The 56745-nt window shown below is 54.6% G+C and carries 55 protein-coding genes and 1 other RNA gene (1 of these 56 only partly in view); 23 read left to right on the top strand and 33 right to left on the bottom strand.

What is annotated here, in order from left to right:
- Positions 1-308 precede the first annotated feature (308 nt).
- Positions 309-1613 (top strand): MFS family transporter, encoded by a 1305-nt coding sequence (locus K5Y33_RS10445; protein WP_222233830.1) that lies wholly within the window; start codon positions 309-311, stop codon positions 1611-1613.
- Here the strand turns inward: K5Y33_RS10445 and K5Y33_RS10440 are convergent, their stop codons facing one another.
- The 5 genes from K5Y33_RS10440 to trxC form a co-directional block, all read right to left on the bottom strand.
- Positions 1614-1934, bottom strand: coding sequence for a YfiM family lipoprotein (locus K5Y33_RS10440; protein ID WP_101763428.1), 321 nt, complete (start codon positions 1932-1934; stop codon positions 1614-1616). It lies immediately after the preceding gene.
- Between the two features lie 3 nt (positions 1935-1937).
- Positions 1938-3293 carry a CDP-diacylglycerol--serine O-phosphatidyltransferase gene (gene pssA, locus K5Y33_RS10435; protein ID WP_101763429.1) on the bottom strand — a complete coding sequence of 452 codons (1356 nt, stop codon included), beginning with the start codon at positions 3291-3293 and terminating at the stop codon, positions 1938-1940.
- Between the two features lie 116 nt (positions 3294-3409).
- Entirely contained in the window at positions 3410-6067 is a 2658-nt protein-coding gene (locus K5Y33_RS10425) for a bifunctional acetate--CoA ligase family protein/GNAT family N-acetyltransferase (RefSeq protein ID WP_192234470.1), read from the bottom strand.
- Positions 6068-6154: 87 nt separating this feature from the next.
- Positions 6155-6859 carry a tRNA-uridine aminocarboxypropyltransferase gene (locus K5Y33_RS10420; protein ID WP_222233829.1) on the bottom strand — a complete coding sequence of 235 codons (705 nt, stop codon included), beginning with the start codon at positions 6857-6859 and terminating at the stop codon, positions 6155-6157.
- A gap of 91 nt (positions 6860-6950) precedes the next feature.
- Positions 6951-7370 carry a thioredoxin TrxC gene (gene trxC, locus K5Y33_RS10415; protein WP_110868290.1) on the bottom strand — a complete coding sequence of 140 codons (420 nt, stop codon included), beginning with the start codon at positions 7368-7370 and terminating at the stop codon, positions 6951-6953.
- Between the two features lie 156 nt (positions 7371-7526).
- Between trxC and K5Y33_RS10410 the strand changes: the two genes are divergently transcribed.
- Entirely contained in the window at positions 7527-8639 is a 1113-nt protein-coding gene (locus tag K5Y33_RS10410) for a tRNA/rRNA methyltransferase (protein WP_222233828.1), read from the top strand.
- Positions 8640-8676: 37 nt separating this feature from the next.
- Here the strand turns inward: K5Y33_RS10410 and emrB are convergent, their stop codons facing one another.
- The 11 genes from emrB to K5Y33_RS10355 all read right to left on the bottom strand — a co-directional run bounded on the left by emrB (position 8677) and on the right by K5Y33_RS10355 (position 21235).
- Positions 8677-10212: a multidrug efflux MFS transporter permease subunit EmrB gene (gene emrB / locus K5Y33_RS10405; RefSeq protein WP_101763434.1), complete on the bottom strand. Its 1536-nt coding sequence runs from the start codon at positions 10210-10212 to the stop codon at positions 8677-8679.
- A gap of 17 nt (positions 10213-10229) precedes the next feature.
- The gene (gene emrA / locus K5Y33_RS10400) at positions 10230-11402 is read right to left on the bottom strand and encodes a multidrug efflux MFS transporter periplasmic adaptor subunit EmrA (protein WP_110868299.1); all 1173 of its coding nucleotides are present in this window, start codon (positions 11400-11402) and stop codon (positions 10230-10232) included.
- Between the two features lie 148 nt (positions 11403-11550).
- Positions 11551-12081: a transcriptional repressor MprA gene (gene mprA, locus K5Y33_RS10395; RefSeq protein WP_008101638.1), complete on the bottom strand. Its 531-nt coding sequence runs from the start codon at positions 12079-12081 to the stop codon at positions 11551-11553.
- A 707-nt stretch (positions 12082-12788) separates the two neighbouring features.
- On the bottom strand, positions 12789-13784 hold the full coding sequence (gene proX, locus K5Y33_RS10390) for a glycine betaine/L-proline ABC transporter substrate-binding protein ProX (protein ID WP_008101636.1): 996 nt from the start codon (positions 13782-13784) through the stop codon (positions 12789-12791).
- A gap of 63 nt (positions 13785-13847) precedes the next feature.
- Positions 13848-15041 carry a glycine betaine/L-proline ABC transporter permease ProW gene (gene proW, locus K5Y33_RS10385; protein WP_222233827.1) on the bottom strand — a complete coding sequence of 398 codons (1194 nt, stop codon included), beginning with the start codon at positions 15039-15041 and terminating at the stop codon, positions 13848-13850.
- A gap of 2 nt (positions 15042-15043) precedes the next feature.
- Positions 15044-16234, bottom strand: a complete 1191-nt coding sequence (proV, locus tag K5Y33_RS10380; protein WP_222233826.1) for a glycine betaine/L-proline ABC transporter ATP-binding protein ProV — start codon at positions 16232-16234, stop codon at positions 15044-15046.
- 482 nt (positions 16235-16716) lie between these two features.
- Positions 16717-17676: a class 1b ribonucleoside-diphosphate reductase subunit beta gene (nrdF, locus tag K5Y33_RS10375; protein ID WP_222233825.1), complete on the bottom strand. Its 960-nt coding sequence runs from the start codon at positions 17674-17676 to the stop codon at positions 16717-16719.
- Positions 17677-17684: 8 nt separating this feature from the next.
- Positions 17685-19823 (bottom strand): class 1b ribonucleoside-diphosphate reductase subunit alpha, encoded by a 2139-nt coding sequence (nrdE, locus tag K5Y33_RS10370; RefSeq protein ID WP_101763438.1) that lies wholly within the window; start codon positions 19821-19823, stop codon positions 17685-17687.
- Positions 19802-20206 carry a class Ib ribonucleoside-diphosphate reductase assembly flavoprotein NrdI gene (gene nrdI / locus K5Y33_RS10365; protein ID WP_061718050.1) on the bottom strand — a complete coding sequence of 135 codons (405 nt, stop codon included), beginning with the start codon at positions 20204-20206 and terminating at the stop codon, positions 19802-19804. Before nrdI ends, nrdE begins: the two co-directional genes overlap by 22 nt.
- Before the next feature lie 3 nt (positions 20207-20209).
- Positions 20210-20452, bottom strand: coding sequence for a glutaredoxin-like protein NrdH (gene nrdH, locus K5Y33_RS10360; RefSeq protein ID WP_101763439.1), 243 nt, complete (start codon positions 20450-20452; stop codon positions 20210-20212).
- Between the two features lie 462 nt (positions 20453-20914).
- Positions 20915-21235, bottom strand: coding sequence for a DUF883 family protein (locus tag K5Y33_RS10355; protein WP_008101623.1), 321 nt, complete (start codon positions 21233-21235; stop codon positions 20915-20917).
- A 150-nt stretch (positions 21236-21385) separates the two neighbouring features.
- Here K5Y33_RS10355 and K5Y33_RS10350 point away from each other — a divergent pair, with 150 nt between their 5' ends.
- The 4 genes from K5Y33_RS10350 to K5Y33_RS10335 all read left to right on the top strand — a co-directional run bounded on the left by K5Y33_RS10350 (position 21386) and on the right by K5Y33_RS10335 (position 24702).
- Positions 21386-21724, top strand: coding sequence for a DUF2002 family protein (locus K5Y33_RS10350; RefSeq protein WP_008101622.1), 339 nt, complete (start codon positions 21386-21388; stop codon positions 21722-21724).
- 133 nt (positions 21725-21857) lie between these two features.
- The gene (gene mmuP, locus K5Y33_RS10345; RefSeq protein ID WP_101763440.1) at positions 21858-23273 is read left to right on the top strand and encodes an S-methylmethionine permease; all 1416 of its coding nucleotides are present in this window, start codon (positions 21858-21860) and stop codon (positions 23271-23273) included.
- Positions 23263-24198, top strand: coding sequence for a homocysteine S-methyltransferase (gene mmuM / locus K5Y33_RS10340; protein ID WP_222233824.1), 936 nt, complete (start codon positions 23263-23265; stop codon positions 24196-24198). The genes mmuP and mmuM overlap by 11 nt, the downstream gene beginning before the upstream one ends.
- A gap of 84 nt (positions 24199-24282) precedes the next feature.
- Complete coding sequence (locus tag K5Y33_RS10335; protein ID WP_008101619.1) at positions 24283-24702, top strand: hypothetical protein; 420 nt, start codon at positions 24283-24285, stop codon at positions 24700-24702.
- A 102-nt stretch (positions 24703-24804) separates the two neighbouring features.
- On the opposite strand, the gene speG is transcribed toward K5Y33_RS10335, so the two are convergent.
- The 6 genes from speG to K5Y33_RS10305 are packed head-to-tail and all read right to left on the bottom strand — an operon-like array spanning position 24805 to position 30329.
- Entirely contained in the window at positions 24805-25350 is a 546-nt protein-coding gene (speG, locus tag K5Y33_RS10330; protein ID WP_008101618.1) for a spermidine N1-acetyltransferase, read from the bottom strand.
- On the bottom strand, positions 25347-26039 hold the full coding sequence (locus K5Y33_RS10325; RefSeq protein WP_137386313.1) for an ABC transporter ATP-binding protein: 693 nt from the start codon (positions 26037-26039) through the stop codon (positions 25347-25349). The genes speG and K5Y33_RS10325 overlap by 4 nt, the downstream gene beginning before the upstream one ends.
- Positions 26032-26865, bottom strand: a complete 834-nt coding sequence (locus K5Y33_RS10320) for an ABC transporter ATP-binding protein (protein WP_061718038.1) — start codon at positions 26863-26865, stop codon at positions 26032-26034. Before K5Y33_RS10320 ends, K5Y33_RS10325 begins: the two co-directional genes overlap by 8 nt.
- The gene (locus K5Y33_RS10315) at positions 26855-27712 is read right to left on the bottom strand and encodes an ABC transporter permease (protein ID WP_101763443.1); all 858 of its coding nucleotides are present in this window, start codon (positions 27710-27712) and stop codon (positions 26855-26857) included. Before K5Y33_RS10315 ends, K5Y33_RS10320 begins: the two co-directional genes overlap by 11 nt.
- Positions 27709-28761: an ABC transporter permease gene (locus K5Y33_RS10310; RefSeq protein ID WP_222233823.1), complete on the bottom strand. Its 1053-nt coding sequence runs from the start codon at positions 28759-28761 to the stop codon at positions 27709-27711. Before K5Y33_RS10310 ends, K5Y33_RS10315 begins: the two co-directional genes overlap by 4 nt.
- Positions 28761-30329, bottom strand: coding sequence for an ABC transporter substrate-binding protein (locus tag K5Y33_RS10305; protein ID WP_176971466.1), 1569 nt, complete (start codon positions 30327-30329; stop codon positions 28761-28763). Before K5Y33_RS10305 ends, K5Y33_RS10310 begins: the two co-directional genes overlap by 1 nt.
- 806 nt (positions 30330-31135) lie before the next feature.
- Between K5Y33_RS10305 and mgtA the strand changes: the two genes are divergently transcribed.
- Positions 31136-33859, top strand: a complete 2724-nt coding sequence (gene mgtA, locus K5Y33_RS10300) for a magnesium-translocating P-type ATPase (protein ID WP_222233822.1) — start codon at positions 31136-31138, stop codon at positions 33857-33859.
- Positions 33860-33993: 134 nt separating this feature from the next.
- On the opposite strand, the gene K5Y33_RS10295 is transcribed toward mgtA, so the two are convergent.
- Both K5Y33_RS10295 and K5Y33_RS10290 read right to left on the bottom strand, forming a co-directional pair.
- On the bottom strand, positions 33994-34653 hold the full coding sequence (locus tag K5Y33_RS10295) for an epoxyqueuosine reductase QueH (protein ID WP_008101584.1): 660 nt from the start codon (positions 34651-34653) through the stop codon (positions 33994-33996).
- Between the two features lie 122 nt (positions 34654-34775).
- Positions 34776-35132: a hypothetical protein gene (locus K5Y33_RS10290; RefSeq protein ID WP_110868297.1), complete on the bottom strand. Its 357-nt coding sequence runs from the start codon at positions 35130-35132 to the stop codon at positions 34776-34778.
- Positions 35133-35356: 224 nt separating this feature from the next.
- Here K5Y33_RS10290 and K5Y33_RS10285 point away from each other — a divergent pair, with 224 nt between their 5' ends.
- On the top strand, positions 35357-35524 hold the full coding sequence (locus K5Y33_RS10285) for a hypothetical protein (protein ID WP_222233821.1): 168 nt from the start codon (positions 35357-35359) through the stop codon (positions 35522-35524).
- Here the strand turns inward: K5Y33_RS10285 and K5Y33_RS10280 are convergent.
- The 3 genes from K5Y33_RS10280 to smpB all read right to left on the bottom strand — a co-directional run bounded on the left by K5Y33_RS10280 (position 35491) and on the right by smpB (position 37342).
- Positions 35491-36345, bottom strand: a complete 855-nt coding sequence (locus K5Y33_RS10280; RefSeq protein WP_101763447.1) for a PA4780 family RIO1-like protein kinase — start codon at positions 36343-36345, stop codon at positions 35491-35493. The two genes, K5Y33_RS10285 and K5Y33_RS10280, sit on opposite strands and share 34 nt — an antisense overlap.
- Positions 36346-36452: 107 nt before the next feature.
- Positions 36453-36815: a transfer-messenger RNA gene (ssrA, locus tag K5Y33_RS10275) on the bottom strand.
- Positions 36816-36859: 44 nt separating this feature from the next.
- On the bottom strand, positions 36860-37342 hold the full coding sequence (gene smpB / locus K5Y33_RS10270; protein ID WP_007886141.1) for an SsrA-binding protein SmpB: 483 nt from the start codon (positions 37340-37342) through the stop codon (positions 36860-36862).
- 159 nt (positions 37343-37501) lie between these two features.
- On the opposite strand from smpB, the gene K5Y33_RS10265 reads away from it, so the two are divergent.
- Together K5Y33_RS10265 and K5Y33_RS10260 are read left to right on the top strand one after the other, a co-directional pair.
- Positions 37502-37936: a type II toxin-antitoxin system RatA family toxin gene (locus K5Y33_RS10265; RefSeq protein WP_008101549.1), complete on the top strand. Its 435-nt coding sequence runs from the start codon at positions 37502-37504 to the stop codon at positions 37934-37936.
- Positions 37929-38219 (top strand): RnfH family protein, encoded by a 291-nt coding sequence (locus K5Y33_RS10260; RefSeq protein WP_110868282.1) that lies wholly within the window; start codon positions 37929-37931, stop codon positions 38217-38219. Before K5Y33_RS10265 ends, K5Y33_RS10260 begins: the two co-directional genes overlap by 8 nt.
- A gap of 54 nt (positions 38220-38273) precedes the next feature.
- Here the strand turns inward: K5Y33_RS10260 and bamE are convergent, their stop codons facing one another.
- The 3 genes from bamE to nadK form a co-directional block, all read right to left on the bottom strand.
- Positions 38274-38621 carry an outer membrane protein assembly factor BamE gene (gene bamE, locus K5Y33_RS10255; RefSeq protein WP_101763449.1) on the bottom strand — a complete coding sequence of 116 codons (348 nt, stop codon included), beginning with the start codon at positions 38619-38621 and terminating at the stop codon, positions 38274-38276.
- 187 nt (positions 38622-38808) lie between these two features.
- Complete coding sequence (gene recN / locus K5Y33_RS10250; RefSeq protein WP_154155625.1) at positions 38809-40470, bottom strand: DNA repair protein RecN; 1662 nt, start codon at positions 40468-40470, stop codon at positions 38809-38811.
- Between the two features lie 85 nt (positions 40471-40555).
- Complete coding sequence (nadK, locus tag K5Y33_RS10245) at positions 40556-41434, bottom strand: NAD(+) kinase (RefSeq protein WP_061718023.1); 879 nt, start codon at positions 41432-41434, stop codon at positions 40556-40558.
- 122 nt (positions 41435-41556) lie between these two features.
- Between nadK and grpE the strand changes: the two genes are divergently transcribed.
- Positions 41557-42135 carry a nucleotide exchange factor GrpE gene (grpE, locus tag K5Y33_RS10240; protein ID WP_110868296.1) on the top strand — a complete coding sequence of 193 codons (579 nt, stop codon included), beginning with the start codon at positions 41557-41559 and terminating at the stop codon, positions 42133-42135.
- 46 nt (positions 42136-42181) lie between these two features.
- Here the strand turns inward: grpE and ung are convergent, their stop codons facing one another.
- Positions 42182-42859, bottom strand: coding sequence for a uracil-DNA glycosylase (gene ung / locus K5Y33_RS10235; protein ID WP_110868280.1), 678 nt, complete (start codon positions 42857-42859; stop codon positions 42182-42184).
- Positions 42860-43124: 265 nt separating this feature from the next.
- On the opposite strand from ung, the gene grcA reads away from it, so the two are divergent.
- Positions 43125-43508, top strand: coding sequence for an autonomous glycyl radical cofactor GrcA (gene grcA, locus K5Y33_RS10230; protein WP_222233820.1), 384 nt, complete (start codon positions 43125-43127; stop codon positions 43506-43508).
- A 186-nt stretch (positions 43509-43694) separates the two neighbouring features.
- Here grcA and srmB read toward each other — a convergent pair whose 3' ends face one another.
- The gene (gene srmB / locus K5Y33_RS10225) at positions 43695-45023 is read right to left on the bottom strand and encodes an ATP-dependent RNA helicase SrmB (RefSeq protein ID WP_137386305.1); all 1329 of its coding nucleotides are present in this window, start codon (positions 45021-45023) and stop codon (positions 43695-43697) included.
- A 141-nt stretch (positions 45024-45164) separates the two neighbouring features.
- Here srmB and K5Y33_RS10220 point away from each other — a divergent pair, with 141 nt between their 5' ends.
- A complete protein-coding gene (locus K5Y33_RS10220) occupies positions 45165-45914 on the top strand; it encodes a tRNA1(Val) (adenine(37)-N6)-methyltransferase (RefSeq protein ID WP_222184422.1) in 750 nt (249 codons plus the stop codon).
- Here the strand turns inward: K5Y33_RS10220 and nadB are convergent.
- On the bottom strand, positions 45880-47517 hold the full coding sequence (nadB, locus tag K5Y33_RS10215; RefSeq protein ID WP_222233819.1) for an L-aspartate oxidase: 1638 nt from the start codon (positions 47515-47517) through the stop codon (positions 45880-45882). The genes K5Y33_RS10220 and nadB overlap by 35 nt on opposite strands.
- Before the next feature lie 440 nt (positions 47518-47957).
- Here nadB and rpoE point away from each other — a divergent pair, with 440 nt between their 5' ends.
- From rpoE to pdxJ, 10 genes are all read left to right on the top strand, one after another.
- Complete coding sequence (rpoE, locus tag K5Y33_RS10210) at positions 47958-48536, top strand: RNA polymerase sigma factor RpoE (RefSeq protein ID WP_007886161.1); 579 nt, start codon at positions 47958-47960, stop codon at positions 48534-48536.
- 27 nt (positions 48537-48563) lie between these two features.
- A complete protein-coding gene (gene rseA, locus K5Y33_RS10205) occupies positions 48564-49220 on the top strand; it encodes an anti-sigma-E factor RseA (protein ID WP_222233818.1) in 657 nt (218 codons plus the stop codon).
- Positions 49220-50176, top strand: coding sequence for a sigma-E factor regulatory protein RseB (gene rseB / locus K5Y33_RS10200; protein WP_222233817.1), 957 nt, complete (start codon positions 49220-49222; stop codon positions 50174-50176). Before rseA ends, rseB begins: the two co-directional genes overlap by 1 nt.
- Positions 50173-50637, top strand: coding sequence for a SoxR-reducing system protein RseC (rseC, locus tag K5Y33_RS10195; protein ID WP_061718009.1), 465 nt, complete (start codon positions 50173-50175; stop codon positions 50635-50637). Before rseB ends, rseC begins: the two co-directional genes overlap by 4 nt.
- Positions 50638-50855: 218 nt before the next feature.
- Complete coding sequence (lepA, locus tag K5Y33_RS10190) at positions 50856-52655, top strand: translation elongation factor 4 (RefSeq protein ID WP_101763458.1); 1800 nt, start codon at positions 50856-50858, stop codon at positions 52653-52655.
- Between the two features lie 9 nt (positions 52656-52664).
- Positions 52665-53636: a signal peptidase I gene (gene lepB, locus K5Y33_RS10185; protein ID WP_101763459.1), complete on the top strand. Its 972-nt coding sequence runs from the start codon at positions 52665-52667 to the stop codon at positions 53634-53636.
- A gap of 118 nt (positions 53637-53754) precedes the next feature.
- Positions 53755-54435, top strand: a complete 681-nt coding sequence (gene rnc / locus K5Y33_RS10180; protein WP_036620136.1) for a ribonuclease III — start codon at positions 53755-53757, stop codon at positions 54433-54435.
- 49 nt (positions 54436-54484) lie between these two features.
- Positions 54485-55390, top strand: a complete 906-nt coding sequence (gene era, locus K5Y33_RS10175; protein WP_008101512.1) for a GTPase Era — start codon at positions 54485-54487, stop codon at positions 55388-55390.
- Between the two features lie 3 nt (positions 55391-55393).
- On the top strand, positions 55394-56122 hold the full coding sequence (gene recO / locus K5Y33_RS10170; protein ID WP_008101510.1) for a DNA repair protein RecO: 729 nt from the start codon (positions 55394-55396) through the stop codon (positions 56120-56122).
- Between the two features lie 70 nt (positions 56123-56192).
- Positions 56193-56745: the 5' portion of a pyridoxine 5'-phosphate synthase gene (gene pdxJ / locus K5Y33_RS10165; RefSeq protein WP_210081456.1), read on the top strand. Its footprint extends 179 nt past the window's final position; only the first 553 of its 732 coding nucleotides appear in the window; its start codon is at positions 56193-56195; the stop codon falls past the right edge of the window.

Raw genomic sequence — 56745 nt, 5'->3', positions numbered from 1 at the left:
CGAACTCAGAAGTGAAACGCCGTAGCGCCGATGGTAGTGTGGGGCCTCCCCATGCGAGAGTAGGGAACTGCCAGGCATCAAATAGTGAAGAAGCCCCGGACGAAAGTCCGGGGCTTTTTTACGTCTGCATATAGCGAATTAAAGCCGGCAGATGGCTGAATTTGCATGAAAATCAGCAACAAATTGCACTAAAAACTCCGCGGCAATCACATTTTGTAATCCAGGAATAGAGACAATTCCCGCAACCAGTTAATAGATGCTTTACTCAATCCTTTGGCGCTAATTCTTCGCAAGGAAAAGAGGTAAGCATGACTGACTCACAACAACAAAAAGTGGCACTGTCTGAAACGGCAGCCGACAGTAAAAAGCGTATCTGGGCGATTGTCGGCGCATCATCCGGCAACTTAGTCGAATGGTTCGATTTCTACGTCTACTCCTTCTTCTCACTCTATTTTGCCCATGTCTTCTTTCCAAGCGGTGACACCACCACCCAGTTACTGCAAACAGCAGGCGTCTTCGCAGCTGGTTTTCTGATGCGCCCGATCGGCGGATGGTTATTTGGCTATATTGCCGATCGCCACGGTCGCAAAGCCTCAATGCTGATCTCAGTGTGCATGATGTGTCTGGGATCATTAGTGATCGCCTGTCTACCGGGCTACGGAGAAATTGGCCTTGCCGCGCCTGTCATTCTTCTGCTGGCGCGTATGTTTCAGGGATTATCGGTTGGTGGGGAATACGGTACCAGCGCCACTTATATGAGCGAAGTAGCACTGGAAGGACGAAAAGGATTTTATGCCTCTTTCCAATATGTGACGCTCATCGGCGGCCAACTGTTAGCGGTGCTTACCGTTGTAGTCTTACAGCAAATTCTCAGCGATGAAGAACTTCGCAGCTGGGGCTGGCGTATTCCGTTCTTCCTCGGGGCGGCGCTCGCTGTGGTGGCATTGTGGTTACGTCGTTCTCTCAACGAAACTTCAGAGAAAAAACACCGTGAACATCGTGACGCCGGCAGCATTACGGGATTACTGCGCAATCACACCCGTGCATTTCTGATGGTGCTGGGCTTTACCGCAGGCGGTTCGCTAAGCTTCTATACCTTCACCACCTACATGCAAAAATATCTGGTAAATACTGCCGGGATGGATGCGCGCAGTGCCAGTGGATTAATGACCGGTTGCTTATTGGTATTCATGTTGATTCAGCCGATAGTTGGCGCGCTGTCAGACAAGATTGGTCGTCGTGCCTCAATGATGATTTTTGGTGCCGGGGCAGCTATCTGTACGGTACCTATTCTGCTATTGCTGCAAAATGTGCAAAGCAGTTGGCTGGCATTTGCCTTGATCATGCTGGCGCTAATCATCACCAGTTTCTACACCGCTATCAGTGGCATTTTGAAAGCAGAGATGTTCCCGCCGGAAGTCCGCGCGCTGGGCGTTGGGCTTTCCTATGCGGTGGCGAATGCTATTTTTGGTGGTTCAGCAGAGTACGTAGCCTTACTGCTGAAAAGGGAAGGTATTGAAACCAGCTTCTTCTGGTATGTTTCGGCAATGGGCGCTTTAGCATTCCTGGTATCGCTGATGCTGCATCGCAAAGGGAAGGGGATTGCGCTGTAGTTACTGACTGAGATTCCACAGTGCGATACCGCTGGCGGCGCCGGCGACATCCCAGCTAAGATCTTTCCAACTCCAGCCGCTCCCCGCTGAGCGGCTGTCATATAACTCTTTCCCCACACCAAAACTTAACGAAAACAGAAAGCCGAAACGCAAATTCTGCCCGCGGCTGTGATTTTGATGCTGAGAAATCTCGCTTCCTGCAGCAGCCAGAACAGCAGAAGAGAAGTAGTGTTGCGCTTTGTCTTTGCCGGTCCAGTTATCCTGAGCGACATGCGCACATCCACTACACAGCAAAACCACGCAGAGAATAGGCGCACGCATCGGCTAAAGCAGACGGCTAATCAAGCGATCGATGCGAATACGGCGCAGGCGACGAATCAGCTTGCGCACCTTTGCCGGATAATCGGAGATACTTTCCAGCTCGCGATAATGCTGCACCACGGAAGTATGCTCACGAATCAGCGCCAGCTCTTTTTCACGCTGCTCGGCCAATTGATTGAGAGGATCGTGAATCAGCACCGCATTTTCCAGATCCAGTCGCCACGCGCGTGGATTGAGGTTATTACCGGTGATCATCATCCATTCGTCATCCACCCAAATGCCTTTCAGGTGATAACTGTTTTCGCCATCTTTCCACAAGCGTACCGTCAGCTGACCATTATTGACGTAATACTGCAAACGGCTCAGGAAGCGACGCAGGTTAATCTCATATAGATAAGGCAGCGCCCCGATAATCTTGAACGGCTGTTCTGGCGGGATGTAGAAGTCATTGGCCGTTTTGTCGCCAATGATGATTTCAACTTCTTTACCCTGACGCAGTAAATGAATCAGGTTACGCACCAGAATGGCCGGCAGGTTAAAATAGGGCGTACACAGCGTCAGCTTGCGCTCGGCGCAGGGCATCAAATGGAAAATGGTTTTGTTCAGCAGGCTACGTTTGCCCAAGCCAACCAGCGGCGTGACGGCAAGGCAATCATTATCTGCATTGCCGGTAAACTGATAGTTAAAGCTGCGCAGCTCCTGACGGAACTGACGTGTTTCGTTTTTGATTTCCGGGCTGGAAGGGCGCTCAGTTTTATCGAGGCGGTTAACCGCATCGGAATCCTTGAGATTTTCGCAGATCCACGCATACATGGTATCGGTAAGCTGTGGATTGCGGATCAGCTGATAACGGTCATAACGGTATTTATCATGCTGATGCAAATAGACATCGTTCAAGCTCGCGCCGCTGTAGAGCAGCGTATCATCAATGATAAACCCTTTCAGATGCAGTACACCGAGCGCTTCGCGGGTGTTAACCGGAATGCCATAAACCGGAATAGCGATATCCGGGTGCTGAGTCGCCATTTCGCAATACCAGTCAGCGTTGGTCACGCCGCGAGCAGCGCCAATACGACCACGCTGCGCACGATGCCAGTCAACCAGAATACAGACATCCAGCTCCGGACGTGCCTGACGCGCTGCGTACAGCGCCTGCATTATTCCCCGACCGCCGTCATCATTCTCCAGATACAGCGCGGTGATACAGATACGCTTTTCTGCTGCGGCAATTTTCGTCAGCAGGGTTTCGCGAAACTCGGCAGGCGAGTAAAGCGTCGTCAGATCCGACACGGATTGTGACAGTTTAGGCAGCTGTGCGAGGTGTTGTTGGTGTTTATTACGTTTAAATTTAGACAACATCACAGTGCACTTCTTCTCTGTTCATTGCATGGCCTTTTGCCATCAAATCATGATCCTAACGGTAAATAATACCATCAACCGGCCTGTAGAGGAGGAATTTTACCTTTCTGTACAGGTTAGCTGATGACATCACCGAGCGGCAAATTCAGGCTGACAATGCCATCATCCAGTTGAATATTCACGCGAAAATTGAGCTTTCGCGCCAGCGTGATCATGCCGCTATTGTTTGGCATGGTGATACCGTTCAATTGTTGCAGGCCATGATCGCGCGTATAGCGAATCATCTTCTCCAGTAAGCGCCTGCCCATGCCCAAGCCTTTCAGGTCAGACCGCACCAGCACGGAGAATTCAGCATCGATATTATCGGCATCGGAGATCGCACGTGTTACGCCAATGATCTCGTCGACGCCGTTGTGCTGCCGTATAGCGACAATCGCCATTTCGCGGTCGTAATCAATTTGCGTCATATTCGCCAAATCTTCATGGGTGAATTCATTGATTTCACTGAAGTAACGATAGTAGAGATCTTCTTTCGTTACCTGGGCGATAAAGGCGCGCAGCTGCGGTTCATCTTCCGGCAGGATCGGGCGGAACAGGCAATATTGCCCATTTTTCAGCTGCACCTGCTCTTCAAGATGATGCGGGTAAGGACGAATCGCCAGCCGTGTTTCGTTATCACCATTAAAAGGCGCCAGCTGCAGCGTGACATCCAGCAGCGTGAATTCGTCGGCTGATGCCAGCAGCGGATGAATATCCAGGCGCTGAATCTCCGGACAATCGACCACCAGGTTTGAAACCTGCACTAACAGCTGGCTAAGCCCGGTGATATCCAGTGGTCGCAACGCGCTACGGCTGCGGACTTTGCCGCTTTTCATCGCCTGAATCACCAGATAGCGCGCCAGCGTCATATTCAGCGGCGGCAAAGCCACGGCGGCTTGCTTGTCGGGCTGCCACTCCACGCCGCCTTCGCCCAGCAGGATGATGGGGCCAAACAGCGGATCCTGTTCGACCACCACACGCAACTCCTGTGCTCCGGCGCGATTCGCCATACTCTGCACCAGCAAACCATCAACATGCGCATGTGGATGGGTTTCACGCACGCGATCAAAAATGGCTTCAGCCGCTTGTTCCACCTCTGCGGCGCTGCGCAGATACAGCATTACGCCTTGTACCTCCGACTTATGCGGAATATCCGGCGAACGCAGCTTGAGCGCGACCGGATAGCCAATCTGATCGGCGATGCTGGCAGCCGCGGCGCTGTCGCTGGCAATCCAGGTGGGCAGCGTCGCCAGGCCATAAGCCTGCAACACCGGCTGCACTTCGTGTGTGTCCAGCGTGGTGATGCCTTTATCCAGCGCTTGCTGAATCAGCTGATGCGCCTGCGCGCTGTTCTGCGTCAAACCAATCGGCAGCGCGGGCGTCTCACGCAGTTGCTTCTGGTTGCGGCGATATTCCACCTGATGCATGAAAGCGGTAACGGTACCTTCCGGTGTGCGCCAGGTGGGAATGCCAGCCTGAGTAAACGCGCGTCGTGCGCTCTGCGAAGAGTATTCGCCGCACCAGTTCGTCAGCAAAGTGACCTGCTTGCCTCGCGGATGTTTGGCAACCGCAGCGATAATCTGCTCGGCGGTTTCGCTCGAAGGTGAAACGGCGCTTGGCGCATGAATGATCATCAGTGCATCAAGTTCATGGCTATCCAGCAGCCGTTCAATGCAGGCGACATAGCGCGCTGGTGTCGCGTCATCTTTCAAATCCAGCGGATTGCCGCGGCCAACGCCTTCTGGCAGCAGTGTGGCCAGCGCCTGCAAGGTTTCGTCACTTAGCGTCGCCAGCTTACCGTTGCGCGCATACAGTTCATCCAGGGCCAGCGCCGCCGGGGCCGCGCCGTTGCTGATGATCATCAGTCGATCGCCGCGTAATGGACGCATATGGCTCAGCGACTCAACCGCCGTAAACAGTTCATGCGTATCTTGTACGCGCAGTAAACCGGCGCGCTGAATCGCCGCATCCCAGGCAGCGTCCAGTCCGCTGTGGGTACCGATCATCGCCTGCGCCTGATGGCTGCGACCACTTTTTATCACCAGAATCGGTTTATTACGCGAGGCGCTGCGCGAAGCGGAAACAAAGCGACGCGCATCGCTGAGGTGTTCGAGGTAGAGCAGAATGGCGCTGGTTTTACCGTCGCGCGCGAGGAAATCCAGCAGATCATCAACGTCGATATCCAGGCTATCACCCAAGGCGATAAACCAGGAGAAACCGAGGTTACGCTGCTGCGCCCAGTCGAGAATAGTGTTAGAGACCGCAGCAGATTGCGAAATAAAAGCAATGCGGCCTTTAGCAATCGGCACTGGCGAGAAGCTGGCATTCAACCCTTGCCACGGCGCCAGCAAACCTAAGCTGTTGGGCCCAAGCAGGCGAATTTGCCACTGACTGGCGCAGGCTTTCAGCTCTTCCAACTGGCTGGATGGCGCCGAGAGAATAATACAGGCCTTACAGCCTTTTTCGCCCAGTTGTTGCAGCAGTTCGAGATTACGTTTGGCGTGGGTACAGATGATGGCGAGATCGGGCGCGAAGGGCAGGCTGGCGATATCCGGCCATGCCAGCACGCCGCTCACCGCTTTATACTTCGGCGTCACCGGCAATACCGGGCCGCTAAATCCACCGGCCAGCAGGTTACGCATCATAAAGTAGCCGGCGCGCCCCGGTGTAATTGACGCACCGATTACCGCGATTGATTTAGGTCGTAACAGCGCTTCCAGTCCGCGTTGGCTCATCATCCGCTCCTGCAATCAAGATTGGCATGATTGTAAACGCTTTTTAGCGGGCGTGCCGATTCGCCGATCGCAGGCTGAGAGCCAGCTTCAGATTCCGCTACTCATTGCTTCTTCCAGAGCATGAATCGGATGATGCGGTTTCCCCGCCAGATAAGCATGACGGAAGCGGGCGAAATAGTGCTGCAATTCTGCGGCGGCGGCGAGATCCCCGGCCTGTTCCAGCAGCGCGGCAGCAACTTCGGCGGTGCAGTGCTGGCCTTCGCTGTGGGCCTCGCGCAGCGTGTAGCGCGAGGGCGCAGACACGTTGAGCGACATCACCGGCAACGCATCCAGCCACGGACTTTTGCGGAACATCTTGCGCGCTTCAGTCCAGGTGCCGTCGAGCATAATAAATAGCGGCGGTTTGCCGGTAAGGGGCGGGCTGGTAAGCACTTCGCGATCCGCATCTGCGTAAGACGCAGGGAAAACCACCAGTGGCTGATAATGCGCGTTCTTCACCGCCGCCAGCAGCGCGGCATCCGGCTCGGTGCGTGACCAGCCAAACGCCTCGGTGTCCGGCAGCACATCGGCGATTAACCTTCCGGTATTGCTCGGCTTCATCGGCTCGGTATCGAACATCACCAGACAGAAGCGACTGCGCGCTTGCTGAGGCTGGATGGTGGCGCACAGACAGTTTTTCTGCGGCAGCAGGCAGCGTTGGCAACGAATGACACGATTACCGCGCGCAAGAAACGGGCGCGTGGCGCGCGCTAAACGTTGCGCACGTAAGCGCAGAACGGCATTTTCAAACATAAATTCGCATGCAGGAGAAAAAACGCCAGTGTAATGGAATTAGCCGGGAAAGGTAATAAGGAAGGCCAGCACGCGGCTGGCCATCAGCGGTTTACAGCGATTCGTCGAGCCACTCGTTGAAGGGCGCTTTCGGCATTGCGCCGTTCAGCATGTCGACCATCTCGCCGTTCTTGAACAGCATAATAGTAGGAATGCTGCGAATGCGGAAACGCGAACTAAGCGCGGGTTCGGCTTCGGTATTCACTTTCACGAAGCGCACCTTGCCGCGCCGCTCGTCGGCGACATCTTTAAACACCGGTGCGAAGTTAACGCACGGGCCGCACCACGGCGCCCAGAAGTCGATCACCACCGGCAGATCGTCTTGCAGATACTTATCCAGCGTGGCTGCGGTCGCGTTGGCGACTTCACCGTTGAATAGCTCGCCGCCGCAACGACCACATTTTGCTCCATCAGCCATGCGCGACTCGGGCACGCGGTTGGTTGCCTGACAGGAGGCACAAACTGTATTCATATTTACCTCAACCCGGACCTGTAAATCTGATGATTGCCGGACATTATGAAAAGGTTGAGTGCTATGCTCAATCTGGATTGCCCAATAGGTTCAATAGTTGATAGCTAAGCACCGACACATCAGGTAATCTTCGCGCTCTCAATGCTGGAGGAACAGATGAACGACGAATTTAAAGGCAAAAGCGGCAAGGTAAAAGTGATGTACGTACGTGATGAGGAGAGTGGTCAAAAGCCGAATCCCCGTACCGGCAAAGGCGGCCGTCCTGCTGCGCGCCAGGAAGATAATCGTCGTTCTGGTCCTCGCAGCGGTGCACGTAATAATGAAGAAGGTGGCCGTAGCGGCGCACGCAGCCCGGCACCGCGCGGTGCGAGTAATACCGAACGCGGTCGCAGCTTTGGTCGTCGTGACGATCGTGGTGACGACAACCGCAGCTTCGGTGATTCGCCGTGGCGCACCGTTTCTCGTCCGCCGGTCGCGGATGATAGTCAACTGGATGATGCCGCGAACAAGCCGGTCATCGATCCCGAGCAGATTCGCCGTCAGCGTCAGGAAGAGACGCGCGTCTACGGTGAAAATGCCTGTCAGGCGCTGTTCCTGAGCCGTCCGGAAAGCATCGTGCGCGCCTGGTTTATTCAGAGCGTGACACCGCGTTTCCGTGAAACCCTGCGCTGGCTGGCGGCCAACCGCAAAGCCTATCATGTGGTTGAAGATGCTGAGCTGACCAAAGCTTCAGGTACTGAACACCACGGTGGCGTGTGCTTCATCATCAAAAAACGTATGGGCATGCCGGTTACCGAGTGGCTGACCAAGGCCCCCACCAAAGATTGCGTGCTGGCGCTGGAAGATGTCAGCAACCCGCACAACCTTGGCGGCATTATGCGTAGCTGCGCGCACTTCGGTGTGAAAGGTTTGCTGGTGAATGATGCCTCGCTGCTGGAGTCAGGTGCGGCAGTACGTACCGCCGAAGGTGGCGCTGAACACGTACAGGCAATCAGCGGCGAAAGCTTTGCCGATGGCCTGGAAGCGTTCCGTAAAGCGGGTTACACCATCGTTACCACCTCAAGCCACGAAGGCACACCGCTGGCGAAAGCTGAGCTGCCTGCCAAAATGGTGCTGGTGTTGGGTCAGGAGAGCGAAGGTCTGTCAGACAGCGCTTTCCAGCAGGGCGATCTCAGCCTGTCGATTGGTGGCACCGGCAACGTTGAAAGCCTCAACGTGTCAGTGGCGACCGGTATTCTGCTCGCCGAATGGTGGCGTCAGAACGCATAAAAAAACGGGCCGCAAGGCCCGTTTTTGTTTGTCTCGCTTAGTGAGCACCACCGCCGCCACTGCCCGCACCAAATGGTGGACGCGCAAACCACACCAGCACCAGCAAGATCAAGAACACGCCCGCCGATGCCCAGAAGATCTCATTCGCCGAAATAATCAGACCCTGATTGGTAATTTGCTGCGCGATATACGCCGAGGCCTGCTGCTGGGTCATGCCCATGCTTTGCAGCTGGTCATACATCTGCTGTGAATTGACGTTGTACGGATTCACCGACTCCGACAGATAGCTATGATGCATCGATTCACGGTTACTCCACATGGTGGTAGTAATCGAGGTACCGATGGAACCTGCCAGCGTACGCACGAAGTTCGACAGGCTTGATGCCGCCGCCATACGTTCTGGCGGTAAGCCCGACAGCGTAATGGTGGTGAGCGGCATAAAGAAGCACGCCACCGCAAAGCCCTGAATAAACTGCGGCCACGCTGATGCACCAAAATCCATCCCCGGCTCAAACGTGTAGGCGCGCCAGTAGAAACAGACGGCATACATGATGAAGCTAAAGGTCACCAGCTTACGCATATCCAGCTTGTGGGCGAAGCGGCCAATGATTGGCGACAGGATCACCGGCAAAATCCCCACCGGTGCCGACGCCAATCCGGCCCAGGTGGCGGTGTAGCCATATACCTCCTGTAACAGCTGCGGCAGCAACACTATCGAGCCGAAGTAAAGCATATAGGCCAGGCTGATCGACAAACAGCCGATGGTGAAGTTGCGCATCTTGAACAACGACAAATCGACTATCGGATGGTCGTCGGTGAGCTCCCACACCAGCAACACCAGCAGCGCCACCACGGCGACCACCATCAGCACAATGATCTCGGTTGAGCTAAACCAGTCGAGCTCTTTTCCGCGATCCAGCATCACCTGCAGCGAGCCAATGCCCACCACCAGCAGTACCAACCCCACCATATCGATCCGGCGGATTTCGGTTTTGGTTTCACGTCCACGCAGCGTTTGCAGCGTCAGTAACACCACCACCAAACCAATCGGCACGTTGATGAAGAAGATCCAGCCCCAGTGATAGTTATCGCTGATCCAGCCGCCGAGAATTGGACCGCAGATCGGTGCCACAATCACCGTCATCGCCCACAGCGAAAGCGCCACGCTGCGTTTCGCTGGCGGATAGTTGTTCAGCAGCAAACTCTGCGACAGCGGAATCAGCGGACCGGCAACCACGCCCTGAATGACGCGGAAGAAGATCAGCATCTCCAGGCTTTCGGACATGCCGCAAGCCCAGGACGCCAATACAAACAGGATGGTCGACCAGGTAAACAGCTTCACTTCACCGATGCGCTTGGCCAGCCAACCTGTTATCGGAATCGAGATGGCGTTCGCCACCCCGAAAGAGGTAATCACCCAGGTGCCCTGCGAGTTCGAGGCACCGAGGTTACCGGCGATGGTCGGAATCGCCACGTTAGCGATGGTGGAGTCGAGTACCTGCATGAACGTCGCCAGCGACAGGGCGATGGTCATCAGGACTAACGGCGCACCTTCAAGCGGTTTTTGTGCCATAACAGCCTCCCGCGGCGTTAGTCAGCGTTGGCACGAACGATGTCAGTAATCAGCTGGTTAACCGGCGCGAGGTCGATTGCCAACGCATTACTTTCATACGCGGCTTGCGAACGCACGGTGCTGGCCAGCGTGGCACCCTCTTTGTTTTGGGTATCCACTTTCACCAGCGTGGAGAGGCCGATACGCAGCGGATGTTCCGCCACTTGTTTCGGATCCAGTTCGATACGCACCGGCAGACGCTGGACCACTTTAATCCAGTTACCGGTGGCGTTCTGCGCAGGCAGCAGCGAGAAGGCGCTGCCGGTACCCATATCCAGACCCACCACTTTGCCGTGATACTCGACGTCATCGCCGTAGATATCACTGATCACCGTGGCCGATTGGCCGATACGGACACCTGCAAGCTGGGTCTCTTTGAAGTTTGCATCGATCCACAGATTAGTGGACGGCACCACCGCCAACAGCGGGGTGGTGGTGGAGATTTGCGAGCCAACCTGTACGCTGCGACGTGAAATGAAGCCATCAATCGGGCTACGGATTTCAGTACGCTGCAGCGCCAGCCAGGCATCGCGCAGCTCAGCCGCACTCTGCTGTACCGCGGGCTGATTTTCCAGCGAGGTATTCAGAATCATCGCCTGGTTAGCGTTGTATTGCTGCACTGCCACATCCAGCTGCGCTTTGGCTGTCGCCACGGCATCACGCGAGTGTTGCAGCTCTTCGCGGCCAATCAGATTAGACGCGCCCAACGGCTCGCGGCGTTTCAGGTCAGCTTCGGCCTGTTCCAGCGCGGTTTGCTGCAGCTTGATGGTGGCTTGATACTGTTTGCCATTGATCATCAGCTGGTGGGTTTGACGCACGCTGGTGGCTAACGCGGTCTGCGCTTTTTCAAACGCCTGCTCGGCATCGGTTTTATCCAGCGACACCAGGACGTCGCCTTTCTTCACCACGTCGGTGTTATCAAACCACACTTTGTTTACGCTGCCAGAAACCTGCGCCATCACCTGCACCTGGTTGCCCGCCACGTACGCATCATCGGTTTCCTGGAAGTGACGCAGCACCAAATACCAGTAAGCCAGATACGAAACACCAATAATTACAAACACGATAGCCAGCAGGATCAGCACACCTTTGCGCTTCTTCTTTTTATTCGCTGGCTGTTGCGGGCTTTGAGCTTCCGCTGTCGCACTCATGTCGTTCTCCACGTTTTCCATTTAGTCGGGATGTGCCGATCCTTCAACACGGTTGCCCGAGTCAAAAAAGCCAGCACTTAAGCGCTGGCCGGACAAAAGGGGATTAAAATAGCGATTTCGGAAGGTGATTGTGTCGCACTTCTTGCTATTAGCGCGACAGGGAAGCGATAACCTGATCTTCGTCCATTTTATCGAGACGGTTAAGTAACTTACGGGTAATCGATTCCAGCTGATCCTGCTCGTTAGTAGAGAGCGAAGACCACAGGTATTGCAGGCTCTGATGCTGCGGTGGCAGCAGCTGGCGCAGGAATTCATTGCCTTTTTCGGTCAAATGCAGATGCAGGCAGCGACGGTCGTTCTCGCTTTCACGACGTTCGATCCAGCCGCGCTTCTCCAGCTCATCAGCGATACGCGTGGCATTGGTGCGTGAAGAGCCGAGGGCAGAACTCAGTTCTGAAGGCTGAATGCTCTGATTTTCCTGTGCATCAAGGGTAATCAGCGCCATGAATAAGGTCTCGTTAATTCCCTGCGCCTTCAACATTTTGTTGCGATTATCCAGCAGTTTACCCTGCATGTGCATGCACAAGCGGGTCAAAATGATCTCCTGCAGCGGAAAATCTTTATGGCGGTTAGCACGGATGTTAAGCATCTGTTCAATGGGAGTAAACGAACTTTCCATTTTAAAAAAACCTCTTAGTTGCAACTGGTATAGTAATGATGGTGACAGATTAAGCGTAGTCACAATTTCCGCAGGTGATTGTTAGCACGATCACATAGTCAACATCTGACATTCCAGGTTGTTCCTTAACCCTGGGCATTTTGCCCTGACATCCCACCTGAACATACAGGCAGCCGATGCCATCAATTCATCTCGGGAAACCTTTTTACAGATAAATAATTTCGCGAGAAAAAATAACTCTGGTGAATAACTGCGCTGCTAACCATAACAAACCCAATCATTAATGAATAGTATTGCTCAGCGGTTTAGAACCATCTTTACGATTTCTAAACACTTTTCGCGCGCCGCTTATCCACGTAAATCAAGGTGTTGATTAACATGCTCTTAACAACGCCCGCGCGAATGCGACACCAGCCTAAGTGATGGAATTTGATCGCTAAACGGGAAGCAGTCATTGCGTGCGGATAAGAGAGATAATCATTTGTAGGTAATAGTAACCGAAAAAATTATTTCAATGGTGTGTTAATTAACAGGACGTACCAGTGCGCTATAGCGCACGCTTCGCTTATTGAGGGAAAGGAAAAGGGGAAGGCAGCCATTTGCCGTAGCGGCGCAATTTATTGCGCTGAGTTCTTGAAGTGGATTTCTTGCATGAAAAACGGCGCGATAAATCGCGCCGCTACAATACCAACGCTAATGTAAATGCGTTACTTCGCTGCCGCCAGTGCGTCCTGAATCCACTTATCGAATTCCGCCTGGTGGCCTTTGATCCAGCCATCAACGTGGCCATTGATATCGGCTTCAGAAGCATGGCCCGCATGCATCGCCGCATTCTCGGCGTTGATGTCGCCAATCGGCAGCTTCATCTCAGCAAACAGCTTTGCCGCGGCCGGATTTTTCTCGGTCCAGGCTTTGTTGGCGACGATATGCATGGTGTTCACCGGGAAACCGTAGTTAGCCCCGTTCGCCAGCTTGGTATCGACTTTGCTCTGCTCGCCCGGCAGTGAAGAGAACGGCACCTGCAGCCATACCACATCTTTTCCCGGCTTCAGCACGTCGCTGACCCAATACGGCGTCCAGGTGTAATAGAACACCGGTTTGCCCTGTTTAAAGCGCGTGATGGTATCGGCGATCATCGCCGAGTAGTTGCCCTGATTGTGCTCCACGGTGTTGCTCAGCTTGTAGGCATCAATCTGGTGATTAATCACCGCTTCACAGCCCCAGCCTGGCGTACAGCCGGTCAAATCCGCTTTGCCATCGCCATTGGTATCAAACAGTTTGGCGATCTTGGGATCTTTCAGCTGTTCAATATTGGTGATGTGATACTGCTCGGCGGTTTTCTTATCGATCAGGTAACCCTGAGCCGCGCCACCGACGTAAGTGCCCTGGCGATAAAACTTCGCATCGCCGCCCGCGGCTTTATACATATCGTCGTGCAGCGGTTTCCAGTTGGTGGCAATAAAGGTGGCATCACCGGCGGCGATGGTGGTGTACGCCACGTTGTAATCAATCTCGCTTGGCTTCTCAACGGTATAGCCGAGTTTCTCCAGCGCGCGGCTTACCAACAGCGTCTGGAAGGTCTCTTCAGAGATGGTGCTCTGCGTCGGTTTAACGGTGATGCCTTTACCGGGCAGGTCGGCGGCGGACACGTGCGTCGCGGCGAACGTCGTCAGGACGGCGGCGATGAGAGCTGTCTTGCGCATAGTCATTCCTTATTTTACGTGTTACGTCGAAGACGGGCGGCCGCAGCGGACCGCCCATTGAAATCAGGCTTTTTTACTGAAAGGGCGCATCAGCAGACCGAGCGGGCCAGTGCTGTACCAGTGACGGCTGCCACGGCTGCGGCTGTCGCGGCCCATCGACTGCGTCAAGCGATCGAGGATAATGGCGAGGATCACGATGCCCACGCCGCCGACGGTGGCGAGGCCCATATCCAGGCGACCAATGCCGCGCAGCACCATCTGACCGAGACCGCCAACCGCGATCATCGAGGCGATCACCACCATCGACAGCGCCAGCATCAGCGTCTGGTTTACGCCAGCCATGATGGTCGGCATCGCCAGCGGCAGCTGCACTTTGAACAGCATCTGACGCGGGCTGGCACCGAAGGATTCACTCGCTTCAATCAGGTCGGCTGGCACCTGCTTAATCCCAAGAATGGTGAGGCGCACAATCGGCGGCAGCGCAAAGATAATGGTCACCACTACGCCCGGCACGTTGCCGATACCAAACAGCATGACGATCGGCACCAGATAGACGAAGGCCGGCGTGGTCTGCATTGCATCCAGCAGCGGACGAATAATGCGCGCGGCACGTTCACTACGCGCCAGCCAGATGCCGAGCGGCAAGCCGATGATGATGCAGAACAGCAGGGCGGTTAGCACCAGCGCCAGCGTCACCATCGCCTGCGACCAGGCACCAATCGCGCCAATGGCAATCAGCGAGACCAATGTGGCAATGCCCATCGCCGGGCTGGCAATCTGCCAGGCGATCAGTGCGAACACCACAATCGCTACCGGCGCGGGCATGCCGAGCAGTAACTGCTGGAACGCGCTGAGGATGTAATCCACCGGCACGCGAATGCCCTGAAACACCGGGCGGAAATGGCTGACCACCCAATCGATGCCTTCAGTCACCCAGCTATCAAGCGGAATCCAGGTTTTATGGAACGGGTCCATGAGGTTGAAATGTTCCGGCGCGGGAGCGGGTGCGCTGCTCAGCCAGTCGCTGCTGCTGCTGGCAGCATTGCTGGCAGCATTGCTGGCAGCATCGTGGCCACCGCTGCTGGCGGCGGAGGGATCGCCCCATGCATCGGCGCTGCCGGAGCTGCTATCTGCAGGCGCGGCACCGCCGCTCGCCCAGGGATCGCTGCTGCTGGCGGCGGCGCTGGTATCAGTGGTGGCAGGTTGCTGGGTGGTTTGGCTGGCGCTTTCCCACGGATTCGCTGTTTGTTCGCTCATGATTAGGCTCCTTCACGGTCTAAAGCACGCAACAGCATGCTTTTCGAAATGATACCGACGTACTGATTCTCCTCGCTGACTACCGGCACGGCGCAGGGCGCTTGTGCCACATGCGACAGCAGATCGTTCAGGGAGGTATCGGCAGGAACCGCTAAGGGCATGTCGAGTAGCGCGCTATCCAGCCCTTCACCGGCCGCCAGCGCGGCTTTCAATGAATCGGTGGACACCACGCCAACAAACTTCTGTTTCTCCAGCACGTAGCCATATTCGCGATCTTCATCCTGCAGCAGCTTGATGGCGGATCGCGGACCAAAACCGGCGGCTTTGCGGATCAGTGAACCCGCGCTGCGACGCGCAATATCTTTGGCGCTAAACACGTGACTAATATCGACGCCGCGGAAGAAGGTGCGCACATAATCATTGGCAGGATTATTGAGGATTTCATCCGGCGTGCCGACCTGTACCACTTCGCCGCCCTGCATAATGGCAATGCGGTCGCCAATACGCATCGCTTCATCGAGGTCGTGAGAAATAAATACAATGGTACGCTGATGTTTGGCCTGCAGTTTTACCAGTTCATCCTGCATTTCGGTACGAATCAACGGATCAAGTGCTGAGAAAGCTTCATCCATTAATAAAATATCAGGATTAATCGCCAATGCGCGGGCTAATCCAACGCGTTGACGCATACCGCCAGAAAGTTCATCGGGATAAGAGTGGGCATAATTATCCAGGCCAACCTGACGCAATGCTTCCAGCGCTTTTTCCTGACGTTCGGCTAAAGGAATGCCGGCTAATTCCATGCCAAAGGCGGCATTATTTAGCACCGTCATGTGTGGCATCAGCGCGAAGGATTGAAATACCATACTGATCTTATTTCTGCGGACTTCACGCAGTTCCGATTCCGATATTTTGGCAATATCGACACCGTCTATGATTACCTGGCCGCGAGTGGGCTCGATCAGACGATTGAGAAGGCGAACCATGGTGGACTTACCTGAACCTGAAAGCCCCATGATGACGAAGATCTCGCCTTCTTCAATGGCCAGACTGGCATTTTTGACGCCAACAGAGAGGCCGGTTTTTGCCAGAATACGCTCTTTGCTTTCGCCTTTATCGATCAGCTTAAATGCCTTTTCGGGATTATCCCCAAATACTTTATATAAATTCTTTACTTCGAGTTTAATTGCCATGCAGTAATTAATTTCCCGGTTAAATGTTTAACTATTTCTTGTTGTGGTCCTGATTAAAATTAAGCGCCCTATACCCTAACATAGTGAAATTATCTGACAACCCTGAATGGCGATATTCAGCGGCGCGCGTAGCGGTCAATCGCTAAAATCGCCAGTGCTCACAAGGGATGCGCGCGGATTAATTTTTTGCATTTGAGAAGTGAATTTATGTGCGTTTCAGACTGTTTCTGGTGCAGAGCGGCCGAAAATCAATCCAAAAAGAAGAAATATAAGTGAAATAAATGGGTGAGAAGAGCGGAAATAAGATTGGTTTAAAAATTAATTATCACTGAATCAATACGCTAAATAATTCGCGTCACAGCAAGGCGACAAGCCCACTCGACCCAGCAGCATAGTGAACTATGTGACTGGGAAGAGTGGGCGCAGTCAACGCTGCTGTGCCAAAAGTAGGTGCCTCCAGGCAACGCGAACTATGACGCGTATTAAAAATTCCAGTCTTCGTCTTCGGTTTCTACGGCTTTCCCCATTACATAAGAGGAGCCTGAACCTGAGAAGAAGTCGTGGTTTTCATCGGCGTTGGGCGACAGCGCGGACAAAATCGCCGGGTTCACGGTGGTCAGTTCGGCCGGGAACAGCGCTTCGTAGCCGAGGTTCATTAGCGCTTTATTGGCGTTGTAGTGCAGGAAGGTTTTCACCTCTTCCGCCCAACCGACTTCACCGTACAACGCTTCGGTATACACCACTTCGTTTTCGTACAGCGCCAGCAGCAAATCAATCGCGAACTGCTGCAGCTCTTCGCGGCGGCCAGCATCGACGTTTTCCAGCGCCTTTTGGTACTTATAGCCGATGTAGTAGCCGTGTACCGCTTCGTCGCGAATGATCAGGCGAATCAGATCTGCGGTGTTGGTCAGCTTGCCACGGCTTGACCAGTACATCGGCAGCCAGAAACCGGAGTAGAACAGGAACGATTCAAGGAACACGCTGGCGATTTTCTTCTTGAGCGGATCCTCGGCGCGATAGTGCTCCAGCACAATCTTCGCCTTGTTCTGCAACGCTTCATTCTCTTCACTCCAGCGATACGCCGCATCGACATCTGCGGTATTACACAGCGTGGAGAAAATCGAACTGTACGAACGCGCATGCACCGCTTCCATAAAGGAGATGTTCGACAGCACAGCTTCCTCGTGTGGCGTAATAGCATCTTCCATCAGGCCCGGCGCACCAATCACGTTCTGGATGGTGTCGAGCAGCGTCAATCCGGTAAACACCCGAATAGTCAGCTGCTGTTGCTGGTGGTCCAGCGACTGCCACGCTGGCAAATCGTTGGAGAGCGGCACTTTTTCCGGCAGCCAGAAATTACTGGTCAGTCGGTTCCACACTTCGAGGTCTTTTTCGTCCTGGATGCGGTTCCAGTTAATCGCTTGAATTTGTTTGAGTTGCATAGTTTTCATCACAGTGAGCAGGAGACGCAGCCCTGCACCTCGGTGCCTTGAAGCGCCATCTGGCGCAGACGAATGTAATAGAGCGTTTTGATGCCTTTTTTCCACGCGTAGATCTGCGCTTTATTGATATCGCGCGTGGTGACGTCGTCGCGGAAGAATAGCGTCAGCGACAGGCCTTGATCGACGTGCTGCGTGGCTTCGGCGTAGGTATCAATAATCGCTTCCGGCCCAATGGAGTACGCATCCTGATAAAGGTCGAGATTGTCGTTGGTCATAAACGGCGCCGGATAGTAAACGCGGCCGGTTTTGCCCTCTTTACGGATCTCAATGCGCGACACAATCGGGTGAATGCTGGAGGTCGCATGGTTGATGTACGAGATCGAACCGGTGGGCGGAATCGCCTGCAGGTTCTGGTTGTACAGCCCATGTTGCATCACTGCTGCACGCAGCGCTTGCCAGTCGGCCTGCGTTGGCAGAGTCAGTCCGGCATCGGCGAACAATTTTGCCACGCGCGCGGTGCGCGGCAGCCAGCGCTGTTCGACATATTTATCGAAGTAACTGCCGCTGGCGTATTTCGACTCGGCGAAACCGTCGAAACTCTTCTGATGCTCCTGCGCCAGCAGATTCGAGGTGCGCACGGCGTGATAGGTGACGCAATAGAAGTAAAGATTGGTGAAATCCAGCGCCTCTTCTGAACCGTACGCCATGCCTTCGCGCGCCAGATAACCATGCAGGTTCATCTGACCGAGGCCAATCGCGTGCGAGCGGCGATTGCCTTCCGCCACCGAAGGCACCGAATTGATCTCACTCATCTCGGAAACGGCGGTCAGTGCACGCACGGCGGTTTCCACGGTTTGCGCCAGATTGCGCGAATCCATGGCATGCGCAATGTTGAGAGAGCCGAGGTTGCAGGAGATATCTTTGCCGACGCGACGATAGCTAAGATCGTCATTGAATTCGCTGGCGCTGTTAACCTGCAAAATCTCGGAACAGAGATTACTCATGTTGATGCGCCCGGCAATCGGGTTGCTGCGGTTCACGCTGTCTTCAAACATGATGTACGGGTAGCCCGATTCAAACTGAATCTCCGCCAGCGTCTGGAAGAAATCGCGCGGCTTGATGTAGGTTTTGGTGATGCGATCGTCCGCCAGCATCTCGTCGTAGTGCTCGCTGATGCTGATATCACCAAAGGCTTTGCCGTAGATGCGCTCGACATCGTACGGCGAGAACAGCGCCATATCGCGATTCTCTTTCGCCAGCTGGAAGGTGATATCCGGGATCACCACGCCGAGTGACAGCGTTTTGATGCGGATCTTCTCGTCGGCGTTTTCACGTTTGGTATCGAGAAAGCGGAAAATATCCGGGTGATGCGCATTCAGCCACACCGCACCTGCGCCCTGACGTGCACCCAGCTGGTTAGCGTAGGAGAACGCATCTTCCAGCATCTTCATCACCGGAATTACGCCGGACGACTGGTTCTCAATGCGCTTAATCGGCGCGCCTGATTCACGCAAATTGGAGAGCAGGAACGCTACGCCGCCGCCGCGTTTCGACAGTTGCAGCGCCGAGTTCACCGCGCGACCAATCGATTCCATGTTGTCTTCGATGCGCAGCAGGAAGCAGGAGACCAGCTCGCCGCGCTGCTGCTTACCGCAGTTAAGGAAAGTTGGCGTAGCCGGCTGGAAGCGACCGCTCAGCATTTCCGCCAGCAGCTCGCGCGCTAAGGTTTCATTGCCGCGTGCCAGCGTCAGCGCCACCATGCAGGCGCGCTGTTCGAAGGTTTCCAGATAGCGTTTGCCGTCGAAGGTTTTCAATGTGTAGCTGGTGTAAAACTTCCACGCCCCGAGGAAGGTGTGAAAGGCGAAACCTGCCGCATCAGCTTCATCGTGCAGCTGACACAGGAAATCGAAAGCGTACTGATTCAGCACCTCGGCTTCGTAGTAGCCTTCGGCCACCAGATAGCGCAGGCGCTCGCCTGCCGAGGCAAACTGCACGGTATTGGGTTGTACATGCTGCAGGAAGAACTGGCGCGTCGCTTCGTGATCTTTACTGAACTGGATGCGGCCATCGGCGTCATACAGGTTCAGCATCGCGTTAAGCGCGTGGTAATCAGTCAGCGAGCTGTTTAGGGTGTCTGTCGTTGCCAAAATTGGGTCACTCCCGCTTTTACATTAGCGATATCGTCGGGGGTTCCCATCAGCTCAAAGCGGTAGAGATAGGGAACCTGACATTTCTGCGCAATGATGTCGCCCGCCAGGCAATAGCCTTCACCGAAGTTGCGGTTACCGGCAGCGATCACCCCGCGAATCCCGCGTCGGTTGGCATCATCATTGAGGAATTGAATCACTTGTCTCGGCACCGCACCGCGCGAACTGCCGCCGCCGTAGCTCGGCACCACTAAAATGTAGGGCTGTTCGATATGCAGGCGCTGCTTGCCGTCAACCGGAATGCGGCGGGCAGGCAGCCCAAGACGCGTGATGAATCGGTGCGTGTTTTCCGACTGGCTAGAGAAATAGACCAGTGGAAACATGGCTTATCCCCCGACGGCCGCGAGCTGGCTCAGGCTGGCAATTTTGTCGGGACGGAAGCCACTCCAGTGATCGTCTTGCGTCATCACCACTGGCACCTGGCGATAGCCGAGAGATTTGAGGTTGTCGATGGCTTCAGGTTGGGTATCAAGGTTGATCAGCTGATAGTCGATACCTTTGCGGTCCATGGCATTTTTTGTCGCATTGCACTGGACACAGTTGTCTTTGGTGTAAATAATAATGCGCATGATTCGTATTTCCCTTTGATTGCGGTCAGATTGCGAGATACGAAGCAAATTCCTGTTTGCATCGAACTTCGTCCTTGACGACATTTGGTAGTTAGTTGATGGGTTGAATACTAGATGTAGTGGGTAAAAGGGTCAAGCCCACCAGATATAGGGTTTTGTGATTATGATCTTCGGATATTCGCTAAGGCCAGAGATCATGCGCCTTCCAGGCCGGAAAAATTTTTTGTAAAGGGAATGGAGTGGGAAGGTTGGTTGGATTTTGTGCGATTTGGCCCTCATCCCAACCTTCTCCCGCAAGCGGGAGAAGGAGCCGATCCAGCATAGGTGTTTACAGTTGAACGCCACCTAAACATTCCCTCTCCCGCCTGCGGGAGAGGGTTAGGGTGAGGGAAAGCGCGCACTATCTCGCGCCCACAAAAAAGCCCCGCATCAGCGAGGCTCATTGCATCAACGAACACATGCTTATCGGCGTGAAGATACCAGCAGCGCGCCAAGCACTAAGCCTATCGCCGCACCGACGCCCACGCCGTGCCACGGCTTGTCATGGACATAGGCATCAACCTGCGTACCCGCATCACGTGCCGCTTGCGATACGCGACTCTGTCCGCCGCTCAGTTTGGCACGCGTCTGCTTCAACAGCGCCTGCGCCTGGCTACGGGCATTATCAACTTCGTCTTTAGCTTCACTGCCATAAGATTTAAGTAACGCCTCTAGCGAATCGGCTAGTTCGTTTACATCCTGATTGATATCAATGTCATCGTTTTTTGCGCTTCGATTAAACATTTTTTAGCTCCCTTTGATTTAAAACGTAATACTTAGTGTAGACGAAGCGTGATTAAACGCAGGGATGTGCCAGGCTTTAGGGAAAATTCCGAATGCCCATGCCATCCTGCTGCTGTAAGGTTGCGGGGCTGTGAGAAGAGAGGAGCAAGCATGTATTTACGACCAGATGAGGTAGCGCGCGTACTTGAGAAAGTGGGCTTCGAAATGGATACCCAAACGCCAAAAATTTACGGTTATCGTCGCGGCGAAAACTATGTGTACGTCAATCGCGAAGCGCGTATGGGACGGACCGCCTTAATCATTCACCCGACGCTGAAAGAGAAAAGCCAGAGCTTTGCTGAACCGGCTTCAGAGATGAAAACCTGCGATCACTACACGCAATTCCCACTCTATTTAATGGGCGATTCGCAGGAGCATTACGGCATTCCGCACGGCTTCAGCTCGCGCGTTGCGCTTGAGCGTTATCTGCAAGGCGTATTCGGCGCCTGAACTTGCGCCCCGTTTCACGCGGGGCCGCAAACCCTGACTCAATCCTCTCCTTCTGCCCCGTTGCAAATCCGCACGCTGACGCGTATAACCTTGTGTCCATATAGATGTTCAGACGTCCATACGGATAAATATCATGCAAACTCAGGATACGCCTCCACAGGAAAACTTTAAGCGCACCATGAAGGTACGGCATCTGGTGATGCTGTCGCTGGGCGGTGTGATCGGAACCGGGCTGTTCTTCAATACCGGCTACATCATCTCAACCACCGGTGCAGCCGGCACTTTGCTGGCCTATCTGATTGGTGCGCTGGTGGTGTGGCTGGTGATGGTCTGTCTTGGCGAACTGGCCGTGGCGATGCCGGAAACCGGCGCGTTCCACGTCTATGCCGCGCGCTATCTCAGCCCGGCCACCGGTTATACCGTCGCCTGGCTTTACTGGCTCACCTGGACGGTGGCGCTGGGTTCCAGCCTGACCGCCGCCGGGTTCTGTATGCAGTATTGGTTCCCGAGCGTGCCGGTGTGGACGTGGTGTCTGGTGTTCTGCATCGCTATTTATCTGCTGAATATCGTCTCAACGCGCTTCTTTGCCGAAGGTGAATTCTGGTTCTCCATCATTAAAGTGATCACCATCATCGCCTTTATCATTCTCGGTGCGGGTGCGATCTTTGGTTTTATCCCGATGAAAGACGGCAGCGCTGCGCCGGGATTACACAATCTCACCGCTTCCGGCTGGCTGCCGCACGGCACGCTGCCGATTCTTATGACCATGGTAGCGGTCAACTTCGCTTTCTCGGGCACGGAATTGATCGGCATCGCCGCCGGTGAAACCGAGCAGCCACAAAAAGCGCTGCCGCTGGCGATCCGCACCACCGTCGCACGGTTGATCATCTTCTTTATCGGCACGGTATTTGTGCTGGCGGCGCTGATCCCGATGGATCAGGCCGGGATCGTTAAAAGCCCGTTTGTGCTGGTGTTTGAAAAGATCGGCATCCCGTACGCGGCGGATATTTTCAACTTCGTGATCCTCACCGCCATTCTCTCCGCCGCCAACTCTGGCCTGTATGCTTCTGGCCGTATGTTGTGGTCGCTGGCTAATGAGAAGACGCTGCCGCGCTGTTTTGCGCGCGTCAACCGTCGTGGCATTCCGGTGCTGGCGCTGACCGTGAGCATGATTGGCGGCTTGCTGGCGCTGTTCTCCAGTGTGATTGCGCCGGACACAGTGTTTGTGGCGCTGTCGGCGATTTCCGGTTTTGCCGTGGTGGCGGTGTGGCTCAGCATCTGCGCCTCGCACTATGTGTTCCGTCGTCGCCATCTGCAGGCGGGCGGCAGCTTACAACAGCTGGCGTATCGCGCGCCGCTCTATCCGCTGACGCCGATTTTAGGCTTCCTGTTATGCCTGCTGGCGTGCGTCGGGCTGGCGTTCGATCCGTCGCAGCGTATCGCGCTGTGGTGCGGCATTCCGTTTGTGCTGTTCTGCTATGCCGCATACCATGTCACGCAACGACGCAAGTCATCCCTTAAGGCTGAGGAGGCCAACGATGTCGCGTAATCCTATCGCGCAGGCTCTAACCCAAACTGACACGTTGATTCTGGATGGCGCGCTGGCGACCGAGCTGGAGGCGCGCGGCTGCAATCTGGCCGATGCGCTGTGGTCGGCCAAAGTGCTGATGGAAAATCCTGAGCTGATTTATCAGGTGCATCACGACTACTTTGCTGCCGGCGCGCATGTGGCGATCACCGCCAGCTACCAGGCCACGCCGCAGGGTTTTGCCGCGCGCGGCTTAGATGAAGCGCAGGCGCTGGCACTGATCACCCAGAGCGTACAGCTGGCGCAGCGCGCGCGTGATGACTATCGCGCATCTTCCGCCAGCACCGCGCCCTTGCTGGTGGTCGGTTCGATCGGGCCGTATGGCGCTTTTCTGGCCAATGGTGCGGAGTATCGCGGTGATTACGCGCTGCCGGAAGAGGAGATGAAAGCGTTCCACCGTCCGCGCGTGAAGGCGTTGCTGGAAGCGGGTGTCGATCTGCTGGCCTGTGAGACGTTACCGTCCTTCGCCGAAGCGCAGGCGCTGGTGAGTTTACTGGCTGAATTCCCTGCTAGTAGCGCGTGGTTCTCCTTTACCCTGCGCGATGCCGAACACATCAGCGACGGTACGCCGTTGAGCAAAGTGGCTGAGCTGGTGCATGCGGCACCGCAGGTGGTGGCGGTTGGCATCAACTGCGTGGCGCTGGAGAGCGTAACGCCCGCTCTGCGCTGCTTCCAGGCGCTGTGTGATAAGCCGCTGCTGGTCTATCCGAACTCCGGCGAGCAGTACGATGCCAGCAGCAAAACCTGGCACTCCGCGCCGTCGGGCTGCACGCTGCATGACAAATTCGCCGAATGGCAGCAGGCGGGCGCACGTCTGATTGGCGGCTGCTGCCGAACCACGCCGCAGGATATCGCGGCGATTGCTGCCTGTTGTCAACCGCAATAAAGCGCAGAAAATCATCAGTGATAGCGCGATTAAGCACAGAAGGGCAGTTTACACTGTCCTATCTGATGCTGAAGCGGACCTGCTATGAACCTGCGACCTCTTTTTCCTGCCTGTGCGCTGCTGCTGAGCGGCTGCGCCACCATTGTCGGCACTGAAACGCAACCGGTAAAAATCGACTCCCTGCCGCAAGGCGCGCGTTTCACCGTGCAGGATGAGACCGGCCGCGCGGTGGCGCAGGGCTATACGCCGCAAACCGTCGAGCTGGCGAAATCGACCGGGAATTATTTTGGTAAGAAGCACTATCAGGTGATGCTGGAGAGTCCGGGCTACGTGCCGCTAACCTTGCCGATCGAGGCCAATGCCAATCTGTGGTATTTGCTCGGCAATATTCCGCTGTTGGGCTTCCCCGGCTGGCTGCTGGTCGATCCCTTCTACGGCGGCATGTACGATCTCAAACCAGAACATCCGCAGCCGAAGCTGAACGTCGTCGGCGCGCGGGGTTAATAAGCCCGCACCGATCGTAGCGGCGCAATTTATTGCGCAATTTTACCGCGAAAAAAAACAGCGCAATTAATTGCGCCGCTACAAATCATTCAACAGTTTGAGTTACTGCGCGGTGGGCTTCACCATCGCATTGGCGCTTTTATGCTGCGCCAGATGTTGCTGCTGGAAAATGCACATGCGGATGGTGTTGCGGTATTCGCCGTTGATGAAAAATTCGTGCTTCAGTACGCCTTCCACCTCAAATCCCAGCTTGGTGTAGATATGCACCGCCTTCTTATTCTCTTCATCGACAATCAGATAGAGTTTGTAGAGATTCAGCACCGAAAAGCCGTAATCCATCGCCAGCTTTGCCGCTTTGGTGGCTAAGCCTTTGCCCTGATGGGAAGGATCGATAATGATCTGAAACTCAGCGCGGCGATGCACGTGATTAATCTCGACCAACTCCACCAATCCGGCTTTGTGTCCATCATGCTCCACCACAAAGCGGCGCTCGGTCTGGTCATGGATATGTTTGTCATACAGATCCGAAAGCTCAACAAACGCTTCGTACGGTTCTTCAAACCAGTAACGCATCACGCTGGCGTTGTTATCTAATTGGTGCACAAAGCGTAAATCTTCCCGCTCCAGCGGACGTAACTTAACCGTCATACGGTGTTCCTTGTTGTTGAATGTTGCTCCACGATGCGGCCCTGCGCCATACGCGCCGCACGATCGCACATGTGATCGATCACATCCGGATCGTGGCTGACCAGCACCATGGTTAAACCATCTTTTTGCTTTAGATCGTTGAGTAGGTTGAGGATCTCGGCCTGCACCGACATGTCCAGCGCCGAGGTCGGCTCATCCAGCAGCAGGATCTTCGGTTCCAGCAGCAAGGCGCGCACAATCGCTACGCGCTGACGCTGACCGCCTGAAAGCTGATGCGGATAGCGATCCGCCAGCGCCGGATCGAGCCCGACATGACGGAACCCGGCATTAATGCGGTCGTCGATGTTATCACGTTTGAGCATTTTCAGCGGTTCCGCCAGCGTGCGGCGCAGGCGATGGCGCGGATGCAGCGAAGCGTAGGGATCCTGAAACACCATCTGCACATCGCGGCGCAGCTGGCCGGTAAACGCTTTGCCGGGCTGCACGGCGGTGCCCGCCAGCGACATGCTGCCGCTCCAGTGCGGATTCAATCCCGCCAGCACCCACAGCAGCGACGACTTGCCGCAGCCGGACGGGCCAACCAGACCAAAACACTCACCGGCCGCGACCTGCAGCGACACATCGTGCACCACGGTGCGCAGCTCGTAACCTTGCTTGTGCGAAACGCTGAGGTTCGCTAACTCAATCATAATTCTTCTCCAGCGCGGCACGATCCAGCACCGGCAAACGCTCGCCGTGCGTGGCTTTACTCGGACGACAGGCCCACAAGGTGCTGGTGTAAGGATGGCTGGCGTTGGAGAGTTCGGACGCCGGCAAGGTATCCAGCACGCGGCCCTGATACATCACCATCACACGTTCGCAGTGTTCGGAAACCTGTTGCAGATCGTGGCTGATCAGCAGCAAACCCATGTTGCGCTGCTCAACCAGACGACGAATTAGCGCCAGCACCTGATCGCGCATCGCGTGATCGAGTGCCGACGTAGGTTCATCGGCGATCAGCAGTTCAGGATCGGTGATCAGGGCGATCGCCAGCATCACGCGTTGCCCCATGCCGCCAGAAAGTTGATGCGGATAGCGTTTCATCAGCTGACGCGGGTCGGGCAAGCCCACCGCATCCAGCATCTCGCACACTTTCTCTTTACGTTCAGCGCGGCTCAATTTGTGGTGCAGCACCAGCGGTTCTTCCACCTGCCAGCCAATGGTGCGCGTGGGATTGAGCGCATATTTCGGATCCTGCATCACCATCGCCACTTTGCTGCCGCGCAGTTGAATCCAGTCACGCTCGCGCAGGCTCAACGCATCGGTGCCGACAATCTGCAAACGGTCGGCCTGCAAGTGCAGCGAAGGTGACAGTAAGCCCATCAGCGTGCGCGCGGTGAGTGATTTACCGGAACCGGATTCACCCACCAGCGCCACGCGCTCGCGGCCAATTTGAAAGCCGATGTTATCGACCAGCAGCGCATCATCGCTGCGAATCGTCAGGCCTTGTACATCAATTAACAGATCATTTGGCATGACGAGTATCCAGTCGGTCACGCAGGCCATCGCCTGTCAGGTTAAACGCCAGGCTGGCGAACAGAATCGCGCCGCCGGGTGCGGCGGCAACCCACCATTGGTCGAAGATCACTTTACTGCCTTCTGCCACCATCGAACCCCATTCAGCGGTAGGCGGTTGCACGCCCATGCCAAGGAAGCCGAGGCCCGCCGCTGAAAGAATGATTCCGCCGAGGCTCAGCGCGGCACGCACCACCGCCGTTGGCATACACAGCGGCAGAATGTGGCCAAACATCAGGCGTAAACCGGTGATGCCCTGCATGCGCGCGGCGGCGAGATAATCACTGCGGCGCAGCGCCAGCGTTTCCGCGCGCGCCTGACGGGCAAACGGCGGCCAGCTGGTGAGCGCCAGCGCCAGTGCGCCATTCATCAAGCCGGGGCCGAGCATGGCGACCAGCGCCAGCGCGATCACCAGATTCGGCAGCGACAGGAAGATATCGGTTATGCGCATCAACACGCGCTCGGTCCAGCCGCCCACGTAACCGGCGGTGATGCCGACCAGCAGGCCAACCGGAATGGTCAGCACCAGAATCAGTGACACCAACAGCAGCGTGGGGCGCGCGCCATAAATCACGCGTGACAGCAGATCGCGGCCAAAGCCATCGGTGCCAAACCAGTGCAGCGCCGATGGCGCCTGCAAACGCTGGGAGATGATCTGCGCATTGGGATCAAAAGGCGCCAGCAATGGCGCGAACAATGCCATCGCCACCACAATCAGCACCAGCGTCAGGCCGATGGAAAGCGAGGTCACGCGCGCGCGGCGGCGTCGCGGACGCAGCGTTTCCAGTTCAGAGAGTTGTTGAGTCATCGGGTTCTCGGATCGGTTAACCAGGTCAGGGCATCGGCCAGCGCGTTGAGCAGAATAAAGCAGCTGCCAATTAGCAAGGTCGAGCCGAGAATCGCCGGTACATCAGAGGAAAACAGCGCGTTAGTCATGTAGCGACCAACGCCCGGCCAGGCAAATACCGTTTCGGTCAGTACCGAACCTTCCAGCAGCGTGGCGTAGGAGAGGGCGATAACGGTAATCAGCGTGCCCAGCACGTTGGGGAAAATATGACGCAGTAAAATGCGGCCACGGCTGGCACCTTTCGCACGCGCCAGCACCACATACTCTTTGCTGCTCTCTTCCAGCAGCGCCGCGCGCAGCAGGCGCGTGATACCCGCCATCGCCAGCAGGCCGAGAATCACCACCGGCAGCCACAAGTGGGCAATCGCATTGCGGAACATCTCGGGATCACCGGACATCCAGCTATCAATTAGCACAAAGCCGGTTTTTGGCTCCAGCGTGTAGATCCAGATGTCGTCAAGCTGGCCCGGTCCGGCGGACCAGTGCAGCACGGCATAAAACAGCAGCAAACCCAGCAAGCCGAGCCAGAACACCGGCACCGAGTAGCCGAGCAGCGAAACAAAACGCGCCACGTTATCGATGATGCTGCCCGGCTTCCACGCCGCCAGCAGCGCTAAGGCAATGCCGAACACCGCGGCAAAAATCATCGCGCAGGTGGCCAGCTCAATGGTGGCCGGGAAGGTGCGCATCAGATCGGCGCTGACCGGTTGATTGGTCAGATGCGATAAGCCGAGATCGCCGCGCGCCAAATGGCTGATATAGCGCCAGAACTGCACCAGCACCGGCTGATCGAGGCCGAGATCGTGGCGCACCTGCGCGTAGGTGGCTTCGCTGGCGTGATCGCCTGCGATCTGTTGCACCGGATCGACAGGCGACAGGTGCGACAGCATAAAAGTGAACGCTAACAAACCGACCAACGTCACCAGCAGCGAAAGCAGGCTGGTGACGATGTGGCTAACGCGTTGCCAGAGTGGCCGGGCGAACCCGGCCTGTGAATCTGACACTGCCATTACTTAGAAACCTGCGAGTAATACACCATGTCCGGGTTGATGCCCTGCACATAGCCTTGCAGATTGTCGCGCAGCGCAATCAGGTTTTTCGCCTGCAAGCCAATCACGTACGGCGAGTTCTTCAGCACTTCACGCTGCATCGCCTGATAGAGTTCGACGCGCTTGTTGTTATCGCTCTCGGCGGTGGCGGCCAGCGTTTGCTTGTTCAGCTCCGGGATGTGCCAGTCAGAACGGTAAGCCACGGTTTTGCTGCCATCTTCCGGGTTGTAAGCGAAGGACGCGGCGTTGGTGTTGGGATCGAAATAGTCTGCGCCCCAGGCGTTCAGGGTGGCTTCGTATTTGTGCGCCTTCACGCGGGTCGAGACTTCAGAGCTCAGGCCAGGTTGCACTTCCACCTTCACGCCGCCTTTGGCAAAGCTGCCCTGCAGCGCCTGCGCGATATCGAGGTAAGGCGGCTGGTTGCTGGTGGAGAGTTTGAAGCTGACGTTGGTCAGACCGGCTTTCTTCAGAATCGCTTTGGCTTTCTCAGGATCGTAAGTGTACGGCGTGTCGTTGATTGCGCCGAGGAAGCCTTTCGGCAGGAAGGTTTGATGCACGTCGAACTGGCCTTTCAGCAGGTCGTTAGCGATACCTTTATAGTCGAACAGATAACGCGCGGCTTCCCACAGCGCCGGGTTCTTCAGCACCGGGTTTTCACCGATGTTGAACTGAATGTAGTAGAGCGACGCCATCGGAATCGCTTCGGTCTTCACGCCCGCTTTGCCTTTCAACGAGGCGATTTGATCCGCACCGAGGTTACGCGCGATATCCACATCGCCCTGTTCCAGCAGCAGACGACGCGCAGCCGGTTCCGGAACGTTTTTAATCAGGATATTTTTCAGCTTCGGAGCGCCCGCTGGCGAAGTTGGATTCGCGCTCAGCAGAATCGCTTCGTGCAGCACCACTTTACGAATCTGATACGGGCCACTACCGGCAGAGTGAGTACCGAGCCACGCGTGGCCGAAGTCACCGTTCTTCGCGTTGGCCTGCGCGGTTTTCTCATCAACAATCGAAGAGACCGGCGCGGAGAGCAGGCTGAGCACATACGCCGGGCTGACGTTGGCGCTCCAGCTGATCTGTACGTGGTTGTCATCAACCTTTTTCAGGAAGGTATCGACGTTGTCTTTATTCCAGCCAAGTTGGGTAAGAATAAAGGAGGGATCGAGGTTGAGTTTCACCACGCGACCCAGCGAGAAGATCACATCCTCCGGACGCAGCGGATTGCCGCTGGCGAACTGAGCGCCTTTGCGCAGTTCAAACGTCAGGCTGCGATTATCGCTGCCCGCTTGCCAGGACGTGGCCAGCGTTGGCTGCAAATCGGTTGGATTGGTGGGATCGGACTGAACCAGGCGCTGATAAATGTTAGTGAACGCTTGCACCGTGGTGAGCTCGAAGCCCTGCGCGGGATCGAAGCTGTCGGCATCATCGGTAGACTGGGCAATCACCAGCGTATCTTTCGGCGTCGCTGCCTGAACAGAGAAGGCGGCTACCAGCGATAACGCCAGCAGTGATGGAATAATTTTTTTCATGTTGTTTCCTTGCCTAAAAAAAGTAACGCGAGTTTACGAGAGCGCAGCAGTGAAGAATAGTCAATTTCAGGCTATGCATATGCATTAATGATCTAAGACGCGTGGTTCAGTTATAAGGGAAAACCGCACAATCCGTAGCGGCGCAATTCATTGCGCAATGTGTGGACGGGCTTTGGGTGCAGGATCGTTAACGCAAAATCGCGCGATTAATCACGCCGCTACGGAATGTGCATGTGAGGTAATATCAACTCAACTGCAACGGAATATAAATGATTGGTGACTAACCGATAATTAACTTTACTTCGTTACTTGCCAGAATATAATGGCCGCAATTTCAAAGCAGGAGAGTTCAGTTGGACAGTCACCCTTTTAGTTGGCATCACAAGGCAAGCTGACGCGCGAACTTTTTTGTCGCTGCTTGCCAACGCGGCGGGCAGCAATCCTCTCTTTTCTGATGATTGTTCCCTTTAAACGACATTGTAACGGGCCAAAGCCCGTGGGGATATCATCATGCACATGATTTTTAACACACTTTTCCCTCCGCCTCGATACGCGCGCTGAACCTCAGCGTGCTGATTTGCGCTGCACATTAGACGGCTTTTCGCTGTTCGATTGCGTGGTGTTTACCTTCGTCTTTATTTATTACTCGTTATTTTGCGAGCAACTCTTTTCGTCTTTAATTTCCGGGAGGTGATATGGAAATTCCCGACAGGTTATTTTTAATTTAACAAACGCATTGCCGTTAATTTAATTTGTGTGCCTCGCACGCAGGGATTTTTATTGCCGTAATAAAGAGGAATGTCACTATGACTGACATGAAACTCAACCAGGACAAAAAAGCCTGGAACACCACGCGCCAGCCGCGTCAAAAAACACCGCGTTACCTGATTGAAGATGAAGCCGGTTTTACTGCCGACGAAACGCTGGTGCGTCTGCGCAGCGATGCGCTTGGCCTGAGTGAACGTGAAGCCGAGGCGCGCCTGGATGTATACGGCCGCAATCAGGTCGAACACGACAAAGCGCCACCGGCGTTGTTGCAGTTGCTGCAGGCATTCAACAATCCGTTTATCTATGTCCTGATGGCGCTGGCGCTGGTGAGCTTTTTCACTGATTTCTGGCTGCCGCTGCGCAACGGCGAGGAGACCGATCTGACCGGTGTCATCATCATTGTGACGATGGTAACGCTCAGCGGTTTGCTGCGCTTCTGGCAGGAGTTCCGTACCAATAAAGCGGCGCAGGCGCTGAAATCGATGGTGCGCACCACCGCCACGGTGCTGCGTCGTGAGTCAGCGCAACAAGCGCCGCTCAAACAGGAAGTCGATATCGCCACGCTGGTGCCGGGTGACATCATCTATCTGTCGGCGGGGGATTTGGTGCCAGCCGATGTGCGGCTGCTGGATTCACGCGATCTGTTTATCAGCCAGGCGATTTTGACCGGCGAATCGTTACCGGTTGAGAAATATGACGTCACCGGCCACGTCACCAGCAAAAGCAGCGGTGCCAGCGAACAGGGCACATCGCTGCTGGAACTGGGCAGCGTCTGCCTGATGGGCACCAACGTGTCCAGCGGCAGCGCCAAAGCGGTGGTAGTGGCAACCGGCAGCGAAACTTACTTCGGTAGCCTGGCGAAATCGATTGTGGGTAATCGCTCACAAACCGCCTTTGACCGCGGCGTCAACAGCGTGAGCTGGCTGCTGATCCGCTTCATGTTGGTGATGGTACCGGTGGTGTTGCTGATTAATGGCCTAACCAAAGGCGACTGGCTGGATGCTTCACTGTTTGCGCTGGCGGTAGCGGTAGGTTTAACACCGGAAATGTTGCCGATGATCGTCAGCTCCAACCTGGCGAAAGGCGCCATCGCCATGTCGCGGCGTAAAGTGATCGTCAAACGTCTGAATGCGATTCAAAACCTCGGCGCGATGGATATTCTCTGCACCGACAAAACCGGCACGCTGACGCAGGACAACATCATTCTGGAGCATCATCTGGATTGTGCTGGCGTGGAGAACTCACGCGTGCTGATGCTGAGCTGGCTTAACAGCCACTATCAAAGCGGCACGCTGAATCTGATGGATCGCGCCATTTTGCAGTACGGCAAAAACCGCGTCAGCGAAGCGGTGAGCGATACCTATATCAAAGTGGATGAACTGCCGTTTGATTTCATTCGCCGTCGCGTCTCGGTGGTGGTGCGCGATCGTCGTCTCAATCAACAGATGCTGATCTGCAAAGGCGCGGTGGAAGAGATGCTGAGCATCGCGACTGCCGAGCGTGAAGGCAAACTGGTGCAGCCGCTGAACGAAACGCGTCGTGCAGAACTGCTGGCGCTGGCTCATCAATACAATGAGCAGGGTTTTCGCGTGCTGCTGGTGGCGAGCCGCGTGCTGGCGGATCCGGGTTTACAGCAGCCGCTGAGCGTGGCGGATGAGCAAGGCTTAACGGTAGAAGGGCTGCTGACCTTCCTTGATCCACCGAAAGAGAGCGCCGCCAAAGCCATCGGCGCGCTGCGCGACAATGGCGTTAGCGTCAAAGTGCTGACCGGCGATAATCCAGTGGTGACCGCGCGCATTTGCCAGCAGGTTGGCATCGACAGCGGCGCGATCGTCACCGGCGACCAAATTGCCCTGATGAGCGACGAGCAGTTGGCAGACGCCGCCGCACAGAGTGCGGTATTCGCTAAACTCACGCCGCTGCAGAAATCACGCATCCTGCGCGCGCTTCAGCAGCAGGGCCACACCGTTGGCTTCCTCGGCGACGGGATTAATGATGCGCCGGCGCTGCGTGATGCCGATGTGGGGATTTCCGTTGATAGCGCGGCGGACATCGCTAAAGAGTCCTCCGATATCATCCTGCTGGAAAAAGATTTGATGGTGCTGGAAGAGGGCGTAATGAAGGGACGCGAAACCTTCGGCAACATCATTAAGTACCTGAACATGACCGCCAGCTCGAACTTCGGCAACGTGTTCTCGGTGTTGGTGGCGAGCGCCTTTATTCCGTTCCTGCCGATGCTGGCGATTCATCTGCTGATTCAGAACCTGATGTACGATCTGTCCCAGCTGGCACTGCCGTGGGACAAAATGGACCGCGAGTTCCTGCGTAAGCCGCGTAAATGGGACGCGCGTAATATCAAACGCTTCATGTTGTGGATTGGGCCAACGTCGTCGATTTTCGATATCACCACTTTTGCGCTGATGTGGTTCGTGTTCGCGGCGAATACGCCAGAAATGCAGTCGCTGTTCCAGTCCGGCTGGTTTATTGAAGGCTTGCTGTCGCAAACGCTGGTGGTGCACATGCTGCGCACGCAAAAGATTCCGTTTATCCAGAGCCGTGCGGCGCTGCCGGTGCTGCTGACCACTGCGTGTGTGATGATCGCCGGCATTCTGCTGCCGTTCTCACCGCTGGGTGCGATGGTGGGATTGGTGCCGCTGCCATGGTCTTACTTCCCATGGCTGGTGGCAACGCTGCTCGGTTATTGCGTGGTTGCGCAGGGCATGAAAATGCTCTACATCAAGCGCTTTGGCCAATGGTTTTAAACACATGGAGGTGAAATGCGTAACCGCAATCTCAATAAGGTGGTGTTTCACCTGATAATGATGATGGTTGTCATGGTGGTGTTAACGCTGGTGTTTCGTTAATGAAAAAAGGGCAGGATTTCCTGCCCTTTTCTTTACTCTTCGTCGGGCTGGTAATACTGCACGCCGATCTCAATGCGCTCGCGGCCGCTAGCTACACGATGGCGATTGCTGTCGCGCAGCGAGTAGATGCAGCCGCAATACTCCTGCTGATAGAAACGTTCGCGCTTGCTGATCTCAATCATGCGTGACGAGCCGCCACCTTTCCGCCAGTTGAACTCCCAATAAAGCATATCGGGATAGTGCGCCGCCGCGCGCACGCCGCAATCGTTAATCTGCTGCATATTCTTCCAGCGCGAAATGCCGAGTGAACTGGTGATCACCGGGAAACCGTTTTCATGTGCATACAGCGCGGTGCGTTCAAAGCGCATGTCGAAACACATGGTGCAGCGCACGCCACGTTCCGGTTCCCACTCCATGCCACGCGCCCGCTCAAACCAATTGTCTTTGTCGTAATCGGCATCAACAAAGGGCACGCCAAACTGCTCGGCAAAGCGGATATTCTCCTCTTTACGCAGCTCATACTCTTTCAGCGGATGAATGTTTGGGTTGTAGAAGAAGATGGTGTAATCGATGCCGGAAGCCAGCATTGCTTCCATCACTTCGCCCGAGCAGGGCGCACAGCAGGAGTGCAACAGGACTTTGTTATGACCGTTGGGCAAGGGCAGCGGCTGGCGGGTAAAGGTGTCAGACATGAGCATTATTGGTTAATGGAGTGTTGGGTAAAGTCTAAGGGGATAGCGTTAAAGATGCAAAGTTGAGGAAAACAGACAATAAAAAAGGCCGCAAACGCGGCCTCTGGATTGAGCGACGAACCTTATTCAGTCACTTTCTTTTTCAGATCGCTGGCACCTTCTTTGGTTTTATTCCAGCCTTTCTGCGTGCCTTCTTTGGTGGCATCCCAACCTTTCTCAGAACCTTCTTTGGTTTTGTTCCAGGCTTTCTGCGTACCTTCGCTGGCTTTGCTGGTCAGGTTATCGCTTTTGCCTTCTGCAGCATGCTTCGCTTTCAGCTGCTGCTCTTTACCTTCGTTCTGCGCCTGATGCAGTTTTTCTTTGGCGGTATTCGCACCGGCCTGCGCGTTAGCGACAGTTTCATCAGTTGCATGTGTGGTCGCGGCAAAAGCCGAAGATGCCATCAGAATGGCTGACAGTGCAATAATGGTCTTTTTCATAATTCCCTCTTTCATGAAATATGTCGTCTCAGGTAATCATCCTGGCACAGGCCGGGATGGAAAGATTTAAGAATAAACCAGGAATGAAAAAGGTCTAGTTTCGCTGGCAAAATCACCAGTAGATAGCATTTTAGGTTGTTGCAGGAAGGGATAAGAGCCACCTGAGCGGTGGCGCTGCAATATTAATCTGCTATCTGTCTGGCGCAGCATAGCAGTGGCGCAACGTGCAACGGTTGCGTACCGAGGTTGGCAATCAGGGATTGAAAGTTACGCTGGTAACGTTGTGGAATCCGGGTGGCAATAAACACGCGATAGCCGAGGCGTTTATCGCCAGCCTGCCTGAGCTGTGGAGCCGCCTCTACTCTTCGTCGCGCTCTTTAGCGGCGCGCTGACGATCATAGAACTCATCTTCGGCGGCGATGATCTCATCCATCAATGAGTTCATATCCACTTCATGCACCTCTTCTACGAAGAGACCGGTGAGCGGCGTTTCTGGCGTCAGCTTTCCATCTTCATATAACTGCCAGATCTCTTTCGCATAGCGCGTTTGCAAAATCTGCGGAGCATATTGCCCGTAATAGGCGGTGATATTGTTCACATCGCGCTCAAACATCGATTCAGCGTGGTTGTTTGCCGCGGCATCAACCGCTTGTGGCAAGTCGATAATCACCGGTCCGTTGGCATCCTGCAGCACGTTGAATTCCGACAGATCACCATGAACAATGCCGGCGCACAGCATGCGCACGATATTGCGGATCATGGTATCGAAATCCTTCAGGGCGTTCTCTTCGGTCAGGAACACATCGCTCAGGCGTGGCGCAACCAGACCTTCTGCGTCTGTGACCAGCTCCATCAACAAAACGCCGTCGATGCAAATGTAGGGCTGCGGGACGCGTACGCCAGCATTCGCCAGGCGGAATAACGCATCAACTTCCGCGCTTTGCCAGGTCTCTTCTTGCTGCTTGCGCCCGAATTTCGACCCTTTTTGCATCGCACGTGAATTACGGCTGTTGCGGACTTTGCGCCCTTCCTGATAATGCACGGCCTGCTTGAAACTTCGTTGTGTGGCGTCCTTGTAAACTTTCGCACACTGGATTTTGCCGCCCGTTAACACGGTATAAACGTCAGCTTCTTTGCCGCTTCTTAGTCTTTGTAGTACTTCATCTACCAGGCCATCATCAACGAGAGGCTGGAGTCGGTTTGGGATTTTCATGCGAGTCGCCTTGAAAGAGTCCAGATACAAAAAAGCCCGTAAGGCTTGCGCCATACGGGCTCTTAGGACTTCATCGAATGACTCTGGTGATCATCGATGGAGAATTTTGGTGGAGCTGGCGGGAGTTGAACCCGCGTCCGAAATTACTACACCGTCGGCACTACATGCTTAGTCAGTCTTTACATTCGCCGGCCAGCTGCGGACAGACACGCCACTGACAAACTAGCCTGATTAGATTTAGTGCTTCAACCCCAGGCAAGGCATCCACACGATCTCTTTTGGGTTTGACCTCTCTTGATCCCCGTCTTAAGAGCGGAAGCTAGGGAGAGAGGGCTTCAAAGCAGGTTATTAAGCTGCTAAAGCGTAGTTTTCGTCGTTTGCGACTATTTTTTTGCGGCTTTTTACGAGGCAAACCGCCCCTCGGCATGCTCCTAAGGCTTCACAATCCCGTCGAGTCCAGAATCAGCCCCAAGAAATTTCAATACTACAGACAAGCGACGCCAAAATCCAGCGCTTAACGCTTTGAATTCTTCATAATACGCGCTTTGTCCATCTTCCATTCGCGCTCTTTCACGTCGTCACGCTTGTCGTGCTCTTTCTTACCGCGCGCCACACCGATTTTCAGTTTGGCCCAGGCATTTTTCCAGTACATCGACAGCGCAACCACGGTAAAACCTTCGCGGTTGACGCGACCGTACAGCGAATCGAGTTCGCGTTGTTTCAGCAGCAGCTTGCGGCTTCGCGTGGGATCACACACCACATGCGTCGAAGCAACCGCCAGCGGCTGGAAAGTAGAGCCGAACAGGTAAGCTTCACCATCGCGCAACAGAATGTAGCTATCGCTGATGTTAGCCTTACCGGCACGGAGTGATTTGACTTCCCATCCTTGCAACGACATACCCGCCTCGAACTCTTCTTCAATGAAGTATTCATGACGTGCGCGTTTATTGAGGGCAATAGTGGCTGAACCGGGTTTGTTAACTTTTTTCTTTGTCATAGTGCGGCGTAGTCTACATCACTCAGTTTATGGGCGCATCCCCTGTCCTGCAGGGCGGTAAAAAACACTCCATTTTAGCACAGCAAGCAAAGCCGTGAATTTTTGTTTGGTGACTGAAAATGGTATTATTCAATGGTTTTGTGATGAACAGGAACCATTATGGCCCAGATTAGTCGTTCAGCGCTGGTCCCTTATAGCGCTGAACAGATGTACCGTCTTGTGAATGACGTGGATGCTTATCCTCAGTTTCTGCCGGGTTGCACCGGCAGTCGCGTGCTGGATAACAGCGGAGATCAAATGACCGCGGCCGTTGATGTCTCGAAAGCGGGCATCAGTAAAACTTTCACCACGCGCAACACGCTGATCAGCAACCAAAGCATATTGATGCAGTTGGTTGATGGCCCGTTTCGTAAATTGACCGGCGGCTGGCATTTCACTTCATTAGGTGATGATGCCTGCAAGGTTGAGTTGAACCTCGATTTTGAGTTCACCAATATGCTGGTAGAAATGGCGTTCGGCCGCATCTTTAAAGAGCTGGCAAACAGCATGGTGCAGGCGTTCAGTCAGCGCGCAAAAGAGGTCTATCGTGCCTGATATCAGCGTGGAAGTGGTTTACGCACTGCCAGATAAGCAGTATATGCGTGCCGTAACGCTTGAAGAAGGCGCAACCGTTGAGCAAGCGATCAAGGCTTCGGGGTTGCTGTCACTGCGTAAAGATATTGACCTGAACTCGAATAAGGTTGGGATTTATAGCCGCCCGGTAAAATTGGGTGATGCCGTCCAGGATGGTGATCGCATTGAGATCTATCGTCCGCTGATTGCCGACCCGAAAGAGTTACGGCGTCAACGCGCAGAGCGGTCAGCTGAGAAGAAATAGTCGGAATGTAAAAACGAAAAAAGGCGCTTAAGCGCCTTTTTTATTGCCGTTTACTTAGCCTTCTTTGCCTGAGAGCTTCGGCTTATTGTCGATGTTAGTCAGTGTTCCGTTGCTGTCAAAGGTCAGCGTCAGCGTTTGCTGTTTCACACCTTCATGGCCTGGTTCCTGGCGGAACACGTAATACCAAACGTTGCTGCCAAACGGATCGCGCATCATCGGCGTACCGAGCGTGTAGGCAACCTGCTGCTGCGTCATGCCATTGTGGATCTTCGACACATCGTTGGCGACCAGGTAATTCCCCTGATTGATATCCGGACGATACACAACGCGCTCAAGGGTGGAACATCCAGCGGTCATCATCAACATTACTACTGCCGCGGCAGTCAGCGTTTTACAGCGCATCTATACATTCCTTTTCTGGGGCCAAACGCCTTTCAGCAGGCTATTTTTTTGCCATCAAATTCTGAACTCTGCCTGCGGCAGGCTTTATTACTCAGACGACATAACTGCCGATGATAATAAACCTTTTCGCTATTTGAAACCTCTACAGAGCAAGCATATGACCACCAGCCGGGAAAAAAGTGCGGTATCAGGCGGCTAAAAGTTCTTTAGCGTTGGCCAGCGTGTTGCGCGTCACCTCGCTGCCGCCCAGCAAACGCGCCAACTCTTGCAGACGCGCGCGTTTATCCAGCGGCTGCATATGCGTTTCTGTCATCGCACCATCGGTCTCTTTGCTGACGTAAAAGTGCTGATGACCGCAGCCGGCAACCTGCGGCAGGTGCGTGACACACATCACCTGCGTTGACTCGCCCAGCTGACGCAGCATTTGACCGACAACAGCGGCGGTTGGGCCGCTGATGCCAACATCTACTTCATCGAAGATCATTGCCGGTGTTTCCATTTTCTGTGCGGTAATCACCTGAATCGCCAGAGCAATACGCGACAGCTCACCGCCGGATGCCACTTTGCCCAGCGGCTGGAGCGGCTGGCCTGGGTTCGTCGTAACGCGGAAATCAATGCGCGTTGCACCATCTGCGGTGAGTTGATCGGCATTGAACTCCAGCACAATCGCAAACTGGCCGTGCGGCATTGCCAGCGTGCGCATGCTTTGCGTGATCAGCTGGCTCAATTCTTGAGCGGAATGCTCGCGCAGTTGATGCAAATTTTCAGCGCTGACTAACGCGGCTTTGTGGTGGGCGACAACTTCAGACTGCAAAGTTTCCTGATCGCTCTCTTGTTGCGAAAGCAATTCCGCTTCATCCAGTAGCTGCTGATAAAGCACCGGCAAAGTTTCAGGTGAGACATGGTGCTTACGCGCCAATGCAATCTGCCGTGACAGACGTTGCTCCAGCTCATGCAGACGATTGGGATCGAGATCCAGACGTTCGCAGTAGTGGCGCAGTTCATCGCTGGCTTCACTGAGTTGAATCGCGGCTTCCTCCAGCAGATTGAACACGCCGCTGACTTTATTATCCAGCGTCACCAGTTCGCCCAGCATGTGACGAGCGCTATAAAGAAGGCTCTGCAGGTTGGTGTCATCCCCATCGGCGAGAATTTGCAGCGCTTGCTGGCTGGTGGAGAGCAACTGGCCACTGTTCGCCAGGCGTTTGTACTCTTCATCAATCTGTTCAAATTCGCCCAGCTGCGGGGCAAATTCATTGAGTTCTTTCAACTGATACTGCAGTAGCTCGCGACGGGATTCACGCTCTTGCGAAAGCTGCTGATGTTGTGCCAGCGCGCGGCAACTCTGATGCCAGCGCTGATAGTGCTGGCGCATTTCAGACAGCAAATCATCGTGGGCTGCATACGCATCCAGCAGATGTTTTTGGTGATCGGATTTGAGCAGCAACTGGTGAGCATGCTGGCCGTGAATCTGAATCAGCAACTGGCCCAGTTCACGCAACTGCGACAGCGGCACCGATGTGCCGTTGATAAAGCCACGCGAACGACCATCCGCGCTAATCACACGCCGCAGCAGACACTCATTGCCCTCATCCAGCTGATTCTCCACCAGCCAGCGTTGTGCGGAAGGCGAAGCTTTGAGCTGGAAGCGGGCGCAGATATCAGCGCGGCTGGCACCCTGACGCACCATATCTGCTTCAGCGCGGCCGCCCAGACACAGGCCCAGCGCATCGATGGCGATAGATTTACCTGCGCCGGTTTCACCCGTGATCGCCGTCATACCACGATGAAAGTCGATCTCCAGTTCACGAACGATAGCAAAGTTACTGATGGTCAATTGTGCCAGCATAGAATCACCTGTATGTAAAAACAGATATGGTTTTACGTACAGTATATCCTGGTTTTTTATACAGTAAAGTAGTCAGCGCTGATTTTCAGAACAATTTTTTAGACCAGCCCAGCTTTGAACTTAAGGTATTAAAATAGTTGTAATTTTTAGGATGGATAAGATTGAGATGATTGGCGCTACGGCGGATCAGGACATCTTCACCTTCCTGAATTGGCAAGGCAATCTGGCTGTCGCAACTTATCTCGAGATCGCTGCGCAGGGAAGAAAAACGCAGGCGGATGGTGCTGCTGCTGTTGATTACCAGCGGACGCGCAGAAAGCGTATGCGGGAACATGGGCACCAGCGTAATCGCATCCAGCGACGGCGTCAGAATAGGGCCGCCCGCCGAAAGCGAATAGGCGGTGGAGCCGGTCGGCGTGGAGATAATCAAACCATCGGAACGCTGTGAAAAGGCAAAAACCTCATCAATATAGACTTCGAATTCAATCATATGCGCAACTTTACCGGGATGCAGCACCACTTCATTAATGGCGCTACCAATGCGCGGCGAGCACGCTTCTTTGCACACCTGCGCCTCCAGCAAGAAGCGGCTTTCGACGAAGTAATCGCCCTGCAGCACATCGTCCAGCTGCTGTTGCGCATTGTCCGGATCGAGATCGGTGAGAAAACCGAGGTTGCCACGGTTGATGCCAATCACTTTAATGTCATAGCGCGCCAGCACACGGGCAGCACCAAGCATGTTGCCATCGCCACCAACCACCACAGCTAAATCAGCGCGTTGACCAATATCCGCAAGGCTGCCGGTTTGGGCATTTTTCAAATCCAGTTCGCGCGCAATCTGCTGCTCGACAATCACCTCATAACCCTTTGCCGTTAGCCAGCGCCAGAGCATTTCATGGGTGGTTAACGCAGTAGGATGGCGCGGATGGCCGACAATCCCGATGCAGTTAAAGTGTTTGTTCATTTAGCGCGAGTTCCTTACAAGCCAAAACGGCCAGGCAATGTGATGGGTTTACTTGAAACCGTCAAACTGATCCCCATAATAAGCCAACCAGCGAGATGAATGTGCAAAACGCGGAGAAATTCATGAGTAGTAAAGAACAGAACACCCCAAACGAGCAAGTCTCAGACGAAATTCAACAGGATCAGCAGCACGTGGACGCAGAGACAACCGCTGAGGTGGATCCGCGTGATGAGCGTATCGCGCAACTGGAAGCCGAGTTAGCCGTGTCGCAAACCGGCGTGCGTGATGCACAGCTGCGTGCGCAGGCGGAGATCGAAAATATTCGTCGCCGTACTGAAATGGATGTGGAAAAAGCGCATAAATTTGCGCTGGAGAAATTTGCCAACGAGCTGCTGCCCGTGATCGATAGCCTGGAGCGCGCGCTGGAAATGGCAGACAAAGAGAACGCTGAACTGGCTTCGATGATCGAAGGTATCGAGCTGACGCTGAAGTCGCTGCTGGGCGCGGTGCGTAAGTTTGGCGTGGAAGTGGTGGGCGAAACCAATGTGCCATTCAATCCAGAGATCCATCAGGCGATGTCGATGATGGAATCAGAAGATATGGCGCCAAATCACGTGCTGATGGTGATGCAGCGCGGTTACACCCTCAATGGTCGCCTGCTGCGTCCGGCGATGGTGGCAGTGACCAAAGCCAAAGGCTAATCTGTCGCTGTAATAACAACGGCCGCTTAATGCGGCCGTTTGTTTATTAAGGCAACACCGGCATCCAGTCAATTGGTGACTGGCCCGATTGGCTCAGCAGCGCATTCGCCTGCGAGAAGTGTTTACTGCCAAAAAAGCCACGATGCGCGGAGAGCGGAGAAGGGTGCGGCGCTTTCAATACATGATGACGCTGCGTATCAATGATGCTGCCTTTCTTCTGCGCATGCGAACCCCACAGCAAGAAAATTACCCCTTCGCGATGCTGATTGATGGCGCTGATGACGTTATCGGTAAAGGTTTCCCAGCCAAAGCGCGCGTGCGAATGCGCCTTACTGGCTTCCACCGTTAACACGGTGTTCAACAGCAACACGCCTTGTGTTGCCCAGCTTTCAAGAAAACCGTGCGTAGGACGCACAAAGCCGGGCATATCCTGCTCAAGTTCTTTATACATATTCAGTAATGACGGCGGGATCGCCACGCCGGGCAGAACGGAAAAAGCCAGACCATGCGCCTGATTCGGGCCGTGATAGGGATCCTGCCCCAAAATCACCACTTTGATATCGCCCAGTTCGGTCAGCCGAAAGGCATTAAACACATCCTTCTGCGGCGGATACACCGTTACGCCGGCAGCGCGTTCATTGGCCACCGCTTTCAGCGTTTCCACGAAGTAAGGTTTCTCTTTCTCTTCAGCCAGCACGTCGTGCCAGGTCAGCTTCTCAGCCATCGTTGACTCCCTGCAAAATAGTGCGCCTAGCTTAACGTGTCGGACTCAACAGCAGAAGGGTAAAAATAATTTGAATATTTACGTAAAATTTTAATTAGCGAAGTTGTTATGAATCAATTTGTTAGGTTTTCAGCGTGTAATCGTGACTGGACGAAATTGATACAGGTCAAAACGGCGCTTTTCCTGCAGTGATATACCACAGCATTCCAAAACCTTATGAACCTCGCTGCCCAGTTGCGACAGCGTAATGCCCTGGAGACCTACTATGATTACCGGTATTCAAATTACTCAGGCAAATAATCCACAGCTATTGAACTCATTCTGGCTGCTGGACGATGATAAAGCCGAAGCGCGCTGCCTGTGCGCCAAAGGGGATTTCGCAGAAGATCAGGTTGTTGCTATCAGCGATCTCGGCGAAATCGCTTACCGTGAAATTCCACTTGAGCAGAAACCGCAGGTGCGCATCGAAGGTGGTCAGCACCTGAACGTTAACGTGCTGCGCCGCGATACGCTGGAAGATGCCGTCAATCATCCGGAAAAATATCCGCAGTTGACCATTCGCGTATCTGGCTATGCCGTGCGCTTTAACGCGCTGACGCCAGAGCAGCAGCGTGACGTGATTACACGTACATTCACCGAAAGCCTGTAATTGCAGCGCTGACGAAAAGACACACAGCAATACAAGCCGCGCCAATGTTGATTGGCGCGGCTTTTTTTATCTGGCGAGTTTAAAAGAACGGTTCTTCAGGGCGGATGATAGCGAAAGCGCGTTTTCGCTACGCTTAAAACAAAAAAATCGCCTCAAAAGAGGCGATTAATTACAACGAGTGCTGTTTTATTCCGCACCAGACTTTGGTGCATCGCTACCGCTTGGCTTGCGGCGTTTACCCACATTTTTGGTATCGCGATGACGTTGCTTGACGCGCGGTTTCTCTTGTTCTTTCTCTTTACGCTCTTGACGCTTCGCAAGTGCTTTTTTCGACGGTTTTCCCGTCACTTTAGCACTTGGCGCACGGCTTTCTGGACGCAGCTCATCAATCACGCGCGCTTTTAACGGCTCGTTGATGTAACGGGTGATTTTACCCAGCAGCACGTGATCGTGCGCTTCAACCAGCGAGATCGCGGTACCTTTACGGCCCGCACGCGCGGTACGACCGATACGGTGCAGATAGGTATCTGCGGTGCGCGGCAAATCGTAGTTAATCACGTGCGAGATATCGTCGATGTCGATACCGCGCGCAGCAACGTCGGTGGCAATCATCACCTTCACGCGGCCATCATTCATACGCTTGATGGCTTCGTTACGGTTGACCTGCACCATTTCGCCTTCGAGGTAGCTGGTGCGGATGCCCGCTTCATGAAGCCAGGTAACCAGCTCATGCAGGCGCTCACGTTTGCGCACAAACACAATGACGCGCGTGGCATCTGGCTGTTTCAACAGGTGAATCAGCAGCTTGTTCTTATGCTCTAAATTATCGGCGCGGTAATACCATTGCTGGATTTTTTTGCGTTCGCTTTTGCTTGGGTCGGCCTCAATAAACACAGGCTCGTTGAGCAAACGCTCGGCGAAGTCTTTGATGTGCTCACCTTCCAGCGTCGCCGAGAACAGCAGCGTCTGTTTGCGCCAGCGGGTTTCTGCGGCGATGGTTTCGATGTCCTGCGCAAAGCCCATATCGAGCATGCGGTCAGCTTCATCGAGAATCAGCGTTTCTACGGCGCGGCAGTCAAAGTTCTCTTCTTTGATGTACTGCAGCAAACGGCCGGTGGTCGCGACGACGATGTCCTGGTTTTCACTGAACACTTCGGCATGGTTCATATACGCCACGCCCCCGGTGATGGTGGCGATATCCAGATGCGTGTGTTTAGCCAGCTCGCGCGCGTGATCGGCAACCTGCATCGCCAGTTCGCGCGTTGGGGTGATGATCAGAATGCGTGGTGGGCCTGATTTCTTACGCGGGAAATCGAGCAAATGCTGTAAAGCGGGCAGCAAAAACGCTGCAGTTTTCCCCGTCCCGGTTGGAGCCGAACCCAGAACGTCACGGCCTTCCAGCGCGGCAGGAATGGTCTCGGCCTGAATAACAGTAGGGCGAGTGAAGCCTTTTTCCTGCAAAGCTTGTAGCAGGCTTTCATCGAGTTCGAGTTCGGAGAATGTGGTTACGGTCATGGTCTACCTCAGTTTGGGGCGCTGATTATAGACAGAACGAATATAATCTTCATCTGTTTGTGTAGGTATTACCGGCGCAGGTGAATTCCCATCGCCACCACGTTACACTTCCGGCAGTAAAAAATTCAATGGTAGTGAAGTATGTCTCAGGACCAGCCGCACGCGCGGCCGACGTTAAGAAAAGACGGTTTTACCTTTAAGCAATTTTTCGTGGCGCACGATCGCTGTGCGATGAAAGTCGGCACCGATGGCGTGTTAATCGGGGCCTGGGCGCCAGTAGCCGGCGCGCGTCGCGTCCTCGATATTGGCTGCGGCAGTGGCTTGATTGCGCTGATGCTGGCGCAACGTACGCCCAATTCGGTAAAGATTGATGCCGTCGAACTGGAAGCCAGCGCAGCGCAGCAGGCGCAGGAAAATATGCAGGCTTCGCCGTGGGCGGATCGCATCCACGTCCACCATCAGGATATTGTCAGCTGGAGCGAACAGTGTGAAAAACGCTTTTCGCTCATCGTCAGTAATCCGCCTTTTTTTGCGCCCGGTATGGCAACCGGCAGTGTCGCGCGTGATACCGCACGCAGCACCGCTACGCTCGACCATCTGACGCTGCTGCGTTGTGCCGCCCAGTTGATTGAAGAAGAAGGGCTATTTTGCGTGGTGCTGCCGGCTGAAGCTGGCGAAGCATTGATTTCACTGGCGCTGGCGGATGGCTGGCATTTGCGTTATCGCTACGATGTCGCCGCCTATGCGCAGCGCCCGCCGAATCGCGTGGTGTTAGGCTTTTCTCCCTCCGCCGGCGAAACCTTGCTGGAACGTCTCGCCATTCGTGATGAAGATAAAAGCTATTCAGCAGACTGGCTCAGCCTGGTGAAAGACTTTTACCTGTTCCGCTAGCTTCGGGCTGCAGGATGGTCGGTAACGCTTCATCCAGCAGATCGGGATTGTCGAGGGTAAAGTGCAGCCCTCGGCTCTCCTTGCGCTCCAGCGCACAGCGCACCATCAGTTCGGCGACCTGTACCAGATTGCGCAGCTCGAGCAGATTGTTAGAGAGGCGGAAGTGCGCGTAGTACTCGTCAATCTCCTGTTGCAGCAAATTAATACGCCGCAGCGCGCGCTCCAGACGTTTGGTAGTACGCACAATTCCCATGTAATCCCACATGAATAATCGCAGTTCATGCCAGTTATGCTGGATTACTACGCGCTCATCGGCATCATCAACGCGGCTTTCATCCCACGCGGGCAGATGTTCTACCGCCGCGATGTCCGGCAAGCGGGCGATCATATCTTCAGCAGCAGACCAACCGTAAACCAGGCACTCGAGCAGGGAGTTGGACGCCATGCGGTTTGCGCCATGTAAGCCGGTGTAACTCACTTCGCCAATCGCATACAGTCCGTCAACATCTGTACGGCCTTGCTGATCGACCATCACACCGCCACAAGTGTAATGCGCGGCTGGCACAATCGGAATCGGCTGTTTAGTGAGATCGAGGCCAAAGGTCAGCAATTTTTTGTAAATCATCGGGAAGTGCGCGCGCACAAAGCTTTCCGGCTGGTGGCTAATGTCGAGATACATGCAATCGACGCCCAGCCGTTTCATCTCATGGTCAATGGCACGCGCCACAATATCGCGCGGTGCCAGCTCGGCACGCTCATCAAAGTCAGGCATAAAGCGAGTGCCGTCAGGACGCAACAGCCAGGCACCTTCACCGCGCAGCGCTTCAGTCAGCAGGAAGTTTTGCGCTTGTGGATGGAATAAACATGTGGGATGGAATTGATTAAATTCGAGGTTCGCTACGCGGCAACCGGCACGCCACGCCATGGCAATGCCATCGCCGGAGGCCACGTCCGGATTGGTGGTGTACTGATAGACTTTCGCTGCGCCGCCGGTGGCTAACACCACGGCGCGCGCGCGGCAGGTTTCCACCTGTTCACGTTTACGGTTCCAGATCCACGCGCCAACCACGCGGCGCTTGCCGTGCAGGCCAAGCTTATCGGAAAGGATCAAATCCACCGCATTGGTGCGTTCAATAATTCGGATGTTAGGGTGGCTCAGCGCCTGGCTTACCAGCGTGGTTTCCACCGCGCGGCCAGTGGCATCGGCGCTATGCAAAATGCGGCGATGGCTGTGCCCGCCTTCGCGCGTGAGGTGGTAACGCGCTTCACCCTCAGCCTGCGGCTCTTTATCGAAGGCGACGCCGTTATCAATCAGCCACTGCACGCAGTGACGCGCGTTGCTGGCGATAAAGCTCACCGTATCGCGGTCGCACAAGCCGGCGCCCGCAACCAGCGTGTCTTCAACGTGTGATTCGATGCTGTCCGTTTCATCAAACACCGCCGCAATCCCGCCCTGCGCATACAGCGTTGAGCCCTCATTCACCTGCGCTTTACTCAGCACGGTAACCTGATAATGCGGCGCTAAGCGCAGCGCTAACGATAAACCTGCCGCACCGCTGCCGACGATGAGGACATCACACTGATATTCCGGGAGAGAAGTCATGATGTTTAATTTACTAAACAAAAGGTGGCTTGAGCATAAGCCGTGATGGGGGTGCTGTGAAGTATTTTGAACCAACTGCGCGGAAAAATTATTCAGCCGGTAGAGATAGTAGCGTGAATTCAGTGAGTTAACTCTGAAATTAAGCACAATGTGTTTTTTATATCAAACACTCTGAAAATTCAGGGAATAAAGGTGAAAATGACGGCGTCATAAGGTACTCTGCCAGCGATTATCGGTGCCGCAAAAGACACCACCAGCGTGGCAAGTCGCTACACTGAAAGACAATCAACAACAATGATGTCGTGGTTCCGATACGGAAAATTCTGGTCGTAGTGAACTTCGGGCCAAAGGGCCACTCTAAGCGCATGCTTGCTCAGAATAATGAGATGTGCTGGCAGTTCACTTACGCATAAAAAAGTTTTGGGGAGATATTACCTCGGATGAGCGAGCAGTTAACGGATCAGGTTCTCGTTGAGCGGGTTCAGAAGGGAGATCAAAAGTCCTTTAATTTACTGGTGATTCGATACCAGCATAAAGTGGCGAGCCTGGTTTCACGCTATGTTCCGTCAGGCGATGTGCCTGATGTGGTTCAGGAATCGTTTATTAAAGCGTATCGCGCACTGGAATCGTTCCGTGGCGACAGCGCCTTTTATACATGGCTGTACCGCATCGCGGTAAACACAGCGAAAAATTATCTGGTTGCTCAGGGGCGACGTCCGCCATCCAGTGATGTGGATGCTATCGATGCGGAAAATTTCGAAAGTGCGGGTGCACTGAAAGAAATTTCGAACCCTGAGAACTTAATGTTGTCTGAAGAACTGAAACAAATCGTCTTTCGTACCATTGAGGCGCTTCCCGAAGATCTTCGTATGGCCATTACCCTCAGGGAATTGGATGGTCTGAGTTACGAAGAGATTGCCGTCATCATGGATTGTCCGGTCGGTACCGTACGTTCGCGTATCTTCCGTGCACGAGAGGCTATTGATAATAAAGTTCAACCGCTTATCCAACGTCAGTGATAACGGCTACTGGAAGGGTACCAAGGCATGCAGAAAGAAAAACTTTCCGCTTTAATGGATGGTGAAACTTTAGATAACGAGCTGTTGGTATCGTTGTCGAAGGATGCAGATCTTCAGCACAGCTGGGAAAGCTACCATCTCATTCGCGACACCTTACGCGGTGATATCGGAGAAGTGCTGCATTTTGATATCTCCGCACGTGTGGCGGCGGCCATCGAAAACGAGCCGGCACGCAAAGTCACTTCGCTGATCCCTGAAGCGCAGCCTGAACCGTCACGCTACGAGAAGATGCCGTTCTGGCGTCGTGGTGGCAGTTGGGCGGCACAGCTGACGCAAGTTGGTGTGGCTGCGTGCGTCTCACTGGCGGTGATTGTCGGTGTTCAGCACTACAATAGCTCTCCAACCGGCAGCGCGACTGAAGCATCCGATTCACCGGCATTCAACACCTTGCCGATGATGGGTAAAGCGTCGCCGGTCAGCTTAGGCGTGCCTTCTGAAGCCTTCGACACCAACAGCTCTAATCAGCAGGTGCAGGAACAGCGTCGCCGCGTGAATGCCATGCTGCAGGATTATGAACTGCAACGTCGTCTGCATGCCGATCAGGTTCAGTTTGAGAAAAACGATCCGCAACAGGCTCAGGCTAATGTTCCCGGAAATCAGTCGTTAGGAACTCAGCAGCAGTAATGAAGCAGCTTTGGTGTGCCGTTAGCCTGCTGGCAGGCAGCCTGTTTTGCTCATCTATCGCCTCGGCGCAGAACTCTGCGTCCGGGGCGTTGTTGCAACAGATGGAGCAGGCAAGCCAGAACCTCAACTACGAATTTGCCTACATCAATGTCTCGCGTCTTGGCATTGAATCTCTGCGTTATCGTCACGCGGTTATCGACAATCGTATCTTCGCCCAACTGTTGCAGATGGACGGGCCGCGCCGTGAAGTGATTCAGCGCGGAAACGACATCAGCTATTTCGAGCCGGGATTAGATCCCTTCTCGCTGCCGGGCAATCACATTATCGATGCTTTACCTGGTTTGATGTTCGCCGACTTCTCCCGTTTGGGTGAGGCCTACGATTTCATTCCGGTGGGCCGTTCGCGCATGGCCGATCAGATGTGTGAAGTGGTGCGCATCGTGTCACGCGATGGCACGCGCTACAGCTATGTCGTGTGGCTGGATGTGGACACTAAATTGCCGCTGCGTATCGATCTGCTTGATCGGGACGGTGAAACGCTGGAACAATTCCGCGTCATCAGCTTTGCCGTCGACGAAGGCGTACGCAATCTGATGCAAGGGCTGGAGAAGGCCAACTTGCCGCCATCGCTGTCGTTACCGGCCGGTGACAAAGTGGAACTCAGCTGGCAGCCAAACTGGCTTCCGGCGGGCATGAAACTGATCTCACAAAGTCGCCGCGATATTCCGTCGATGAACAAAACTGTCGAATCGCGCCTGTACAGCGATGGCCTGTTTAGCTTTGCCATTAATGTTACGCCAGCAGATAAAAGCAGCAGCGTGCAGGCATTGCGCACTGGACGTCGCACGGTGCAGACAGAAGTGCGCAATAATAACGAAATCACGGTGGTGGGCGAGTTACCGCCAGCCACTGCCAAACGTATTGCGGACAGCATAGATTCGGGTTCACCAAAATGATGAAAGAATGGGCCACCGTGGTGGCGTGGAAAGAAGGCATTGCCACTCTGCACACGGAAGCGAAAACGTCTTGTAACAGCTGCTCGGCGCGTAAAGGCTGCGGCAGCCATGCGCTTAATCAGCTGGGGCCGAAAAATGCCCACGTGATGACTATCGCCAGCGCGGAGCCGTTGCAACCCGGCCAGCGCATTGAGTTAGGCATCCGCGAAAGCAGCCTGCTGGGCTCTGCCTTGCTGGTTTACATGACGCCGCTGTTTGGCCTGTTTTTAGTGGCTGGCATCTTCCAGATGCTGTTCGCCAGCGATCTGGCTGCGGCCTGTGGCGCGCTGTTGGGCGGCATTGGCGGCTTTATCGTGGCGAAAGGGGTATCCAAACTCTTCGGCGATCGCGAGGCTTTCCAGCCGGTGATTCTCAGCGTTGCGTTACCGCCTGATGCGTTGCGCGTGGAAAGCGAAGCTTGATCCCCGTCCAGGCCGCGTTTGATGCGGCCTTTCCCAATCAGCTTAACCGCTGAAATCTGTTGCGATTCCCCACAGTTCCATTCTTTAACGCGCGGCGTTAACAGTGTAATATGCGTCGTCATTAATGAGGCCGACAGGGTTCCGGGTTAAGCTCACTTTCCTGAATGTGTTCGTGCTCAAGTTTCCCACTGATTTTCTACGTGAAGATATTCATATAAATGAAGCACATACGAAATTTCTCCATCATCGCTCACATTGACCACGGCAAATCAACGCTCTCTGACCGTTTGATTCAAATTTGTGGTGGCCTGAGCGATCGTGAGATGGCGGCGCAGGTTCTGGATTCCATGGATCTGGAACGCGAGCGCGGCATTACCATCAAAGCGCAGAGCGTGACGCTCGATTACAAAGCGCAGGACGGTGAAACTTACCAGCTCAATTTTATCGATACTCCCGGTCACGTTGACTTCTCGTATGAAGTTTCCCGCTCGCTGGCGGCGTGTGAAGGAGCATTGCTGGTGGTCGATGCAGGGCAGGGCGTTGAAGCTCAGACGCTGGCAAACTGCTACACCGCAATGGAAATGGATCTGGAAGTGGTACCGGTACTGAACAAAATCGACCTGCCTGCCGCCGATCCAGAACGTGTAGCGGAAGAGATTGAAGATATCGTCGGCATTGACGCGACCGATGCGGTGCGTTGCTCGGCGAAAACCGGCGTCGGCGTACCCGACGTGCTGGAACGTCTGGTGCGTGACATCCCGCCGCCAGAAGGCGATCCGGAAGGCCCGCTGCAGGCGCTGATCATCGATTCCTGGTTCGATAACTACCTTGGCGTGGTATCGCTGATTCGTATTAAGAACGGCACGCTGCGTAAAGGTGACAAAGTTAAAGTCATGAGCTCCGGTCAAAGCTACAACGCTGACCGTCTCGGCATCTTCACGCCGAAGCGTGTTGATCGCAACGAGCTGAACTGCGGTGAAGTAGGCTGGCTGGTGTGTGCGATTAAAGACATCCTCGGCGCACCGGTGGGCGATACGCTAACCTTGCAGCGCAATCCGGCGGAGAAAGTGTTGCCTGGCTTCAAGAAAGTGAAGCCACAGGTTTACGCCGGTCTGTTCCCAATCAGTTCTGACGACTATGAAGCGTTCCGTGATGCGCTGGGCAAATTGAGCCTGAACGATGCGTCACTGTTCTACGAGCCAGAGAGCTCAACGGCGCTGGGCTTCGGTTTCCGCATCGGCTTCCTTGGTCTGCTGCACATGGAGATCATTCAGGAACGTCTGGAGCGTGAATACGATCTGGATCTGATCACCACTGCACCAACCGTAGTGTATGAAGTGGAAACCACCGACGGTGAAACTATCTATGTAGATAGCCCGTCGAAGCTGCCACCGCTGAATAATATTGCCGAGCTGCGTGAGCCGATTGCTGAGTGTCACATGCTGCTGCCGCAGGAGTTCCTCGGCAACGTCATTACGCTGTGTATTGAAAAACGTGGCGTGCAAACCAACATGGTTTACCACGGCAAGCAGGTTGCGCTGACGTATGAGATTCCGATGGCGGAAGTGGTTCTTGACTTCTTCGACCGTCTGAAATCAACCTCGCGCGGTTATGCTTCGCTGGATTACAACTTCAAACGTTTCCAGACCTCTGACATGGTGCGTGTCGACGTGATGATTAACTCAGAACGTGTTGATGCGCTGGCGCTGATTACTCACCGTGATAACTCACAATATCGTGGCCGCGACCTGGTGGAGAAGATGAAAGATCTGATCCCACGTCAGCAGTTCGATATTGCGATTCAGGCGGCAATCGGCAACCACATTATCGCTCGCTCAACGGTAAAACAGCTGCGTAAAAACGTCCTGGCGAAATGCTATGGCGGTGACGTGAGCCGTAAGAAGAAACTGTTGCAGAAGCAGAAAGACGGTAAGAAGCGAATGAAGCAGGTCGGCAACGTTGAGCTGCCGCAGGAAGCATTCCTTGCCATTCTGCATGTCGGTAAAGACAGCAAATAAGGATTTTTAATGGCTAACATGTTCGCCCTGGTTTTAGTGATCGCAACGCTGATCACTGGCGTTATCTGGTGTATCGATCGCTTTAAATGGGCACCGGCGCGTCGTGCGAAGCAGGCTGCCGCGCAAGCGCAGGCCGGCAACGCACTCGACAGTAAAACGCTGGCGAAAGTAGCCGCGCAGCCGGGTTGGGTTGAAACCACCGCATCGGTGTTCCCGGTGCTGGCGGTGGTGTTGATCGTGCGTTCGTTTATTTTTGAGCCGTTCCAGATTCCCTCGGGCTCAATGATGCCAACGCTGCTGATTGGCGACTTCATCCTCGTGGAGAAGTTTGCTTACGGTATTAAAGATCCGATTACCCAAACCACACTGATACCAACTGGCCATCCGCAGCGCGGTGATGTCGCGGTATTCAAATACCCGAAAGATCCCAGCGTGGACTACATCAAGCGCGTGATTGGCTTGCCGGGCGATAAAGTGGTGTTTGATCCTTACAGCAAAACCCTGACCATCAATCCGGGTTGCAGTAGCGGCAGTTGCGACACGGCGCTGCCAGTGACTTACACTAACGTTGAGCCAAGTAACTTCATTCAAACCTTCAGCGGCTTTGATGGCAATGAAACCGGCAACGGCTTCTTCCAGGCGCCGCAGGGCGAAACCATGAAGGGCGGCCTGCGTCTCGGCACCCGTAAAGAGACATTGGGCAACGTAACGCACGATATCTTGCTGGTAAACGAAGCGCAAAGTCAGGCAAGCATGTATTATCAGCAGCCGGGCCAGCCGCAATCGACCTGGATTGTGCCGCAAGGGCAATATTTCATGATGGGTGATAACCGCGATAACAGCGCCGACAGCCGCTACTGGGGCTTTGTGCCCGAGAAGAATCTGGTCGGCAAAGCGGTGGCCATCTGGATGAGCTTCGAGAAACAAGAAGGACAGTGGCCGACCGGCGTGCGCTTTAGCCGCATTGGTGGGATTCACTAATTAGCTTCAAAAAAGGTTGGCCTCTCTTTCGGGAGGCCAGTGCACACGAAACAGACCAGGTTGGAACCTCAGCCCTGTTTCGTATGCAGTGATAGGCGCACAGAACAACTGGAATAGCATGAACCCCATCGTCATTAACAAGCTGCAGCGCAAACTGGGCTACACTTTTACTCATCCGGATTTATTGCAGCAGGCACTGACGCATCGTAGCGCCAGTAGCAAACACAATGAACGTCTTGAATTTCTTGGCGATTCTATTCTCAGCTACGTGATTGCCAATGCGCTCTATCACCGCTTCCCGCGTGTGGACGAAGGCGACATGAGCCGTATGCGTGCCACGCTGGTGCGCGGCAATACGCTGGCAGAGATGGCGCGAGAGTTCGACCTTGGCGAATGTTTACGCCTCGGTCCGGGCGAGCTGAAAAGCGGCGGTTTCCGTCGTGAATCGATCCTCGCGGATACCGTTGAAGCCTTAATTGGCGGCATCTTCCTCGATAGCAGCATTCAAACCGTCGAAAAGTTAATTCTCGACTGGTATCACTCACGACTGGAACAGATCAGTCCGGGCGATAAGCAAAAAGATCCGAAAACGCGCCTGCAGGAGTATTTGCAGGGACGTCATCTGCCGCTGCCGTCGTATTTGGTGGTGCAGGTGCGTGGCGAAGCCCACGATCAGGAATTCACCATTCACTGTCAGGTGAGTGGCATGGCAGAACCGGTGGTGGGCATTGGCTCCAGCCGCCGTAAAGCCGAGCAAGCAGCCGCCGAACAGGCGTTAATTAAGCTTGGCCTCGAATAAATAGTCACATTGCAGCGTCGAAAGCGGCGCTGCCCAAGTCAGGACTCGAATGAGCGAACTCGAAACATATAGCGGCTTTGTCGCGATTGTAGGCCGACCAAACGTCGGTAAATCCACTTTGCTGAACCAGTTGCTGGGGCAGAAAGTGTCGATCACGTCGCGCAAGCCGCAAACCACGCGTCACCGTATTATGGGCATCCACACCGAAGGCGCTTATCAGGCGATCTACGTGGATACGCCAGGGCTGCACATGGAAGAGAAACGGGCGATCAACCGCCTGATGAACCGTGCCGCCAGCAGCTCCATTGGTGACGTTGAGCTGGTGATCTTTGTGGTTGAAGGCACGCGCTGGACACCAGACGACGAGATGGTGCTCAACAAGCTGCGTGATAACAAAGTTCCGGTGGTATTGGCGATCAATAAAGTCGACAACATCCAGGACAAGAGCATTCTGTTACCGCATCTGCAGTTCCTTAGCCAGCAGATGAACTTCCTTGAAATCGTCCCTATCTCAGCGGAAAGCGGCAAAAATGTCGACGCGATTGCGGCGATTGCGCGTAAATGCCTGCCAAAATCTGAGCATCATTTCCCGGAAGATTATGTCACCGACCGCTCGCAGCGCTTTATGGCGTCTGAGATCATCCGTGAAAAGTTAATGCGCTTCCTGGGTGCAGAACTGCCTTACTCCGTTACCGTCGAAATTGAGCAGTTTGTTTCGAACGATCGCGGCGGCTACGACATCAATGGCCTGATCCTTGTTGAGCGCGAAGGCCAAAAGAAAATGGTCATCGGTAATAAAGGCGCCAAGATCAAAACCATCGGCATTGAATCGCGTAAAGACATGGAAGAGATGTTTGAAGCGAAAGTGCATCTCGAACTGTGGGTTAAAGTGAAATCGGGCTGGGCGGACGATGAACGTGCGCTGCGCAGCTTAGGTTACTCTGACGAAGGTTAAGTAATGGAAGGCTGGCAACGCGCCTTTGTGCTGCATAGTCGCCCTTACAGCGAAACCAGCCTACTCCTCGATCTGTTCAGCGAAAGCGAAGGGCGCGTCCGCGTCCTTGCCAAAGGCGCCCGCTCGCGCCGCTCCCAACTAAAAGGTGCACTGCAACCCTTTACGCCACTGCTGGTGCGCTGGGGTGGACGCGGTGATGTCAAAACGCTGCGCAATGCCGAAGCCGTTTCGCTGGCATTGCCGCTCAGCGGCATTACGCTCTATTGTGGGCTCTACGTCAACGAGCTGCTGTCGCGCGTGCTGGAGCAGCAAATTCCCTTCTCTGATATGTTCTTTGATTACCTGAATTGCATCCAAACGCTGGCGGCAGGCAACGGCTCGCCTGAACCGGCGCTGCGCCGCTTTGAGCTGGCGCTGCTAGGGCATCTCGGTTACGGCGTGGATTTTCTGCACTGTGCCGGCAGCGGCGAAGAGGTGGCTGATGGCATGACCTACAGCTACCGGGAAGAGAAGGGTTTTATCGCCAGTTTGGTGGTCAATCAACGCAGCTTTACCGGCCGCCAGCTGCGTGCGTTGTGGGAGCGCGAATTCCCGGATGCTGATACGCTGCGCGCCGCTAAACGCTTTACGCGTATGGCGCTCAAACCCTATCTTGGCGGCAAGCCGCTGAAGAGTCAGGAACTGTTTCGCCAGTTTGTGCCAAAAAAGAAACCCGATGTGGCAAACGACTAGCGCTGGTCGTACCGCCTGATATATTCAGCGCGGTACACTGCAAACACACTGAACACATTTAAGGATTGTCATGGCTGAGTTGCTGTTAGGCGTCAACATTGACCACATTGCCACCGTACGTAACGCACGTGGTACAAACTATCCCGATCCGGTGCAGGCCGCGTTTGTTGCTGAGCAGGCCGGCGCTGACGGCATTACCGTGCATCTGCGTGAGGATCGCCGTCACATCACCGATCGCGATGTACGCATTTTGCGTGACACCATCCAGACGCGCATGAATCTGGAGATGGCGGTAACGGACGAGATGATCGACATTGCCTGTGAAATCAAGCCGCACTTCGTTTGTCTGGTGCCGGAAAAGCGTCAGGAAGTGACCACCGAAGGCGGGCTGGATGTGGCGGGTCAGCAGGACAAAATTAATGCTGCGGTGCGCCTGTTAAGCGACGCCGGCATTCTGGTGTCACTGTTTATCGATGCAGATCACCGCCAGATTGAAGCGGCGGTTGCCAGCGGCGCGCCTTATATCGAAATTCACACCGGTGCCTATGCCGAAGCGCCCGAAGGTCTCGCGCGCCAGGCTGAGCTGTCGCGCATCCGCAAAGCCGCGACTTTCGCCGCCAGCC

Source organism: Pantoea sp. DY-17 (assembly GCF_019795975.1).
Classification (GTDB): domain Bacteria; phylum Pseudomonadota; class Gammaproteobacteria; order Enterobacterales; family Enterobacteriaceae; genus Pantoea; species Pantoea leporis.
Note: the sequence above shows the minus strand (reverse complement) of the source record. Positions and strands in the feature narration are given on the sequence as shown.

What these genes read in the sequence shown, in the direction of transcription:
- K5Y33_RS10410 (WP_222233828.1), top strand. Translation starts at nt 7,527, where the DNA reads ATGAACGACGAATTTAAAGGCAAAAGCGGCAAGGTAAAAGTGATGTAC.
- rseB (WP_222233817.1), top strand. Translation starts at nt 49,220, where the DNA reads ATGAAGCAGCTTTGGTGTGCCGTTAGCCTGCTGGCAGGCAGCCTGTTT.
- proV (WP_222233826.1), bottom strand. Translation starts at nt 16,234, where the DNA reads ATGGCAATTAAACTCGAAGTAAAGAATTTATATAAAGTATTTGGGGAT.
- recO (WP_008101510.1), top strand. Translation starts at nt 55,394, where the DNA reads ATGGAAGGCTGGCAACGCGCCTTTGTGCTGCATAGTCGCCCTTACAGC.
- K5Y33_RS10445 (WP_222233830.1), top strand. Translation starts at nt 309, where the DNA reads ATGACTGACTCACAACAACAAAAAGTGGCACTGTCTGAAACGGCAGCC.
- nrdI (WP_061718050.1), bottom strand. Translation starts at nt 20,206, where the DNA reads ATGTTTCCACTGGTCTATTTCTCTAGCCAGTCGGAAAACACGCACCGA.
- emrB (WP_101763434.1), bottom strand. Translation starts at nt 10,212, where the DNA reads ATGGCACAAAAACCGCTTGAAGGTGCGCCGTTAGTCCTGATGACCATC.
- rseA (WP_222233818.1), top strand. Translation starts at nt 48,564, where the DNA reads ATGCAGAAAGAAAAACTTTCCGCTTTAATGGATGGTGAAACTTTAGAT.
- lepB (WP_101763459.1), top strand. Translation starts at nt 52,665, where the DNA reads ATGGCTAACATGTTCGCCCTGGTTTTAGTGATCGCAACGCTGATCACT.
- K5Y33_RS10425 (WP_192234470.1), bottom strand. Translation starts at nt 6,067, where the DNA reads ATGAGCCAACGCGGACTGGAAGCGCTGTTACGACCTAAATCAATCGCG.
- grpE (WP_110868296.1), top strand. Translation starts at nt 41,557, where the DNA reads ATGAGTAGTAAAGAACAGAACACCCCAAACGAGCAAGTCTCAGACGAA.
- K5Y33_RS10295 (WP_008101584.1), bottom strand. Translation starts at nt 34,653, where the DNA reads ATGTCTGACACCTTTACCCGCCAGCCGCTGCCCTTGCCCAACGGTCAT.
- lepA (WP_101763458.1), top strand. Translation starts at nt 50,856, where the DNA reads ATGAAGCACATACGAAATTTCTCCATCATCGCTCACATTGACCACGGC.
- K5Y33_RS10355 (WP_008101623.1), bottom strand. Translation starts at nt 21,235, where the DNA reads ATGTTTAATCGAAGCGCAAAAAACGATGACATTGATATCAATCAGGAT.
- K5Y33_RS10440 (WP_101763428.1), bottom strand. Translation starts at nt 1,934, where the DNA reads ATGCGTGCGCCTATTCTCTGCGTGGTTTTGCTGTGTAGTGGATGTGCG.
- trxC (WP_110868290.1), bottom strand. Translation starts at nt 7,370, where the DNA reads ATGAATACAGTTTGTGCCTCCTGTCAGGCAACCAACCGCGTGCCCGAG.
- K5Y33_RS10315 (WP_101763443.1), bottom strand. Translation starts at nt 27,712, where the DNA reads ATGACTCAACAACTCTCTGAACTGGAAACGCTGCGTCCGCGACGCCGC.
- K5Y33_RS10310 (WP_222233823.1), bottom strand. Translation starts at nt 28,761, where the DNA reads ATGGCAGTGTCAGATTCACAGGCCGGGTTCGCCCGGCCACTCTGGCAA.
- K5Y33_RS10280 (WP_101763447.1), bottom strand. Translation starts at nt 36,345, where the DNA reads ATGAAAATCCCAAACCGACTCCAGCCTCTCGTTGATGATGGCCTGGTA.
- mprA (WP_008101638.1), bottom strand. Translation starts at nt 12,081, where the DNA reads ATGGAAAGTTCGTTTACTCCCATTGAACAGATGCTTAACATCCGTGCT.
- proW (WP_222233827.1), bottom strand. Translation starts at nt 15,041, where the DNA reads ATGAGCGAACAAACAGCGAATCCGTGGGAAAGCGCCAGCCAAACCACC.
- nrdH (WP_101763439.1), bottom strand. Translation starts at nt 20,452, where the DNA reads ATGCGCATTATTATTTACACCAAAGACAACTGTGTCCAGTGCAATGCG.
- era (WP_008101512.1), top strand. Translation starts at nt 54,485, where the DNA reads ATGAGCGAACTCGAAACATATAGCGGCTTTGTCGCGATTGTAGGCCGA.
- rnc (WP_036620136.1), top strand. Translation starts at nt 53,755, where the DNA reads ATGAACCCCATCGTCATTAACAAGCTGCAGCGCAAACTGGGCTACACT.
- bamE (WP_101763449.1), bottom strand. Translation starts at nt 38,621, where the DNA reads ATGCGCTGTAAAACGCTGACTGCCGCGGCAGTAGTAATGTTGATGATG.
- grcA (WP_222233820.1), top strand. Translation starts at nt 43,125, where the DNA reads ATGATTACCGGTATTCAAATTACTCAGGCAAATAATCCACAGCTATTG.
- emrA (WP_110868299.1), bottom strand. Translation starts at nt 11,402, where the DNA reads ATGAGTGCGACAGCGGAAGCTCAAAGCCCGCAACAGCCAGCGAATAAA.
- K5Y33_RS10350 (WP_008101622.1), top strand. Translation starts at nt 21,386, where the DNA reads ATGTATTTACGACCAGATGAGGTAGCGCGCGTACTTGAGAAAGTGGGC.
- K5Y33_RS10290 (WP_110868297.1), bottom strand. Translation starts at nt 35,132, where the DNA reads ATGAAAAAGACCATTATTGCACTGTCAGCCATTCTGATGGCATCTTCG.
- mmuP (WP_101763440.1), top strand. Translation starts at nt 21,858, where the DNA reads ATGCAAACTCAGGATACGCCTCCACAGGAAAACTTTAAGCGCACCATG.
- ung (WP_110868280.1), bottom strand. Translation starts at nt 42,859, where the DNA reads ATGGCTGAGAAGCTGACCTGGCACGACGTGCTGGCTGAAGAGAAAGAG.
- nadB (WP_222233819.1), bottom strand. Translation starts at nt 47,517, where the DNA reads ATGACTTCTCTCCCGGAATATCAGTGTGATGTCCTCATCGTCGGCAGC.
- K5Y33_RS10325 (WP_137386313.1), bottom strand. Translation starts at nt 26,039, where the DNA reads ATGATTGAGTTAGCGAACCTCAGCGTTTCGCACAAGCAAGGTTACGAG.
- proX (WP_008101636.1), bottom strand. Translation starts at nt 13,784, where the DNA reads ATGCGCAAGACAGCTCTCATCGCCGCCGTCCTGACGACGTTCGCCGCG.
- srmB (WP_137386305.1), bottom strand. Translation starts at nt 45,023, where the DNA reads ATGACCGTAACCACATTCTCCGAACTCGAACTCGATGAAAGCCTGCTA.
- K5Y33_RS10420 (WP_222233829.1), bottom strand. Translation starts at nt 6,859, where the DNA reads ATGTTTGAAAATGCCGTTCTGCGCTTACGTGCGCAACGTTTAGCGCGC.
- speG (WP_008101618.1), bottom strand. Translation starts at nt 25,350, where the DNA reads ATGACGGTTAAGTTACGTCCGCTGGAGCGGGAAGATTTACGCTTTGTG.
- mmuM (WP_222233824.1), top strand. Translation starts at nt 23,263, where the DNA reads ATGTCGCGTAATCCTATCGCGCAGGCTCTAACCCAAACTGACACGTTG.
- K5Y33_RS10305 (WP_176971466.1), bottom strand. Translation starts at nt 30,329, where the DNA reads ATGAAAAAAATTATTCCATCACTGCTGGCGTTATCGCTGGTAGCCGCC.
- nrdF (WP_222233825.1), bottom strand. Translation starts at nt 17,676, where the DNA reads ATGCAACTCAAACAAATTCAAGCGATTAACTGGAACCGCATCCAGGAC.
- mgtA (WP_222233822.1), top strand. Translation starts at nt 31,136, where the DNA reads ATGACTGACATGAAACTCAACCAGGACAAAAAAGCCTGGAACACCACG.
- K5Y33_RS10320 (WP_061718038.1), bottom strand. Translation starts at nt 26,865, where the DNA reads ATGCCAAATGATCTGTTAATTGATGTACAAGGCCTGACGATTCGCAGC.
- smpB (WP_007886141.1), bottom strand. Translation starts at nt 37,342, where the DNA reads ATGACAAAGAAAAAAGTTAACAAACCCGGTTCAGCCACTATTGCCCTC.
- recN (WP_154155625.1), bottom strand. Translation starts at nt 40,470, where the DNA reads ATGCTGGCACAATTGACCATCAGTAACTTTGCTATCGTTCGTGAACTG.
- pssA (WP_101763429.1), bottom strand. Translation starts at nt 3,293, where the DNA reads ATGTTGTCTAAATTTAAACGTAATAAACACCAACAACACCTCGCACAG.
- K5Y33_RS10265 (WP_008101549.1), top strand. Translation starts at nt 37,502, where the DNA reads ATGGCCCAGATTAGTCGTTCAGCGCTGGTCCCTTATAGCGCTGAACAG.
- nadK (WP_061718023.1), bottom strand. Translation starts at nt 41,434, where the DNA reads ATGAACAAACACTTTAACTGCATCGGGATTGTCGGCCATCCGCGCCAT.
- K5Y33_RS10335 (WP_008101619.1), top strand. Translation starts at nt 24,283, where the DNA reads ATGAACCTGCGACCTCTTTTTCCTGCCTGTGCGCTGCTGCTGAGCGGC.
- K5Y33_RS10220 (WP_222184422.1), top strand. Translation starts at nt 45,165, where the DNA reads ATGTCTCAGGACCAGCCGCACGCGCGGCCGACGTTAAGAAAAGACGGT.
- rseC (WP_061718009.1), top strand. Translation starts at nt 50,173, where the DNA reads ATGATGAAAGAATGGGCCACCGTGGTGGCGTGGAAAGAAGGCATTGCC.
- rpoE (WP_007886161.1), top strand. Translation starts at nt 47,958, where the DNA reads ATGAGCGAGCAGTTAACGGATCAGGTTCTCGTTGAGCGGGTTCAGAAG.